This is a genomic window from Pontibacter sp. 13R65 (genome assembly GCF_047525655.1).
In the GTDB taxonomy this organism is placed as follows: Bacteria; Bacteroidota; Bacteroidia; order Cytophagales; family Hymenobacteraceae; genus Pontibacter.
The window spans coordinates 57,672-115,342 of sequence record NZ_JBLIQL010000003.1 but is presented as its reverse complement, the minus strand read 5'-3'; the positions used below and the strand labels follow the sequence as shown (position 1 = coordinate 115,342).

General features: G+C 45.9%; 41 protein-coding genes and 1 tRNA gene (2 of these 42 cut by a window edge). 24 read left to right on the top strand and 18 right to left on the bottom strand.

Annotated elements, in window-relative coordinates; all coding sequences use genetic code 11:
• Together ACMA1I_RS04970 and thiL are read left to right on the top strand one after the other, a co-directional pair.
• On the top strand, window positions 1-1,450 hold the 3' portion of the coding sequence (locus tag ACMA1I_RS04970) for a ComEC/Rec2 family competence protein (protein ID WP_337067187.1). The gene continues 677 nt to the left of window position 1, outside the view; the window shows 1,450 of its 2,127 coding nt (coding positions 678-2,127); its start codon lies off the left edge, out of view; the stop codon is at window positions 1,448-1,450.
• 316 nt (window positions 1,451-1,766) lie between these two features.
• Entirely contained in the window at window positions 1,767-2,792 is a 1,026-nt protein-coding gene (gene thiL / locus ACMA1I_RS04965) for a thiamine-phosphate kinase (protein ID WP_337067186.1), read from the top strand.
• Window positions 2,793-2,997: 205 nt separating this feature from the next.
• Here the strand turns inward: thiL and ACMA1I_RS04960 are convergent, their stop codons facing one another.
• From ACMA1I_RS04960 to ACMA1I_RS04950, 3 genes are all read right to left on the bottom strand, one after another.
• On the bottom strand, window positions 2,998-3,279 hold the full coding sequence (locus ACMA1I_RS04960; RefSeq protein WP_337067185.1) for a pyrimidine/purine nucleoside phosphorylase: 282 nt from the start codon (window positions 3,277-3,279) through the stop codon (window positions 2,998-3,000).
• Between the two features lie 78 nt (window positions 3,280-3,357).
• On the bottom strand, window positions 3,358-4,458 hold the full coding sequence (locus ACMA1I_RS04955) for a Gfo/Idh/MocA family oxidoreductase (protein ID WP_337067184.1): 1,101 nt from the start codon (window positions 4,456-4,458) through the stop codon (window positions 3,358-3,360).
• Window positions 4,459-4,717: 259 nt separating this feature from the next.
• Entirely contained in the window at window positions 4,718-5,083 is a 366-nt protein-coding gene (locus ACMA1I_RS04950) for a hypothetical protein (RefSeq protein ID WP_337067183.1), read from the bottom strand.
• 413 nt (window positions 5,084-5,496) lie between these two features.
• Here ACMA1I_RS04950 and ACMA1I_RS04945 point away from each other — a divergent pair, with 413 nt between their 5' ends.
• Together ACMA1I_RS04945 and ACMA1I_RS04940 are read left to right on the top strand one after the other, a co-directional pair.
• Complete coding sequence (locus ACMA1I_RS04945; protein WP_337067182.1) at window positions 5,497-6,075, top strand: YMGG-like glycine zipper-containing protein; 579 nt, start codon at window positions 5,497-5,499, stop codon at window positions 6,073-6,075.
• A 149-nt stretch (window positions 6,076-6,224) separates the two neighbouring features.
• Complete coding sequence (locus ACMA1I_RS04940; RefSeq protein WP_337067181.1) at window positions 6,225-6,683, top strand: nuclear transport factor 2 family protein; 459 nt, start codon at window positions 6,225-6,227, stop codon at window positions 6,681-6,683.
• A 71-nt stretch (window positions 6,684-6,754) separates the two neighbouring features.
• Here the strand turns inward: ACMA1I_RS04940 and ACMA1I_RS04935 are convergent, their stop codons facing one another.
• Window positions 6,755-7,573: a membrane or secreted protein gene (locus ACMA1I_RS04935; protein WP_337067180.1), complete on the bottom strand. Its 819-nt coding sequence runs from the start codon at window positions 7,571-7,573 to the stop codon at window positions 6,755-6,757.
• Window positions 7,574-8,110: 537 nt separating this feature from the next.
• Between ACMA1I_RS04935 and ACMA1I_RS04930 the strand changes: the two genes are divergently transcribed.
• On the top strand, window positions 8,111-8,992 hold the full coding sequence (locus tag ACMA1I_RS04930; protein WP_337067179.1) for an ATP-binding protein: 882 nt from the start codon (window positions 8,111-8,113) through the stop codon (window positions 8,990-8,992).
• A gap of 204 nt (window positions 8,993-9,196) precedes the next feature.
• Here the strand turns inward: ACMA1I_RS04930 and ACMA1I_RS04925 are convergent, their stop codons facing one another.
• A complete protein-coding gene (locus ACMA1I_RS04925; RefSeq protein ID WP_337067178.1) occupies window positions 9,197-9,697 on the bottom strand; it encodes an SRPBCC family protein in 501 nt (166 codons plus the stop codon).
• A 302-nt stretch (window positions 9,698-9,999) separates the two neighbouring features.
• Here ACMA1I_RS04925 and ACMA1I_RS04920 point away from each other — a divergent pair, with 302 nt between their 5' ends.
• The 4 genes from ACMA1I_RS04920 (at window position 10,000) to ACMA1I_RS04905 (ending at window position 17,212) form a co-directional block, all read left to right on the top strand.
• Window positions 10,000-10,686, top strand: coding sequence for a hypothetical protein (locus ACMA1I_RS04920; RefSeq protein ID WP_337067177.1), 687 nt, complete (start codon window positions 10,000-10,002; stop codon window positions 10,684-10,686).
• A 113-nt stretch (window positions 10,687-10,799) separates the two neighbouring features.
• Window positions 10,800-13,580 carry a TonB-dependent receptor gene (locus ACMA1I_RS04915; RefSeq protein WP_337067176.1) on the top strand — a complete coding sequence of 927 codons (2,781 nt, stop codon included), beginning with the start codon at window positions 10,800-10,802 and terminating at the stop codon, window positions 13,578-13,580.
• Window positions 13,581-13,586: 6 nt separating this feature from the next.
• Window positions 13,587-14,741: a DUF4249 domain-containing protein gene (locus ACMA1I_RS04910; protein WP_337067175.1), complete on the top strand. Its 1,155-nt coding sequence runs from the start codon at window positions 13,587-13,589 to the stop codon at window positions 14,739-14,741.
• 14 nt (window positions 14,742-14,755) lie between these two features.
• Window positions 14,756-17,212, top strand: a complete 2,457-nt coding sequence (locus ACMA1I_RS04905; RefSeq protein WP_337067174.1) for a hypothetical protein — start codon at window positions 14,756-14,758, stop codon at window positions 17,210-17,212.
• Between the two features lie 256 nt (window positions 17,213-17,468).
• Here the strand turns inward: ACMA1I_RS04905 and ACMA1I_RS04900 are convergent, their stop codons facing one another.
• Complete coding sequence (locus ACMA1I_RS04900) at window positions 17,469-17,711, bottom strand: hypothetical protein (protein ID WP_337067173.1); 243 nt, start codon at window positions 17,709-17,711, stop codon at window positions 17,469-17,471.
• 1,101 nt (window positions 17,712-18,812) lie between these two features.
• Between ACMA1I_RS04900 and ACMA1I_RS04895 the strand changes: the two genes are divergently transcribed.
• The 10 genes from ACMA1I_RS04895 (at window position 18,813) to ACMA1I_RS04850 (ending at window position 34,573) form a co-directional block, all read left to right on the top strand.
• Window positions 18,813-23,321: a PAS domain S-box protein gene (locus ACMA1I_RS04895; RefSeq protein WP_337067172.1), complete on the top strand. Its 4,509-nt coding sequence runs from the start codon at window positions 18,813-18,815 to the stop codon at window positions 23,319-23,321.
• A 196-nt stretch (window positions 23,322-23,517) separates the two neighbouring features.
• The gene (locus tag ACMA1I_RS04890; protein WP_337067171.1) at window positions 23,518-26,913 is read left to right on the top strand and encodes a DEAD/DEAH box helicase; all 3,396 of its coding nucleotides are present in this window, start codon (window positions 23,518-23,520) and stop codon (window positions 26,911-26,913) included.
• Window positions 26,914-27,002: 89 nt separating this feature from the next.
• On the top strand, window positions 27,003-27,626 hold the full coding sequence (locus ACMA1I_RS04885) for a trimeric intracellular cation channel family protein (protein WP_337067170.1): 624 nt from the start codon (window positions 27,003-27,005) through the stop codon (window positions 27,624-27,626).
• A gap of 239 nt (window positions 27,627-27,865) precedes the next feature.
• On the top strand, window positions 27,866-28,402 hold the full coding sequence (locus ACMA1I_RS04880; protein WP_337067169.1) for a YceI family protein: 537 nt from the start codon (window positions 27,866-27,868) through the stop codon (window positions 28,400-28,402).
• Between the two features lie 183 nt (window positions 28,403-28,585).
• Entirely contained in the window at window positions 28,586-29,521 is a 936-nt protein-coding gene (locus ACMA1I_RS04875) for a ring-cleaving dioxygenase (protein ID WP_337067168.1), read from the top strand.
• Between the two features lie 110 nt (window positions 29,522-29,631).
• On the top strand, window positions 29,632-30,258 hold the full coding sequence (locus ACMA1I_RS04870) for an alpha/beta hydrolase (RefSeq protein ID WP_337067167.1): 627 nt from the start codon (window positions 29,632-29,634) through the stop codon (window positions 30,256-30,258).
• A 245-nt stretch (window positions 30,259-30,503) separates the two neighbouring features.
• Window positions 30,504-31,424, top strand: a complete 921-nt coding sequence (locus ACMA1I_RS04865; RefSeq protein WP_337067166.1) for a DUF5996 family protein — start codon at window positions 30,504-30,506, stop codon at window positions 31,422-31,424.
• 432 nt (window positions 31,425-31,856) lie between these two features.
• A complete protein-coding gene (locus ACMA1I_RS04860) occupies window positions 31,857-32,096 on the top strand; it encodes a hypothetical protein (protein ID WP_337067165.1) in 240 nt (79 codons plus the stop codon).
• A gap of 270 nt (window positions 32,097-32,366) precedes the next feature.
• Window positions 32,367-33,779 carry an APC family permease gene (locus ACMA1I_RS04855; protein WP_337067164.1) on the top strand — a complete coding sequence of 471 codons (1,413 nt, stop codon included), beginning with the start codon at window positions 32,367-32,369 and terminating at the stop codon, window positions 33,777-33,779.
• A gap of 245 nt (window positions 33,780-34,024) precedes the next feature.
• Window positions 34,025-34,573 carry a class I SAM-dependent methyltransferase gene (locus ACMA1I_RS04850; protein ID WP_337067163.1) on the top strand — a complete coding sequence of 183 codons (549 nt, stop codon included), beginning with the start codon at window positions 34,025-34,027 and terminating at the stop codon, window positions 34,571-34,573.
• A 78-nt stretch (window positions 34,574-34,651) separates the two neighbouring features.
• Here the strand turns inward: ACMA1I_RS04850 and ACMA1I_RS04845 are convergent, their stop codons facing one another.
• Entirely contained in the window at window positions 34,652-35,218 is a 567-nt protein-coding gene (locus tag ACMA1I_RS04845; protein WP_337067162.1) for an NAD(P)H-dependent oxidoreductase, read from the bottom strand.
• A 311-nt stretch (window positions 35,219-35,529) separates the two neighbouring features.
• Window positions 35,530-37,860, bottom strand: coding sequence for a c-type cytochrome (locus ACMA1I_RS04840; RefSeq protein ID WP_414703867.1), 2,331 nt, complete (start codon window positions 37,858-37,860; stop codon window positions 35,530-35,532).
• A gap of 586 nt (window positions 37,861-38,446) precedes the next feature.
• Between ACMA1I_RS04840 and ACMA1I_RS04835 the strand changes: the two genes are divergently transcribed.
• Together ACMA1I_RS04835 and ACMA1I_RS04830 are read left to right on the top strand one after the other, a co-directional pair.
• Window positions 38,447-38,641 carry a hypothetical protein gene (locus ACMA1I_RS04835; RefSeq protein WP_337067160.1) on the top strand — a complete coding sequence of 65 codons (195 nt, stop codon included), beginning with the start codon at window positions 38,447-38,449 and terminating at the stop codon, window positions 38,639-38,641.
• A 399-nt stretch (window positions 38,642-39,040) separates the two neighbouring features.
• Window positions 39,041-40,432 carry a serine hydrolase domain-containing protein gene (locus tag ACMA1I_RS04830; protein ID WP_337067159.1) on the top strand — a complete coding sequence of 464 codons (1,392 nt, stop codon included), beginning with the start codon at window positions 39,041-39,043 and terminating at the stop codon, window positions 40,430-40,432.
• A 159-nt stretch (window positions 40,433-40,591) separates the two neighbouring features.
• Here ACMA1I_RS04830 and ACMA1I_RS04825 read toward each other — a convergent pair whose 3' ends face one another.
• The 4 genes from ACMA1I_RS04825 to ACMA1I_RS04810 all read right to left on the bottom strand — a co-directional run bounded on the left by ACMA1I_RS04825 (window position 40,592) and on the right by ACMA1I_RS04810 (window position 45,080).
• Complete coding sequence (locus ACMA1I_RS04825) at window positions 40,592-41,308, bottom strand: hypothetical protein (protein ID WP_337067158.1); 717 nt, start codon at window positions 41,306-41,308, stop codon at window positions 40,592-40,594.
• Between the two features lie 442 nt (window positions 41,309-41,750).
• Window positions 41,751-42,398, bottom strand: a complete 648-nt coding sequence (locus tag ACMA1I_RS04820; RefSeq protein WP_337067157.1) for an HAD-IB family phosphatase — start codon at window positions 42,396-42,398, stop codon at window positions 41,751-41,753.
• Window positions 42,399-42,795: 397 nt separating this feature from the next.
• Window positions 42,796-44,157, bottom strand: a complete 1,362-nt coding sequence (locus ACMA1I_RS04815; RefSeq protein ID WP_337067156.1) for a hypothetical protein — start codon at window positions 44,155-44,157, stop codon at window positions 42,796-42,798.
• A gap of 161 nt (window positions 44,158-44,318) precedes the next feature.
• Window positions 44,319-45,080 (bottom strand): ABC transporter ATP-binding protein, encoded by a 762-nt coding sequence (locus ACMA1I_RS04810; protein ID WP_337067155.1) that lies wholly within the window; start codon window positions 45,078-45,080, stop codon window positions 44,319-44,321.
• A gap of 349 nt (window positions 45,081-45,429) precedes the next feature.
• On the opposite strand from ACMA1I_RS04810, the gene ACMA1I_RS04805 reads away from it, so the two are divergent.
• The 3 genes from ACMA1I_RS04805 to abc-f all read left to right on the top strand — a co-directional run bounded on the left by ACMA1I_RS04805 (window position 45,430) and on the right by abc-f (window position 49,976).
• Window positions 45,430-47,712 (top strand): TonB-dependent receptor, encoded by a 2,283-nt coding sequence (locus ACMA1I_RS04805; RefSeq protein ID WP_337067154.1) that lies wholly within the window; start codon window positions 45,430-45,432, stop codon window positions 47,710-47,712.
• Between the two features lie 179 nt (window positions 47,713-47,891).
• Window positions 47,892-47,973, top strand: a tRNA-Leu gene (locus tag ACMA1I_RS04800).
• 413 nt (window positions 47,974-48,386) lie between these two features.
• Window positions 48,387-49,976 carry a ribosomal protection-like ABC-F family protein gene (abc-f, locus tag ACMA1I_RS04795; protein WP_337067153.1) on the top strand — a complete coding sequence of 530 codons (1,590 nt, stop codon included), beginning with the start codon at window positions 48,387-48,389 and terminating at the stop codon, window positions 49,974-49,976.
• Window positions 49,977-50,187: 211 nt separating this feature from the next.
• On the opposite strand, the gene ACMA1I_RS04790 is transcribed toward abc-f, so the two are convergent.
• The 6 genes from ACMA1I_RS04790 to ACMA1I_RS04765 all read right to left on the bottom strand — a co-directional run.
• Window positions 50,188-51,540, bottom strand: coding sequence for a leucine-rich repeat-containing protein kinase family protein (locus ACMA1I_RS04790; RefSeq protein WP_337067152.1), 1,353 nt, complete (start codon window positions 51,538-51,540; stop codon window positions 50,188-50,190).
• A gap of 342 nt (window positions 51,541-51,882) precedes the next feature.
• Complete coding sequence (locus ACMA1I_RS04785) at window positions 51,883-53,454, bottom strand: NFACT RNA binding domain-containing protein (protein WP_337067151.1); 1,572 nt, start codon at window positions 53,452-53,454, stop codon at window positions 51,883-51,885.
• Window positions 53,455-54,216: an MBL fold metallo-hydrolase gene (locus ACMA1I_RS04780; protein ID WP_337067150.1), complete on the bottom strand. Its 762-nt coding sequence runs from the start codon at window positions 54,214-54,216 to the stop codon at window positions 53,455-53,457.
• Entirely contained in the window at window positions 54,213-54,485 is a 273-nt protein-coding gene (locus ACMA1I_RS04775) for a hypothetical protein (protein ID WP_337067149.1), read from the bottom strand. The genes ACMA1I_RS04780 and ACMA1I_RS04775 overlap by 4 nt, the downstream gene beginning before the upstream one ends.
• 10 nt (window positions 54,486-54,495) lie before the next feature.
• The gene (locus ACMA1I_RS04770; RefSeq protein ID WP_337067148.1) at window positions 54,496-54,876 is read right to left on the bottom strand and encodes a response regulator; all 381 of its coding nucleotides are present in this window, start codon (window positions 54,874-54,876) and stop codon (window positions 54,496-54,498) included.
• A gap of 8 nt (window positions 54,877-54,884) precedes the next feature.
• Window positions 54,885-57,671: the 3' portion of a PAS domain S-box protein gene (locus ACMA1I_RS04765; RefSeq protein ID WP_337067147.1), read on the bottom strand. 2,454 nt of this gene lie beyond the right edge of the window; the window shows 2,787 of its 5,241 coding nt (coding positions 2,455-5,241); its start codon lies off the right edge, out of view; it ends in the stop codon at window positions 54,885-54,887.

Here is a 57,671-nt window from a genome sequence, read left to right as displayed (position 1 = left end):
CCTGGACAATGCCATTCGCACTGCCTACGCCAGCACCGGCACCATGCACGTGCTGGCGGTGTCGGGCTTGCATGTGGGCATGATTTACTTGCTGCTCTCGTGGGTATTTGGCAGATTCAGAAGAACCGGCAGGCAACGCACAGTGGGGGCTGCAGCTATCATCGCCATACTGGTGCTGTATGCTTTCCTGACTGGTCTTTCGCCTTCGGTGCAGCGGGCCGTGCTGATGTTTTCGTTGGTAACGCTGGCGCAGGCGATGCAGCAAAAAACGAACAGTTACAATACGTTGGCCATCGCCGCTTTCACGCTGTTGTTCCTGAACCCCTATAACTTGCTGGAAGTAGGCTTTCAGTTGTCTTTTCTGGCAGTTCTGGGAATTGTGTACATACAGCCGAAGCTGTTCAAGCTGCTCGATTTTGACGCAATGCAGGCAAGTGCTGCCCCTCTGAACTGGAAAACCTTTAAGGAATCACCTGCTCAATTTGTTAAAAGTGCCATGTTACATCTGCCGGAAAAACTGTGGCAACTGCTTACACTTTCTGTGGCGGCGCAAGTGGCTACTTTTCCGCTGGGGCTGCTGTACTTTCATCAGTTTCCGAGTTATTTCTGGCTGGCGAACCTGTTGGTGGTGCCACTGGCGATGCTGGTGCTATATGTAGGAGTGGCAGCACTGGCTTTGTGCTGGGTGCCGATGGTGGGTTGGGCCTTGTTCAGGTTGCACTACGGCCTGATCTGGTGCATGAACGAGTTTAACCTATGGGTGGGGCAGTTGCCACATGCTATTATACAAGGGGTGGATGTGAGTGTGCTGCAGACCTGGTTGTTGTTTGGGTTACTCCTGCTGTTGCTGCTTTTTCTGGCGTACAGGCAATTGCGCTACCTTGCTTTGGCAGTAGGAGTGGTCGGCCTGCTTAGCTACCAGCAACTGCAGGAAACGGTGCAGCAAAGCAGGCAACATCGGTTTACGGTTTACAGCTTGCGCGGCACTACAGCCTTTTCACATGTAAAAGGGAGGGAGGCAACCGTAGTAGCTAGTTCGGCACTTGATCCTGCCGCCACAGACTTTACTTTTCATGTGCAGCCGCATCTATGGCAACAAGGTGTCCGGCAACCACAGTTCGTTCGGTTACACGCACCTGCTCCGACTGCTGCCTACGCCATGTTACCCGATAGCAACAGCGTGTACCATTGGGCTGGCCTGCGCGTGCTGCTCCTTTCGCGGCCGCTTCAGGTAAAGTCCCTGGAGCCTTTGCAGCCCGATTATGTGCTCCTCTGTAAGAATGCCCGCGTGGTGCCGGAAGACCTGCAGCAAATCAGTTTTCGGAAGCTTATACTGGATACTTCGAACAGCCCCTGGTACCTGGAGCGGCTAAAACCGCAGCTGCTAGCCCTTGGTATTCCATTTCATGATGTGGCAGAACTGGGAGCCTTTGTGGCGGAGGTAGAGTAACTTTGATTGGCCCAAGCAAGAAACTCTTTAGCCTGAAAGCGCTTTCCAGCCTCTGGAAGGGTATTTTCATTAGCAGAATTTGTTTGTTGCTTGTTAGTTGCTGATTGTTAAATAACCCAATTGTTAAATGGATGGTTCTTGTAAGGCCTCGCAGCTCCTGCGAGTGTCTGGTAGAAACTGAAAAATCTAACATCTAAAGTCTAGTATCTAAAATTTTAGAAAAGCTTCCGGAAGGGGTTTTTCATTAGAATAATTGCCTTGTTGGTTATTCCTGATTCAATGCCTTACCTTTGTAATTATAAAAGTAGTATGTACCATGAGCAACATGACCCCCTTAAGCGACTTGGGCGAATTTGGATTAATCAAATTGATTAAAGATAAAATCACCCTTCAACAAGAATCTACTATAAAAGGCATTGGCGACGATGCCGCTGTACTGGAACCAACTGAAAAACAGCTGGTTGTTTCGAGCGATATGCTACTGGAGGGAGTGCATTTCGACCTAACGTTCTGCCCGCTGAAACACCTTGGTTACAAGGCAGTGGCCGTAAACGTGTCTGACATTGCTGCTATGAACGCCAAGCCAACCCAAATTACGGTAAATATTGCCTTGGGTGCCAAGTTTACAGTAGAGGCAGTGGAGGAGCTTTACGAAGGTATTCGGCTGGCCTGCGAAAATTATAAGGTAGACCTGGTTGGCGGCGACACTACCTCCTCCAGAACAGGCCTTGTCATAAGCGTGACCGCCATAGGAGAGGTAGCCAAAGGCGAGGCGGTGCTGCGGAGTGGCGCCAAAGAAAACGACCTGATTTGTGTTACCGGAGATTTGGGTGCCGCTTATCTGGGGCTTCAGATACTGGAGCGGGAGAAGCAGGCGTTTCTGGCAGACCCCGACATGCAACCGGAGCTTGAAGACAAGCAATATATTATTGGACGGCAGTTGCGCCCCGAAGCCCGCATGGACGTGATCTATGACCTGAAAGAGCGTGGTATCAAGCCCACTGCTATGATTGATGTATCAGATGGGCTGGCCTCTGAACTCTTCCATATTTGCGCGCAGTCTGGGGTAGGGGCCACTATTTACAAAGATAACCTACCTGTAGATGAGCAGGCTTTAGAAGCAGCCATGGAGTTTAAGTTGGACCCGATTACCTGCATTCTGAATGGAGGAGAAGACTACGAATTGCTCTTCACGGTGCCGCTCTCCGACTACGATAAAGTAAAGAACCACCCTGATATTACCATTATCGGAAAAATAACAGATAAAGGCGAAGGCATCAACCTGGCAAATAAGCATGGTCAATCGTTTCCGTTGCAGGCCCAGGGCTGGAAACACTTTTAGGGGCTTTCAGCCCCAATTCAAAATTAGAAATTCAAAATTAGAAATTTTTGGTACGAGTTTAAGATTGCCCTCTGGCAGAAACTAGTTCTATAGTTGATTTACTGAGGCTGTTTACCAGCTTTACATTACTTTCAGTATGAAATCAGCTACGCTCCATTCCTCATTTTGAATTTCTAATTTTGAATTTTGAATTTGGGCGCAGCCCTTAGCGGTACTGGCACAGGTAAGCGGTTGGTGCGGCTGCCTGCACTTTAAAAGAGGCATTGGCCGGCACTTCGAAATGCTGGCCCGGACCAAAGGACTGCCACTCCTGCTCACCTGGCAGCAGTGCTTTTAATTCGCCTTCGATGATGTGCATAATTTCGTGCTCCGAAGTGCCAAACTCATACTCTCCCTCGTTTATTACGCCTACAGAAGATCGGCCAGCAGCAGTTTGATAGCCAAGCGATTTAACAGCGCCATCAAAATATTCATTTACCTTAATCATAGTACCTTATTGGTTAGGTGGGTTGAAGGCTCTAAGTAAGGATATTTCAGGCAAACTCTCCAAACATTTTTCAGCAGCTTACAACTTTACGCGCTGCCTGGTTCTGGCTGATTGGTAAATGGCTTCCACAATCCGGATATCGCGAAGGCCTTCTTCGCCGGGTACCAACATGGGCTTGTTTTGCATAATAGAAAGGGCATCGTCATCCATTTGCTTAGCCTGCTGCCATGGCACCTGGTAGGTATGGGCTATTTCACCAAGCGGACTACTGCCTCTAATGCCTCCGTAACTTTGGAAAGGCTCCATATTTATGTGGCCTTTCTGGCAAGTGATGTTCAGGTAATTCAGGCTTTCGCCAAAACTGGTTTTAATATTGGCTAGTATGCCGCCCGGAAACTCCAGGATAGCTGTTGTCGTTTCGTCGAGGCCATCTTTATATATTTCGGGCCTTGTAGTAGAGGTTTCGGCAGATACAACGGCAATGGGTTCCATGTTGGTGCCTAAGCGCGCACCCTGAATAGAGTAAACACCCATATCGTAAAGAGCCCCGCCGCCCATTTCTTTCTTTTGCTTCCAATGGTTGGTGCGGTTGTCGCGGTAGCCGGCGCCGCAAGTCAGCTGCTGCACATTGCCCAGGAGCTTGTTTTTAATAATGCGCTGAAACTCCTGTGTGTTTGGCTCGTGCTGCATGCGGTAACCAATGGCAAGAGAGCGCTTGTTCTGGCTGCAGGCATCTATCATAGCTTTGCATTCCTCGGCAGTCATGGCCATCGGTTTTTCGCACCAGGCATGTTTTCCGGCATTGGCGGCTCTCACAACATACTCTTTGTGCATAGAGGGCGGCAGCACCACATACACAACATCTATGTCGGGGTTGTTGGCAATCTCATCGAAGTTGTCGTAGTTGTAAATGTTCTTGTCCGGCAGGTTATGCTTTTTTTTCCAGGCTTCGGCTTTGGCTGGTGTGCCTGTTACAATGCCGGCTAAGTAGCAATGTTTTGTTTGCTGCAGCGCCGGGGCCAGCAAATCGGTGCTGTAATGGCCCAGACCAACCAGCGCCACGCCCAGGCGGGTTTTCTGTTGCCGCGTGGCCGCCAAAAGAATATTGGGGGAGAACAGGACAGCAGCTCCTCCCATTGCCAGACTTTTAAGGATGTTTCTGCGCGAAAAATTGGTCATAGCTCCAGCATTTAAAAAATGATTATATGAGTTAACTTCCTGCTTATACTAGCAAAAAACTTTTTCTGTTCTATAGCAGGAGTAGATGCCTACGCTGCAGGTAGCGTAGCTGCTTATAAAGAAGAAAATGAAGACTACCTTTCTTCCTGCTTCGCCTGGTATTTAACCTTTAATTGAATAGTCTATCTGGCAGGCGGAAAAGCCGAAACTTATCCAGTAAACCAACTGATTGGTAAGCGAAAATCGGCATAACCATTCATCAGGCCTGCACTGGCAGCTTCACCTCTGCAAGCGCATTTATAATCTGCTCAGCCACTTCGTGTTCGTGCTTGCTTCGAACTGTATCTTCGTTGATAACAAAGGCAGGAGCCGCAGGGTCGGCATCTATAGAATATTCTCCTCCGTCGCCCTTAAGAGGTGTTGTGGTAGCCAGGCCAGCCTCTTGTAGTAGTTGCATGGCCCGGTAATTCAAAGCAGTATATATCCAGACCTCTGCCTCGCCTCTCGACCTGAGTTTTTCGGAGCTTTTTGTTTGCGACTCCGCTTTTATCATTTCCGGATCCAGGTCATTTACATCGCAAATCTGCAGAAAAATTGCCTGTGCTCTATCTTTTTGATCTTCCATGCTTGTATAGTTTTTTTCATGCATACGGTCAGTTTAAAACAAAGTAATAGCGTGCTACCTTATTATGTTGTTTATGAATTCACAGTAAATGCTGCAGACAGTAAAGTTACCCTCACCTGTACTAAAAAACTTAATATGGTAATGTGTGAAGGACCAAGGCGTGAACTTGTGTGTAGAACTCTAACCTTATTGGATGCCTGCTAAAGTAAAAAAAGTTCTTTATCCGAAATAGTTTATTAAGTAGTTGATTATGTGGTTTATACTTGTGTGGCCTGTTAAATACTTTATATGGTATTCTTACTATTATGCTATCGGCAGGAGCTGTGCTTTGTACTTATAATTGATTATGGCACGCGGATTGTGATTATTGCCCCTATATAGCAAATAAGTTTTTCAACTTAATCGACAATGTTATGAAAAAGGCCACTTTAATAGGGAGTATGATGCTGATGGTAGCCATCGTATTTACCGGTACTGTACAGGCTCAGGAAAAGAAGAAATGGAGCCCACAGGCAAAAGGTGCTGTGATAGGTGCCGGTACCGGTGCTGCAGCAGGTGCCGTTATACATAAAAGAAACAGAGTAGTTGGCGGTGTGGTAGGTGGAGTAGTTGGTGGAGGCACCGGTTACGCGATTGGCAAGCACATCGATAACAAAAATAAAGAAAGAGAGGCGGAAGAAGCCCGAATAGCGGCCGCAAACCGAGCTGCAGCCGAACGTGCCGCCGCTGATAGAGCCGCCATGGCCAGAAGGTCGGAGCCAACCAGAACTGTCGCAGCTGCCAAACCCGCTGCTCCTGCAAAAGCAGTTCCGGTGAGCAGGGCGTATGCACCCGAGCAGGGAGAGTTTGCTGTATCTAATTTTACTTCGGTATATGATGCAGACGGAAATACAGTGCCCAATATGCTGAGCTCGGCTTATTTACCTAACAACACCTTTGGAGATTATTCAAAGCCATACGCTAATTCTGAATACAGAAGGAAAAGCTGGTAATAATGGGTACTACTATTGTCCCAAACCCAGGCTCCTTTGCCTGGGTTTTCTACTTTAAAATCTGACCAACTTCGATTTTAATCCGCTTGAGCATATAAAAGGTATGTTCGAAGTCTTTTAGGAGTGAATAGTTTAAAAAAAGCAATCTCATGAAATCATATATCTATAGTTTCGTTTTAGTAATTGTTTTTGTCTCTTGTGCAGGCAAAGACGAAGCGGTGAATGTGCAGGCACTTAATCAGCAGTTCATCAGTGCCTGGAACAGCAAAGACGTATCTGGCCTGGAGGCCATGCTGGCCGAAGATGTTCATTTTTTACAGGGCGAGGTGCATTACCGGGGCAAAGCCGAGGTAGCTCAAAAATGGGTTCGGGAGACTACCGGTACCATTGCCGATTTAAAGACTAATGTGGTAAGCTCCGGCGCTGATAGCCAGACGGCCTACGAAGGCGGAACCTACTCCGTAGATGTACTTCCTGCCGGACCAGACCAGCCTTACGGCATCGGGGAAGGAAATTTCATTTTGCTCTGGAAAAAAGAAACCGACGGGGCCTGGAAATTAAGTTATGCCCAATTGGAGGGGCTGCCGGTACAGGTGAAAAACCGGTAACAGTTTTATACTAAATCCAGCTAAAAGCAAGAAGGCCAACATTTTGTTGGCCTTCTTGCTTTTAGCTGGATTTATGGTTTAACGAGGCGTTGCCACGTTTCGTTTATCTTGTTGCCGGTGCTGCTGAGGCCACTGTGGTGCCAGTCGCCGTTTTTCAGCTCGAAATCGAAGGAAAGTTGCTGACCAACACGGCTGGAGTCGCGTGAAAAGAATTCGATGTTTTCGGTGTACTTGCCGTTGGTGGTGGTATAGGTTCCTCCGCCGGTGCCAAAGAACCCTGCTGTTTCAGAGTTAAAGGCGATCCATTGGAAACGGTTGCCTGCCAGCACTTTTATGGTTCTGCGGGGGCCGGGGGTAATGGTGCTCATTTCGCCCACTTTGGTTTCGCGTGCGCTTATGCGCCAGGCTCCTGTTAGCTGGCCCTGCTGGCCGCTTGCGGCCATTTTCTCCCAGGTGGCGGCTGTGCCAGTAGTCGTTTTTTGCTGCAGGTTATTTTGCTTTAGACTGTAGGTACTCGTTACGCTGGTGCCAACCAGTGTAGAGTCCAATGTATGGAAATCATATGTTTCTGTTAGCTTACCGTTTGAAGTGGAGTAGCTGCCGCCATAGGTGCCCAGAAACTTTTTCTGCTCCTTGTCAAACACAGCCACCGAGAAAAATCCGTCGGCCACTAGCTTTATTACAGTTTCTCCGGCTGCCGTCTTGACATTGGCATCAGCTCCTTTGCTCAGGCGCCAGGCTCCTTCTAAGGCAGTGGCTTGTTTTGGCTGTTGAGCATGTGTTGGTGCTTTCCGCTCCATAAGCTCCGTCTCAGGCATGGTAAAGCCCATGAGCAGTACCACACCAAGGCACAGCATCTTTTTTCCAGGAAATAGTTTTTGCATCATCATATGGCTAGAGGTTTTTATTTGACAAATAGGCAAAACACTATACTAAAATCCGGTTTCCAGGCGTACTGAAGGTGGTAAGCCTCGGTAGATTTTGTCCAACATGTAAATTCATCAGGTCATCAAAGCAAAAAGCCAGCTACAAGTGAACCTTCGTGTAGAAACGCAAACTGGTTTAACAGGTTGAGTCCTGCCATTTAGTATCAGGTTTTTATTGTGCTTCATGTGGCGGCTATGCATGTATCAGAATAAAATTCTTCTAATGAAAAAGACCTTCCAGAGCATTTAACAGGCTGTTTCGTTTCAGGCTGATTTAGGTATATGTATGGCTACAAACCAGGTAAGTCAGCTCTATGCAGCAGGTAAAAAACGCGCTGGTTAACTTTACTGAACTTGTGATTATTATTATCAATTGTTAATATTATATATTGTCGCGGTAAAGCGCTAATTTGCCGCTTTATCTGACGAGCCAGAATAAAAGCCTTTAATGATTCCTCAATTAAATAAGTTAAATAAACTAAAACTGTTTACGATAATCCTATGAAAAAGACATTGATGTATGCTGTTGTGGCGGCTGTATGCTTCTCCTGCTCAAACCAAACAGAAAACCAGGAGGCTCAGGCAACACAGAATGCGGAAGCAACAGAAGCCCTGAATCCTACACTTACCAAGATTTGGGAAACCGACAGTATCATGACAACGTCTGAGTCGACACTATACGACAAAGCCTCTAACCTCATTTATGTAAGCAACATCAGCGGAAACTCTTCGGAGAAAAACGGGAAAGGCTTTATTGCGACCATGAAGCCTGATGGCTCCATTAGTGAATTAAACTGGCTGACCGGCCTCAATGCCCCTAAAGGCATGGCCCTGCTAAACGGAAAGCTCTACGTAACAGACATAGATGAGCTTGTGGAGATTGATGTTGCCAGCAAGAAGGTTAGTAACCGGTACCCGGTGCAGGATGCGGTATTCCTGAACGATGCGGCTACTAATGGCCGAAGTATTTACTTCTCAGATTCCAGAACAGGAAGAGTGCACGCGCTCGAAAATGGTGCTGTTACACTCATAGCAGAAGGCCTGGAGAATATTAACGGACTTGCCTTTAACGAGGAGGGGCAGCTTTATCTGCTCGATGGCGCAGGTTTACACCGTTACATCATGGCCGACAAAAACACCGAGCCTGTGAATGAAGTAGTAAAAGGGGGTGATGGTTTGGTTATTCTGAACGACAGTACCTTTATTGCCAGCCGCTGGGATGGTGAGATCTATTTTATCAGTAATGGAAAAGAGCACCTCATGCTCGATACAAAAAGCGAAGGTGCCAACACCGCCGATATTGACTATATTGAGGCAGAAAACCTGGTACTGGTGCCCACTTTTCGAAACAACAGGGTAGTAGCCTATAAATTGAGCTACTAGCTGAGCAGATACTTTCCATGCGGTGCTGCAGGTGGATTGCCTTTATTAGTCAGTAACATATAATGCAAAAAGGCAGGCTAAATAGCCTGCCTTTTTGCATTTAGTGCAACCCTAGAAAAGCTGCTTTACAAAATTATTCAAATGAAAATGCCCTTCCGGAGGTAGTTTAGTCATATTTTTGATAAGGGTGCGAAAGCTAGTTCGTTAAGCGAAAGGGCTGTGGCTGCGCGGAATTTCCAGCACCTCTTGCCATTTACCTGATTCAGCAAATTCTTTTATCACAAGGTTTCTTTTTGTAAGTAGGCGGGCCATGTACCGCTCCAGAAATAGTTTATCGGCTAGTGATCCCAACAAGCCGAGCGGAGAGGTGTAGTCAAAGATATCGGTGATGCGGGTGCTGTCGCCAACTGCCTCGAACAGGTGCTGATGCCTGAAATTTTCAAAAATTCCCTGCACCATTTCGTCTGCAAAGTAGTAGGGCCGGTTATAGGCCGTGATTTTACTGGTAAGGGTTTGCCAGATGCCAAAGTGCCTTGCCCGCCAGGTAACGGTTTCGTTTAACTCAATCTGCCCGGCAACAAGGCCTGCAATAGCTCGCTCTCCTGTGTGCTGTGTCGAAATTTTGTGCAGGTCTATGCTCCTCGAAAGGTCGAAGCAGCGGGCTAGAGGAGCATGTACAATAAATTGTTGGGTAATGATAGGCATGCGCAAATTTAGTACAGAAACCACAACGCCGGTGCCAGCGCAATAGCCTGCGCAAATATAAGGTATAAACTTTTAAATCTGGCAGGCAGGTCCTATGGTCAGAATAGCAGCTAATTCCTACTTTTTAATTGCTGTGTTATAAAAAATGAAGAATATTTGTTTGAACTCATTGTTTGCTAATAAAAACATAATTCATATATTCACAAGTTGCTAGCAAATGTTAGTTATAAAAACAGGCTTTAGTCTCGTGGATCATGAAAATAAAAGTACCAATTCTGCCAAGTGTTTTAGTGCTTTTTCTTATGTCAGTTCAAGCTTCGTTTGCGCAGCAAATGGTGGGAGATACGGCTTTTCTTAGTCAGGCCAGGCACCATGCCCTAAGCCGCTACAGACAGGCGGTAGGAGAGCAGGCGCATGTTTTCAACGGCCCGGAATATATTCAACACCACAAGCATTTCTTTAAAGGTCACCCCTTTTTTATAACAGACAGCCTTACGCAGGGCGGTGTGTATTACGATGGTGCCTGGCACTGTCCCCTGCCTTTGCTTTATGATGTGGTAACGGATGAGGTCATCACCGCAAACCAGGGTGCATTGCAGAAGCTGCTCCCCGAGAAGTTGAAAGCGTTCCGTTTGCGTGGACACAGCTTTGTCTATCTGCCAAAAGATAGTCTGGCAGGTTCGTCGTTACAGCCGGGCATTTATGAGCTGCTTTATAACCACGCCACAAAAGTGTATGCCAGGCACTCGAAGCAGGCGCAGGAGTTTGTAGAGAAAGGTCAAATGGCAGGAACTTACGAGCCGGCCACCAAATACTTTATTCTGAAAGAAGGTCGGTACCACCCTGTGAACAGCCAGGGATCTGTGTTAAAGGTTTTTGAGGAAAACAAAAAGCTGCTGAAAAAGCACCTGAACTCCCGGAACCTAAAGTTCGGTAAACAGAAGCAGGAGGCGATTGTAGAGGCAGCAAAATTTTACGACACGCAGTAATTCTCTTTTTGAATTGAAATTATTCTAATGAAAATGGCCTTCCGGAGCCTTTTTTCTGGTCAGGTAGCTAGGTTTACTTCTTCATCACACCTTAATTCTGAAACGCACCTCCCATGATGCTATTAAACCGAGGCATTTTGTCTCTTTTATGCTGCTGCATCTGTTGCCTTACGCCCTGCCTTGCCCAGTCTGGCGAGCCTAAAGCCGTAAGTGGTACCTTCACTAATCTCACATTCGCTGAGTTTGTTCAGAAGGTGGAAGCGAGCACCAGGTACCAGTTTTTTTACCAGCCCGACCTGCTCGATAGCCTGACCATAACGGTACAGGCCACAGATAAACCGCTGGACACGGTGCTGCGGCAGGTATTTCAGAACTCAGAATTTAAGTTTGCGATAGATGCCCAGCAAAATGTGTACATCACCAAGGGGAGGCAAATAGAGCTGAACCTGCCTGCCGGTTTTTTTGAAATACAGCCAGAAAATGTAGAACAGCAACCGGCTATCGCCTCAGGCTTTGTACCCTCCAATGCCAGTAGCAAAAGAAGAGCTACATCAGAGCTAAAACTGCACGAAGTAGGAACAAGGTCGGGCAAAACTTCAGGCAAAGTCACTTTGTCGGGGCACTTGCAGAACTATACAACAGGAGAGCCGGTGGTGGGGGTATCGGTTTACACAGAGTCTCCTATGGTTGGCACTGTGTCTGATACGGATGGCTTTTACTCGCTCAGTTTACCACCAGGGCGGCACCAGCTTCTTATCAAAGGCATGGGCATGCAAAGCACCAGGCGCCAAATCCAGCTTTATAGCGACGGCACCTTGGATATATATCTGGAAGAAGATGCCAGATTATTGCAGGAGGTGTTGGTGGAGGCCGACAAAGATAAGAATGTGTCGAGCCTGCAGATGGGAATGGAGAAGCTGGATATCAGGTCGATAAAACAGGTGCCTACTGCTTTTGGCGAGTCCGATATTTTGCGGGTAGTGCTCACCTTACCCGGTGTAAAATCGGTTGGGGAGGGTAGCACCGGCATGAACGTGCGCGGCGGTTCCACAGATCAGAACCTGATTCTGTTTAATGGCGCCACTGTGTACAATCCATCACACCTGTTTGGTTTCTTTTCAGCCTTCAACCCCGATGTTGTACAGTCGGCGGAGTTGTTTAAAAGCGCTATTCCTGCCCGCTATGGTGGTAGACTTGCCTCGGTGCTTGAAATTAAAACCCGCGAAGGTAATAAGCAGAAGTTTGCCGGAGCAGGTGGCATTGGCTTACTAACCAGCAGACTTACTCTAGAAGGACCAATTGTCTCAGACAGAACCTCTTTTATATTAGGTGGCCGCAGTACATATTCTAACTGGCTGCTCAGGCAGCTGCCGAACGATTCTTTTAGCAACAGTCAGGCTTCTTTTTATGATATTAATGGGTATATCAGCCATAAAATAAATGACAAGAACAGCCTTAGCATTACCGGCTACACGAGCCGCGACGCGTTCAGGCTCAGTGCCGATACCTTGTACCAATTTGCAAATCACAACGCCAGCCTGAAATGGAACCGGACCTTCGACGAAAAACTCTTTGGAGAATTTACGGGCGCTTTCAGCCATTACGGCTATGGCATTACCAGCGACAAAAATCCTGAAAATGCCTTTGAACTAAGTTTTGGCATGAACCAGGCGAACGTGCAAGCCGATTTTTCTTATTTCCCGAATGCAAAGCGATCCATCAACTTTGGCGTCCAATCTACTTTCTACAGCATATCGCCTGGTCGGTTTATGCCAGACAGTCCGGAGTCGCTGGTGGCGCCAGATGAGTTGCAGCAGGAAAAAGCGTTGGAAACGGCTATTTATTTATCTGAAAAATTTGACATAACCCCTCGGCTGTCGGTAGAGGCAGGGCTGCGGTACTCTCTATTTAATGCTATTGGCCCGAGAAAGGTGCTGAACTATGCTGCCAACGCGCCCCGCACAGAAAGCACCGTGCAAGACACAGCCTTTTACTCAGCCGGAGATCCTTTTGCGACCTACCATGGGCCGGAGTACAGGCTATCAGCCAGGTACAGCCTTACCGACAACTCCTCTGTAAAACTGAGCTATAACCGCTTGCGCCAGTACATCCACATGCTCTCTAACACAGTCTCTATGTCGCCTACCGATGTATGGAAACTGAGCGACACCAATATACGGCCGCAGGTAGGGAACCAGGTGGCACTAGGTTATTACCAGAACTTCAGGGCCAACACCCTGGAGCTGTCGGTGGAGGGCTACTACAAAACCATGCGCGATTTCCTGGATTATAAAAGTGGCGCCTCGCTCTTTATGAACCATCATATCGAGACCGATGTGGTAAATGCGCGAGGCAAGGCCTATGGCGCTGAAGTAATGCTGAAAAAGATGTCGGGCAGGCTGAACGGCTGGATCAGCTACACCTATTCCCGCACCCTCATACAGGTGAATAATCCGGAAACAGCCGAAGTTATTAACAATGGTGCGTACTACCCAAGCAATTTCGACAAACCCCACGATTTCACCCTCATCAGCAACTACCAGTTCAGCAAACGTATCAGCACCTCCTTTAACTTTACTTACAGCACCGGCCGCCCCATAACCTTGCCCATTGCCAGGTATAACTACGGTAACAGCCAACGCGTGCTGTACTCCGACCGGAATGCTTACCGCGTGCCCGATTATTACCGCGCCGACATTGCCATTAATTTGGAGGGAAATCACCGCATTCAGAAGCTGGCCCACAGCTCCTGGACCTTAGCCGTTTATAACCTGACGGGGCGCAAAAACCCTTATTCTGTTTTCTTTAAATCAGAGGGTGGCGAGATCAAGGGCTACCAGCTTTCCATTTTTGGTCAGCCTATACCTACACTTACCTATAACTTTAAATTTTAAGGTGCCATGCAAATCGAGTATAACAAGTACCTGCTCTGGTGTTTCTTGCTGCTCCTGAGCAGTTGCATAGATCCTTTTCAGCCGGAAGTAGTAGAGCGGTCGCATAACTACCTGGTAGTAGATGGCTTTATAAACAGCGGAAACGGACCTACTGCTTTCCGCCTGTCCCGCACGCAGAACCTGTCTGAACAGGGAGAGCCAGTTTCAGAAACAGGGGCCACCGTAACAGTAGAAGAAGAGGGAGGAGCTTATTATCGATTAGCAGAAGAGACTGCCGGAACTTATGCTGCTCCTGTTCTGCCCATACAGCCAGACAAGAAATACCGGTTGCACATAAAAACCGGTAACGGAGGCGAGTATGCTTCAGAGTTTGTGCCTGTAACGCCTACGCCAGCTATAGACGAGGTAGCCTGGCAAGTTGAGCGCGATGGGTTATTGATTACCGTTAGCACCTACGATGACCAGAATAACACATTTTATTACCGCTGGGATTTTGAGGAGACCTGGGAATTTACTTCTGTAGAAAAAGCTTTGGTGGAGATAGTAGATGGTCAGGTACGCGATATGGTACCCGAAAGCGAAAACGTGTACACCTGCTGGCGTACGGAGCCTTCTGCCACCATACAAGTAGGCACATCGATAAAAAACAGCAGCGACAGAATAAGCAAACTTCCTTTACTTAAAATTCCGGCGGCATCAGATCGGCTGCGCATTGGCTACAGTATTTTGGTGAAGCAATATGCTCAAACCCGAGAGGCCTACGAGTACTGGGAAAACCTTAGACGCAACACTGAAGATATCGGCAGTTTGTTTGACCCGCTACCTTCTCAGCTCACCGGCAACATCCAGAGCTTGTCTGATTCAGAGGAACTGGTGATTGGGTTTGTTAGTGCCAATTCGGTTACAGAAAAAAGGATGTATGTGAGCCGCCAGGAAATACCTGTGCAATGGGAGCTGCCGCGCCAGTTATGTGTGGCCGAATCTGCCAATGTATCGGTGGCAAATGCGGTGGAGTTTATTCAGAATAACAGGTACTACAGACTTAAAAAGCGCTTGCTGGGAGAGGGTAATGAGCTGTTAGGCTACCAGGCTAAGTTCAGAGGCTGTGTCGACTGCCGCGAATATGGCACCAATGTTAAACCTAGCTTCTGGCCTCATTAAACAAAATTTTTCTTATGATGGTGATCAATCGTTATAAAACGGAAACTCAGCAGTGCGTAAGGCAGCGGGCAATTAATAGACTTGTTAGCCTGTTGGTATTTGTTGTTGTTTGTGCTTCAGGATTTACAGCCTCTGGTCAAGCTGATCCGCTGAAAACGCTGGTAGCTAGTTTTGATACCTACAGACAACAGGCCCTGCAGGAAAAAATCTTCCTGCACATCGATAGGCCCCTGTATGTGGCTGGAGAAACTATGTGGTTTAAAACTTATTACCTAGATGGTTCTTTGCACCAGCCACTCGACCTCAGCAAAATTGCCTACGTAGAGGTACTCGATTCCGAAAACCAGCCTGTGTTGCAAGGCAAAATTGCATTACGAAAGGGTCTGGGCAATGGCTCCTTCGAATTACCTTTTGATCTTAATTCGGGCAACTACAAAGTAAGAGCCTACACCAACTGGATGAAGAACTTTTCTCCTGCGTTTTACTTTGAGCAGCCTGTTACAATTATCAACACATTTAAAAATGCCGGACTGAAACCTGTAACGGACACAGCTTATGCGATTCAGTTTTTTCCGGAGGGAGGCAACCTGGTAAATGGCATTCAGAGCAAAGTAGCCTTTAAAGTGACAGAGGCTGGCAAGGGCATAGCATGTGAGGGCGAAGTTGTTGATCAGGATGGCCATGTGTTAGCACAGTTTCAAACCTTAAAGTTTGGAATGGGCACTTTTGTGTTTCAGCCGGAACAAGGAAAGCAGTATACAGCTCTTGTTAAAATGCCGCAAAAGAGGCAGGTAATGCAGCAAGCTTTGCCAACTGCCCAGGAACAGGGGTATGTGCTGCAGGTAGGAGATGCTTCGGCCACGGAATTAAAAATAAAAGTAACTGCTACCAGCAGGCAAGTGGAGCCGGTTTACCTGCTGGGGCATGCCAGACAAATAATAGCAGTGGCAGAAACCGATGCCCTCAGAAACGGTGAAACTGTTTTTACTGTTAATAAGGCAGCTCTACCCGAAGGCATTACACATTTAACACTGTTCAACAGTCAGAAGCAGCCGGTGTGTGAGCGGCTGTATTTTAAGCGCCCAGCCACCAAACTTGAAATAGCAGCACAAACAGCAAAAAGCTTTTACGGGACCCGCGAAAAGGTGTCGCTAGAGTTGCAGACAACTACCTCCGGCACAGGCGCAGCCACGGCCGCAAATCTTTCCCTGGCCGTTTACCGACTCGACCAATTGCCCTCGGCAGCTACCACTCCGGCAGATATAAGGACATATTTATGGCTCAGTTCAGATCTTAAAGGCACCATAGAGCAACCTGCCTTTTACTTTGCAGAAACAGGCCCTGCGGCAAATGAAGCCCTGGACAACCTGATGCTGACGCACGGCTGGAGCCGATTTCGTTGGGAAGATGTTTTAACCCGGACACCAGCAGCCATTTCTTTTGCCCCTGAATACGATGGTCACCTGATCACAGGGAAAATAACGCATAAAGTAACTGATAGCCCTGCCCCAGGCATTACGGCTTACCTGGCTGCACCAGGTCGGCATGTGCGGCACTACAGTGCTACTAGTGCCAGCGACGGAACCATACAATTTGAAGCCAAGGATTTTTATGGTCCTAAAGAGATAGTAGTACAATCTAATACCCTGCAGGACAGCAGTTACCAACTCCAGATTTTAAGTCCTTTTTCTGACAAATTCAGTTTTACAAGGCTGCCTGCTTTTGCTATAACCGACAGGTTGCAGCCGGAGATCGCGCAGCGCCACCTGGAAGTACAATTGCAGCATGCTTATTTCAGTGAGAAGCAGCAAATGTTTCGGTCACCGGAAATAGACAGTACCGCATTTTATGGAGAGCCCGACGAGCGCTACCTACTCGATGAGTTTACGCGGTTTAAGCAACTGGAGGAGGTACTGCATGAGTTTGTAACTGCCGTCCGCGCTCGTAAGCGCAGAGGAGATTACCAACTGACGGTGCTGGACAGGCCCGGGAATACCATATTTGCCGATAACCCCCTCGTGCTGCTCGACGGTGTTCCGGTGTTCGATATGAATAAAGTAATGGCTATAGATCCGCTCACTATACAAAAGCTGGAAGTAATGGCTAAAAAATATTACCATGGGCCCAGGGTTTATAAAGGCATTATGAGTCTCAGCACATACAAAGGAGATCTTGGAACATTTAAACTAGATCCGCGCTCCTTGCTGCTCGAGTATGAAGGGCAACAACTTCAGCGCGAGTTTTATGCCCCTGCCTACGCTACAGCCGAAGTGCAGCAAAGCAGGCTGGCAGACAGACGGAACCTGTTACACTGGGCACCCAACCTGATAGCTGGCACAGATGGCAAAGTGAGTGTTGAGTTTTATACTGCAGATCAGCCAGGTACTTATTTAGTGGTATTGCAAGGAATTAACCAGTTCGGTGTTGCTGGCAGCAAGGTATTTAGCTTTGAGGTGAAGCAAGCCTTATAAAACCGTGGAAGCTTGGAGTAGAATAGCAGTGTTAGGACTTTTGCAAATACAAAAAAACTGAAATGCCTGTGCTTCATACAGCACAGGCATTTCAGTTTTTTTGTATTTGCAAAATTAATACTTCTTTATCCTAAACAAGGTATAAAGGTGCCAGGGCTTTTAGTGGTGAAATTGCATCCGGAAGAGCATTTTCATTACAATAATTACCACTGATTAAGAATTAGCCTTGCTTTAAGATAAGGGCGCAACCTCCTGCTTATGCCATTACCTGTTTAAGAGAAGGAATAAGCATATTGGCTGCAACAGACTCCATTAAGTTTGCTTCGCGAGAATAGGGGCTAACACCTTCCATAAAAGTGTAGGTAATTCTTTCGAACTGTACTTCATTACCCGTAATTTTACTTACAGCCATGTTTCGAATATCTGCGCACTGTCCCACCTGTACCACTTTTCCATTTAGGTACAGGGCAAAAATATAAGTACCTTCTTTTTCAGTCATTTTTATTTGTTTGTTTTCTATACTAGATTGAATCATGATTGTTTAGGATAATAATGATTAGTAGTCATTATAAATGTAGTACACATGCAATTTATTTTTAGTTCAAGGTATTCAAGAAATAATAAAATTAACTCAATGTTGTAACTACAAGATAATGTGTTGATTAATGGCAACAGCATGGAGTGTAATTGCTGCCTGAGCAAACATGAATATGAGTAATATCTAGTGTAAATATATAGATAATTATACTTAATAAACTAACGTTTTTACAAATTTCAGTATAAATACAGCAAGAAGTTATAAGGACATATTACTGATATAATTGGCGTACGAGTTTGTGCAAAAGTCCAATTTTATGTATTATTTGGTAAGTTTTTATATTAATCATTTCTTAAAATTGCAATTTATTCTAATAACAACACAGATTTAAATTGAAAATCATAATAATTTTAATCAAATAAATAAAAGAATACGAAATATTTCGAAATAAATAGAAAATAAAATATACGTGTTATTACTTACTATAATTTTCGGAACCAGACAGCCGTTAATGTTGGAACAGTAACTACAGGCAAGGCCATTTCTGTCAGTCTTCAGGAAAAAAACCGCACTTAAATCCTTGGCTTCTAAAGTAAAATTCAGGAAGAGGTTTTAATTATTCTAATTGTTTTGCTCTTCCGGAGGCTATTTTCATCTTTTAAGACCTGGATCACTCTTCAGTTAATCTGGAGCGTTAGACAAAGGGGTACTGGTTCAGATTTGTAATTCCCCTACCTGGTTACACTTTAAGTTGAAGTATATTTGAGAGGAGATTTGATGTACTTTAAGTATAGTCGTTAAGAGATACCTGCTTATGGGTACTTTCTTTTTATGGTGAAAATTGAGTTTGCAGCTTTTGAGAAAGGCCCTTTAAATCACGATTATTTAAGTGGTTGCCAATTAAAACCAGTTAAAATTAGCTTACTTTGTAAAAAGAGTAATTGCATTTACTTGAGGTGCCTGAGCAACTAAACTTTAAGTAACATTCTCGTATAGGCAGTAAATATTGTGCAATAGTAGGCTCTGAATGAAATAATTAGGTAAAGCTGGCTTCCATACGTTATGCTACATCATCATCAGGACAATGCGCTTTTGGCATTGCTTTTCGGTAAATTACAGTACAGTGCGCTGATAGCAGACCATCAAGGCACTATTGTATTTATGAACAGTACATTTGCTAACTGCTTCTGCCTGCCTTTCGAAGCAGCACATTATGTGGGGTTGCCATTACGTACACTTCATGATTTTGCTCCTATATCTCCAGTGCCTCAGCATGGGACTATAGATTTTATTCATTTTAAAGGTGCTTTACTCGAATGCGAGATAATAACAAATCTGGAACTACCTGGTACCGTGGAGCCAGGTACCGCCTGGCTTTTTAAAAAAGCCAATTCTGCCAATGTACCATCAGAAGCACATGTATTGTTAGATGAACGGGCAGATGGCAACCCAGAACCTATTCTAAACCTGGGATATAAGGGCGAGGTGCTCTATGCTAATACTGCGGCTCAAGCCCTTTTAGAAAAGATGTCACCCAGGCGGCAGGAAGCCTTTGGGAAGTTGCTGCTCAGAAAAATCAGGAAAGCGGATGTTGCCTTAAATACCGGAGAATGCACCGTATACATTGCGCAACAGCACTATAAGATTACCGTTTCGTACGACTCTGCTTATGGCTTTGCACGGCTTTACCTGACTGATTTTACCAGCAAAAGGGATGCGCAGGTAGCGCTAGCCGATAGTCAGAAGCTGCTTCAGAATATAACCCGTACTTTCCCCGGAATCATTTATATCTATGATTTAAAAACGGAAAAAACACGCTATACCAGTAACTATGTAGAACAAATGCTCGGTTATACTACAGCCGAGTTGGCGGCCATGGGCGACAATTTTATGTTATCCATAATAACCGAGGAAGATACCGGGAAAATACAAGAACAAATAGCCCTGATGGCCCAGGCGCAATCCGATGCAGTAATAAGTGTGGATTATAAGGTTAAAGACAAAAACGGCCAGCTAAAATGGCTTTCCTGCAGGGAGTCGGTCTTCAAACGTAACCGTTCCGGAGAAGTAATCCAAATAATCGGTTCTGCTATCGATGTTACAGAGCACACCTTACAGACACAGCAACTTGCGGAGCAGAAGGCGTTTTACGAATCAATTCTAGATACTATCTCTTCTGAAATTGTGGTATTTGATAGCGAATTGCGCTACAAATATGTTAATCCTTCAGCAGTACAGGAGCAGGAGGTACGGGAGTGGATGCTGAATAAAACAAATCAACAGTTTGCCAAATTCAGGAACCTGCCTCCAGCGCGGTTCGATAACAGAGTACAGCATATCAAGCAGGCGCTTGATAAAAAAGAAATGGTGCAGATGTCGGAAACGATTGTGGACTCAGCCGGTGAGCCCCGACATTTTATCCGCGAAATTTGCCCTCTTGTTAATGAGCAGGGCCAAGTGGAGTTACTGGTATCAACAGGACAGGATGTTACGGCACTGCGTACTGCACAGGAGGAAGCGCTGGCCAGCGAGGTGAATAATAAGGCTATGTTTCAGGCTATTCCGGATTTGGTTTTTATACTAGACCAAGATGGGAACTACCTGGCCACTAACCAACAGGCACACCTTTTTGCTAATATTTCAGATAAAAATTTCGAAGGAGGCAACATCAGGCGCTATATGCCCGTGGACCTTGCTGAAAAATGCCTGCTTCTATTTAAGCAAGTGCTTAAAACCGGGCAAACCGTCAGCTTTAAGTATGATTACTTATACCCCGATGGCGTAAGAGAGTACCATTGCGAAATTCGGATTCTGAAATACGGCGAAGAACAGCTGATGATGATGATCCGGAACATGACGGAACAACACGAAAATGAGCTGCTCCTGAAAGAGAAAGATGAACTGCTCCGCCAGATCATGGATACCAGCTTTAACCTTATCTATGTGAAAGATGCGAGTGGTCAGTTCACATATGCTAATCACACGTTTGCTGGCTATGTAGGTCGGCCAGTAGAAGAAATAATAGGAAAATCAAATGAGGAATTTCTTCCTTTGCCCCAAAACTCTTTTCTTATAAAGGAGACAGACCAGCGCGTGATCCATGGCTTGGAGACAATAACTATCGAGGAGCAGTTCAGGCTTTTTAATGAAGAGGAAGTATGGCTGCGGATAGTTAAAAAACCATTGGTGACCCGATCCGGCGCTGTGCATGTACTTAGTATTGCCACTAACATTACAGAAGAAAAACAAGCCAAGGAGCAGCTGCAGAAAAACGAGGAGCTTTATCGATTGCTCTCAGAAAACTCGAAGGATGTTATTAGCCTTTTAAATATGGATGGGAATATCATCTTCACATCTAAGGCTGTAAAAGATATTTTTGGCTATTCTCCTGAAGAGATAATAAACACATCTCCCTTTGACATTATGCACCCCGACGATGTGGAGAGGGTGCAGGAGGAGGGGCTGCACAAACTCCTGGAACAGAAAACCAATATTGTGCTCGATCTGCGCCAGAGAAAAAAGAATGGCGAGTACATTTGGGTAGAAGCTGCCATTAAGCCTATTCTGGACAAAGAAGGCAACGTGTGCCAGATTCAAACATCTACGCGTGATATTTCGGAGCGCAAAAAAGCTGGAGAAGCCTTAAAAAACAGCGAGAAAAAATACCGAGAGCTTATAAAACACAGCCAGGCATACATTTTCTCTCACGATATGAAAGGGTGCATATTATCGGTGAACCCCTATATGCTCGACAAGCTGGGCCTGACAGAGCCGGAGGTCTTGAACAAGCCCCTCATACAATTCTTTTCCTTTGAAAAAGCAGTCAACTTCAAAAACTACTTATGGCAGTTTCAGAGCATGCCGGCAACCGAAGGACTGTTTACTATTATCGATAGAGACCAAGAAAGGCGCTACCTCCATTGCCACAGCCACAAGGTGCAGGAGCAAGGCGAAGTGCCTTATGTTATAGCCATTGCGCAGGACATTACTGAGCGAATATTAATTGAGGAAGAGCTTAAAAGAGCCAAAGAAGTAGCCGAAGAATCTGCACGTGCAAAAGAAAATTTCTTGGCTAACATGAGCCATGAGATACGTACCCCCATGAACGGTATTATGGGCATGGCTGGGCTGCTGGGTAAAACCGATCTAAACCCGGTGCAGAAAAACTATCTTAACATAATTCGTCACTCTTCCGATAATCTGCTTGTTGTCATCAACGACATTCTGGATTTCTCTAAGCTGGAGGCTGGCAAAATAAGTCTTGAGGAGATCCCGTTTAGCGTGGAGGACACTGTGAGGCAAGCTTATGAAACCCTGAAGTACAAGGCAGAAGAAAGAGAAATAGCCTATACCTTACATCCGTTTCCGCAGGGACTTGCCACCTTGTTAGGAGATCCTTACCGCCTGAACCAGGTACTGCTCAACTTGCTTAATAACGCGATTAAGTTTACGGAAGAAGGAAGTGTGGCTGTGTCTGTGAACCTGTTGGAAGATACAGCAGATGCCTTACATCTGGAGTTCGTGGTGCAGGATACCGGTATCGGCATTCCGGAAGATAAAAGACAAAGCATTTTTGAAGGCTTTACGCAAGCCTATAGCAGCACCACACGCAAATACGGAGGCACCGGCCTTGGCCTAAACATATGCAAAGCTTTGGTTGAGTTACAAGGCGGCCGCATCTGGGTAGAGAGCCATGAGGAGGGAGGAAGTATTTTCAAATTCACGATTACGTATCAGAAGAGCAGTTTGCCAGTTAACACAGAACCACCCACTGAGTTGAACTTTGAGGAGCTTAGTGGCCTGAAGGTGCTCCTGGCGGAAGATAACGAAGTGAACGTTTTCTTGGCTCAATCAATTATAGAGAGCTGGGGAGCGACCGTAGCTGTTGCTCTTACAGGAGTGAGGGCTGTAGAACTCGCAACAGAAAACACATACGACGTGGTGCTGATGGATATTCAGATGCCTGTCTTGAACGGTTTGGATGCCACACAACTAATCAGGCTGCTGCCCGACCCCAAAAAGGCTGGCGTGCCCATTATAGCTCTTACAGCAAATGTTATCAAAGGAGATGCGGAGAAATACATAGAGGCGGGTATGAACGATTATGTATCAAAGCCTTTCCGGGAAGAAGAATTATTTCAAAAAATTAAGGCTGTATTACCTGCCCAGGCAGCGCCCCAGCTAGTGCAAGAAACACCCATTACGCCATTTTATATGCCAGAAACCAAAGCGGATGAACCTTTGTACAACCTTTCGCTGCTCGAAAAAATGACACGAGGAAATCAGAACATGATCAGAAAGACAAAGCAGATTTTTATAGACACGGTACCTAAAACAGTGGCGGAGCTGGAGCAAAAGTACCAGGCTGCTGATTGGACTGGGGTAAGTGCGGCAGCTCATAAACTAAAACCAACCTACGATCTGATGGGAATCGAAAAGCTCCACAAAGTAATTCGCGACATAGAGCAAAATGCCAGGCAGCAAGCTAACCTTGCCGAAATTGGGACACAGATAAAAATAGTATCGCAGGTATCGGAGCAGGTAATAGAGCTGCTTCAGGAAGAATTATAAAATTGGAGTCGGCAGGTTAGCCATTTAGCAAATTCTGATCAAACATAATTCTGCTAATGAAAATGGCCTTCCAGAGCTAATTTGAGGTAAATGAGTATGAGGGTCGAGGGCAGATAGGTAAATCAAAAACGGCTGGAGTATGCTTACAAAACTCTGTTTTATCTGTACCTTCCGGCTTTAGATAGAAGCACATGATATGTCTGAAAAGCAACAGGATTTAGCACAGGTTGGGAGGTTACGGGAACACCCGTTCGAGTTTGTTTTCAGGGATCTTTTATTTTCTGACCTCTCCAGCACCTTTATTTTGCAGCATAGCCTGCAGCCTATTTCCACTGATGCTAGCGATGTGGCCGAAATTCAGCCACAGTTCATAGAGCTGAATTTCGGATCCTTTACAAATCCATCCAGTACAGTATACTTCCCGATGGTGGAAGTTAGCCGGGTGGAGCATGCCCTTGTGCTCTCGTGCGGTTGCCGTACAATTAAAACAAAAATGTGTGAGCACCAGGCGCAAGTGCTGCTGGTGCTTATGAACCGGCAAGAGGTTCGGATTTTTTTTGATGAGAATTTGCGTCAACAGAAATTCAGGCAGGCAGCAATAGCCTATGGGCTTGAGAACGAAGCCAATCTTCATGAATTTCTGGAGCTGGAATATACCCACCGTAGCTACCAAATAAAGCCGCGACTAAAAGAACTCCTTACCTCCGAAAAACTAGACAAAGCCTACCTGCAGGAGCGGTTGCTGCCAAAACAACAGCCATTGCTGCCGGAATCCGGCCCGAAAGAAGGTGCCAAGCTCATTGGCGTAATAGGGCAGCAGCGGTTTTATGGCCATCTGTGTGTGGAACTCTTTGAGGCACCAGTTACTCTCGATGGTAAAATAAAGAACCCGCTCCAGTCTGTAGATCCCCTGGACCTGCTATGGGCAACGGATAAGAGCGAGGAGCTGAAATTCTTTACAGGTATATCCAAATTCCACAAGCACTATAACACCGGCAAACCAGAGTCTGAGCTGGAAGCACTGAAAGCCATTGTCCGCAACCCCCGGCAGTTGGAGTTTTATACCCATAATAAGATTGCTTCGTCTAACATAACGGCTTCTTCTGTTGTGCCGGTGCAGCTGCGCACACTGCCAATAGACCTTCGGCTGGCAGTTAGTGTAAGAGGAGGTTTTTACGAAGTAACGGCACAACTGGAGCTGGAGGGGAAAACCTACGACCTGGAAAAGCTGCCTCTGCGCTACAGCTATTTTGTATTCCTCCACCAGACACTGTACCTGGTCGATAATCCAGACTTTTTGCGCATTATGGAGTTTTTTAAACAGCATCATAACAAGTTGCTGCTCCATCGATCTAAATTTGAGACATTTCGGCAGCACATACTCTCGGAGTTGGAGCACAGGGTGCACATCTCTTACACGTACCTAAAACCTGCCACACCAAAGCAGCTCGAAGAAAAAGGCTTTCTTAAAGGAATAGAAAAAATAATTTATTTGTCCGACTCGGAAAATTTTGTGCAGATAACGCCAGTTATCAAATATGGAGAGGTAGAAATTCCAGTACTTTCTAAAAAGCAGATTTATGCTACCGATGAGCAAGGTAATCCGTTTTTGGTAGAGCGTGATGTGGAACTGGAACTGCAACTAACGGCATCGCTCCTGTTGCAGCACCCCGATTTTAAGCAGCAGCTCCACCGCGACCACCTCTGGCTGCACAAAAAACAGTTTCTGGACGAAGATTGGTTTTTAGAGGCTTTTGAGGAATGGCGAAACCAGAACATTACCATTCTTGGCTTTAACAGTATTACCAAAAACAAACTAAACCCGAACAAGGCCAGAATTACCATACAGGTAACTAGCGGCATCGATTGGTTCGATACCTCCATCGATGTGCGTTACGGAAAGCAAAAAGTTTTGCTCAAGCACCTGCACAAAGCCATTCGCAACAAGAGCAAGTACGTGCAATTGGGGGACGGCACCCTGGGCATTCTGCCGGAGGAGTGGCTCGAAAAATTCTCGGCTTATTTTAAAAATGGGGATGTGGTGGAGGAGCAGCTGCGAACCCCTAAAATAAACTTCTCTGGCATTGCAGACCTGTACCAGGACGAGGTGCTGACCCAGGAGGTGAAGGCGCAGCTTACTATGTACCGCACCAGGTTCGCCAGCTTTGAAAGCATACGGGAGGTGGAAGTGCCTCTGGAGCTCAAGGCCACATTGAGGGAGTACCAGAAGCAGGGACTGAACTGGCTTAATTTTCTGGATGAGTTCAATTTTGGCGGCTGCCTGGCCGATGATATGGGTTTGGGAAAAACCGTGCAGGTAATTGCTTTTATTTTATCGCAGCGGCAAAAAAAACACCAGAACACCAACCTGGTGGTAGTGCCAACCTCTCTCATTTTTAACTGGCAGGCCGAAATACAAAAGTTCGCACCATCGCTTAAACTACTCACAATTTATGGAGCAGGCAGAGCCAAAACCGTTAGCGATTTCGACCAGTATGAAGTAATCCTGACATCGTACGGCACGTTACTCTCCGATGTGCGTTTTCTGAAGCAGTACCGGTTCAACTATATTTTTCTGGACGAGTCGCAAAACATCAAAAATCCGGAGTCGCAGCGGTTTAAGGCGGTGCGGCTGCTACAGTCGCGCAATAAAATAGTGCTGACGGGTACACCTGTCGAGAACAACACCTTTGACCTGTTTGGGCAGTTTGCCTTTGCCTGCCCAGGTCTACTGGGCAGCAAGCAGTTTTTCAAAGAATACTATTCAGCCCCCATCGATAAGTTTAAAGACAGCAAAAGAGCACTGGAGCTGCAGCAGAAAATACAGCCATTCCTGCTGAGAAGGACCAAGCAGCAGGTCGCAAAGGAGTTGCCAGAAAAAACTGAGATGGTAATTTACTGCGAAATGGGAGAGGAGCAGCGAAAAATCTACAAGGCCTGTGAAAAAGAGATTCGCGATTTCCTGATGAACCAGAGCGAGGAAAACCTGCCAAAAAGCAGCATGCACGTGCTGCAGGGCCTTACCAAACTCAGGCAGATCTGTAATTCTCCGGCACTGCTTCCGGGAGAGGCCTTTTATGGTGAAGCATCTGCCAAAATGGAGGTGCTGATGGAGCAGATTGAAAGTAAAGCAGGGCAGCATAAAATATTGGTGTTTTCGCAATTTGTTTCTATGCTCAACCTCATCAAAAAAGAGCTGGAGGCCAGAGGCATCTGGTACGAGTACCTTAGCGGGAAAACCCGGAACAGAGCAGCCGTGGTAGAAGAGTTTCAGGGTAACACCGCCATACGGGTTTTTCTGGTTAGTTTAAAAGCAGGCGGCACAGGTCTTAACTTAACCGAAGCAGATTATGTGTACCTGGTAGACCCTTGGTGGAACCCAGCCGTGGAGAACCAGGCCATAGACCGCACCTACCGCATAGGGCAGCAAAAGAATGTGGTGGCGGTTCGCCTGATCTGTCCTGGTACCATTGAGGACAAAATAATGAAGCTGCAGGAATCCAAAAAGCTGCTGGTGCAGGACCTGGTAAAAACCGATGCATCTATCTTTAAATCTCTGACCTGCCAGGACCTGATTAGTTTGGTAAGTTAAATAAAGCAAGAGTTAAATAAGCGCTGGTACATAACTTAAACAATGAATGTACTAGTATTTTTGTGCCGTATTTCTAACGCTTTATTAACATGAGTATTCAGGAGATTTTAGAACTGATCGGAACGTTTGTGTTTGCTATGTCGGGGGCTTTGGCGGTAGGAGATAAAGGGAAGGACCAGGATTGGTTTGGAGCTGCCTTTATTGGTTTTGTAACCGCGATAGGCGGTGGTAGCCTACGAGATGTGTTGTTGGGCAGCTATCCGCTGGTATGGGTGCAGGATGTGCGCCTGCTTTATATTATACTAGGTGGTATTATCGGCGCAGGCCTCTTTTACCCGGTCGTTATAAAACTGCGTCGCACCTTTCAGCTGTTCGATACCTTGGGCATTGCGCTTTTTACGATAGTGGGCACCGAAAAAGCCATTCGCCTGGGCTTTAGTGCCGAAGTGGCTGTAATTATGGGCATGTTCTCGGCTGTTATGGGTGGCGTACTTCGCGATATGCTAACCAACGAAATCCCAGTCCTTTTCAGAAAAGAAATTTACGCTAGCGCCTGCATGGCTGGCGCCATTTTGTATTTGGTCCTAATGAATCTGGGGCTGGAGCGAAATACAACTTTTCTCATATCGGTTATATTTATTATCATCATCCGGTTGCTGGCCTTAAAGTACAATCTGAGTTTTCCAAAGTTTGGTCGGCAGGTGCCGGATTAAACAAACTGCTGAAACCAAAGAACATTTTATTTAATGCCTGAAGGTACCGTAGCCCTTGAGGCATTTTTATTTTTAAACAGTACTTTATTAAAACCCCATCTAAAGGAGTTGAACGAGGATACACAGGAAAAAATAAAATTTTGAATCTTTTTTAAAAAATACTTGTATATACATTAAATGTAGGTACATTTGTATATTGAATAACGTTTAAAGATTTCAAACCTTAAGTAAGACATAACATGGCGAATGTAAAATGGGCAGTAGACCCAACACACTCAGAAGTACAGTTTAAAGTAAAGCACCTGATGATTACGACCGTAACCGGGTACTTTGAAAAATTTAATGCAGAGGCTGAGACAGAAGATGAGCAGTTCAGCAATCCTCAGAACATTGTTTTCACTGCCGATGTAAACTCTATTAGCACAAACAACGAGCAGCGCGACACACACTTGAAATCTGCCGATTTCTTTGAAGCAGAAAAGTATGATGAAATTCGTTTTGTAGGAAATAAGTATGAAACAGCAGGCGGTGGCGATGTGAAGCTGCACGGCGACTTAACCATTAAAGGCACTACAAAACCAGTTACCGTTAATGTAGAGTTCGGCGGTATTGTGGTAGACCCTTACGGTCAAACCAAAGCGGGTTTTACAGTGTCAGGCAAGATTAGCCGAAAAGAGTTTGGCCTTACCTGGAACGCCGTAACCGAGGCTGGTAGTGTAGTAGTTAGTGACGAAATCAAACTGCAGGCAGAAATTCAGCTGGTAAAGCAATCTTAGTGAGAGCACTGGCAGTAGTATTGTTAGTAACTACTGCTGCAGCTTAACTTTACCTGCGCGTGCAGAGCTGGAGCTTTGCTTCATTAGTAAAAGCTTCTACCGCACGGCAGTTGTTAGTTCCTCGAAATGTAATTTTTCTTTGGTAGTACCTGTAATGCGCTGTTAACCATTAAAAAGAATATTATGGAAAATAAAATTTTAGGTCTTCATCATATTACGGCAATTGCCGGCAAGGCCAAGCAAAATCTGGATTTTTACACCAAAGTAATGGGATTGCGTCTTCTGAAAAAGACTGTGAATTTTGATGATCCCGGCACTTATCATCTCTATTATGGCGATGAGGTTGGCAGCGCTGGTACTATCCTTACATTTTTTCCTTACGAGGGAGCCCAATTAGGCACGGCAGGCCCAGGCATGGCCACGCACATTAGCTATGCGGTGCCGGAAGGCAGCCTGGAGTTCTGGAAACAACGTTTCGAGGATTTCAGGATAAACCATGGGGAGGTCTCTGAAAAATTTGGGGAGCAGTACCTGCCATTTACTGACCCTGACGGGCTGCAACTGGAGCTGGTTGTGCCAAAGAACGGAGATAGCCGCAAACCTTGGGTAACGGAGGAAATCAGTGAAACGGTGGCCACCAGAGGGTTTCATGCAGTTACCCTGACGCTGCGCAACATAAAAGCCACAGCAACTATTCTGACTGATATTTTTGGATATAAGCTGGTGGAGCAAAATGGCAACCATTACAGGTATATAACGGATGCTGTTGAAAATGCCGCCATTATAGACCTTATAGAAGCACCTGGTGCTACCCGAGGAGAAGGAGGTGCAGGAACCAACCACCACATCGCCTTCCGTGTAAAGAATGAGGAGGTGCTGATGGAGTTCCGAAAAAAAGTGGCCGCCAGCGGTTTTAACATTACCGAGAAAATAGACCGTAACTACTTTTATTCGCTCTATTTCAGGGAGCCGGGCGGCGTGTTGTTCGAGATAGCAACCGATAACCCGGGCTTCGGTATAGACGAGCCCTTCGATCAATTAGGGTCAAGCCTGCTACTGCCACCTCAGTACGAAGCAAGCAGATCCAGAATAGAAGCGGTGTTGCCTAAATTAGACTAACCTAAAAAGGCTGTAGCAGAAAGTTTTCCTGCTACAGCCTTTTTTACATTAGCCATCATTTCAGATGCAGTGCCCACGGTAAATTTTATTTAAATTTAACTTGAAAGAGCATGTACACACACGAGAAAAATATTAGGACGTTTGGAAGGCCATTGGAAGAAACCGGGAAAGCGTTGGTAATGGTGCACGGCCGGGGAGCAACAGCCGACAGCATATTGACCCTGCGCCAAAACTTAAGTGTTTCCGATTTTACTCTTTTTGCTCCCCAGGCTACCAATCACAGTTGGTATCCGTATAGTTTTATGGCACCAGCAAGCCAGAACCAACCCGCACTGGACTCGGCTCTGGCGTTGCTGCAGGAGACAGTAGAAGACATAAAAGCTGCCGGAATAAAAGGCCAAAATATTTACCTGCTCGGCTTTTCGCAGGGTGCCTGCCTAACAGCAGAGTTCGCCACCAGAAATGCGCAGCAATATGGCGGGTTACTGCTCTTTACCGGTGGCCTGGTTGGGGCCGATTTAAAAACAGAAAATTACAGCGGCAACTTTGCCAACACTCCTGTACTAATCACAACCGGCGACCCCGACCCGCATGTGCCCGTAAGCAGAGTAGAAGAAACAGTTCGCATTATGGAAGATTTGGGAGCAGTCGTAACCAAAAAAATCTACAAAGGCAGACCCCATACCATACTGCAGGAAGAGCTTGATATAGCAAACAACATGTTATCGAAGAATTAGCACATTTTGCTCGTGCTGTGCAAAATTTAGAAAACATTCCGGCGCTAGCGTCCTCGCTTATGCTTACCAATCCCCTGCCTCTGGCCGCTGCAATTTTAAATCTGACACATCAGGTTTCTAAAGTTAAATTAGGCGAGCACGAGAAATAAAAGAGATGATACAGTAAAAGGCTTGCGATGCGGGAAAAGCTGTAAGAGTTGTTGGGAGTTGGCCTGTTTTTGTTTGAACCTTAAAACAAACTGCATATGAAAACTCAATGGCCAATTCTTTCTTTTACTGAAGCGAAAGAAACCTATGAAACCCTGCACCTCTGGACGCAGATTATAGGCAAGATAAAGTTAACCAAGATGCCCTGGGTGAATCACTCCTGGCATGTAACCCTACAAGTTACTCCTACCGGTTTAACCACCGGTTCCATTGCAGACGGAGATAAGCATTTTCAAATAGATTTTAACTTTTTGCAGCATCAGCTCGTGGTCAGCACCAGTAGCGGGCAGCAGCAGGCTATCGGTCTGGAAAAACTATCGGTGGCGAGCTGCTACGAGCAAGTGATAAATGCTCTGGCCTCGTTTGCGATCCATGTAAAACTTAACCCTATTCCGAATGAGTTGGAAAGCCCAATACCTTTTCATGAGGATCAGCAGCACGCTACTTACCATCCGGAGCATGCCGCCAAGCTTCACAAGGCTTTGCTACTAACTCAGGCGGTGATGCAGCAGTTTAGAGCCGGTTTCAGGGGGAAATCCAGTCCGGTGCACTTTTTCTGGGGAAGTTTTGACATGGCAGTGTCGCGGTTTTCGGGCCGGGCAGCGCCCAAGCACCCAGGTGGTGTTCCCAACCTGCCAGATTGGGTGGCGCAGGAGGCTTATTCGCACGAGGTAAGTAGCTGTGGCTTCTGGCCAGGAAGCGAGGCTATACCCTTTGCCGCTTTTTATGCTTACCTGTATCCTGAGCCAGAAGGATATAAAGATGCCGGTGTAAGTCCCGCTCAGGCCTATTATCATCCTGATTTAAGAGAGTTTGTGTTGCCTTACGAAGCGGTGCAACAGGCAGAGAACCCGGAAGCCACTCTGCTCGATTTTTTCCGCAGCACCTACGAGGCAGGCGCTAACCTGGCACAATGGGATAGAGCCGCCCTCGAAATGCCAGTGCTGCCTGGTGTTTAAGTCGTAATCTTTCAACCGTAAACTAACCTGGTGGAGGCGGCAATCCCTATGGAATAAAAACGCCAAAACCCTCCGGAAGACCATTTTTATTAGTAGAATTCTGTTTGATTGTTGGCTGTTAGTTGCTGATTGGTAAATGATGGATTGATGATAGCCGGAAACCCTAGTAGCGTCTTCCAGACCTGGGGGACATGTTGGAAAAGCAGATGAGAAGTAGAGCAGTCCGGGAAAAAGCCTAGCATCTAAATCTAGTATCTCGACTCTATATAAGACCTCCGGAAGGTCATTTTCATTAGAATAATTGCCTATACAAGGATTTAAAGCTTATTTGGGCTAATTCTAAATTAGAGTAATTGGGCTGGAATTTAAATCCATTTTTAAAAAATTAGGGTATAATCAACTATAACAAATGTGTCATTTAAAGATAATGTTATGGAAGCGACTTGCAATCATTGCTCTCATTGGGAGCAAGACCCAAATAAAGTACAGGTTCAAAGTAACGACTTTGGAGTATGCGACGAGTTAACTGGTCAGCATGCAATGGAGCCAGAATATGTGCTCCCGCTGGTGCACGAAGTATCGGGCAGCGACAATAAGCCACGACAGTTTGAGATGATTACTGGTGCTATGTTTGGCTGTAACCATTTTAGCGAACGAAAAAGCTGGGTATAAACCTCCAGCCTCATATTTTACTTTGCCCTGAGCCACTGCTTCCTCTGATTACGATTAGAAAAGGCAGCAGCTCAGGGCAAAATTTTTATCGGCCTTTTTAACCCTATACTAGGTATAAAAGCTTCAGCAGCCTTCGCTTTTGGCTCACCACAGGGTGGGGCAATGGCAGTTTAATGTTTTTGGCACAAATCAGTTTAAATTGCTAATCGCGGTACAAATCAACAACTTATTAAAATAAACGTACTAAAAGCCCAATCCTTTCCTATAAGTATGTATAGAGAATCAGGCCTTTCAGACAAGGAAGAAAAGAAAGCAGAGGTGCCGCTAAAGTCTGCGCCTGGATCTGCGGCCGAACCTAAGCCTGCCTTAGGTATGACCGACGCTATAGCTGTGATTGTAGGTATTGTTATTGGAGCAGGCATTTTCAGAACTCCCTCGCTGGTTGCGGCTAATGTGCAGAGTGGCGGCATGTTTGTAATGAGCTGGGTGCTGGGTGGGCTGGTATCACTGATTGGGGCACTCTGCTACGCAGAACTTACGACCACTTTTCCTCACACAGGTGGAGATTATCATTTCTTGACCAGGGCATTCGGCAAACGGGTGTCCTTTCTTTTTGCCTGGGCTCGCATGAGTATTATTCAGACGGGCTCCATTGCACTGCTGTCTTTTATTATCGGCGATTACCTGGCGCAAATTTATAGTCTGGGCAATTATTCTTCCGTAGTGTACGCGGCACTCGTAGTGGTAGTGCTTACCGGCATCAACATAATAGGTTTGAAAACGGGTGCATTAACACAAAAACTGCTGATCGCACTCGAGATACTGGGCATATTATTGGTTGTGGTGGCTGGACTTTTTTTTGCACCAGAACAGGTGGCTGCGTCTGGCTCTGAGGCGGAGGGAACTACAGGTGGTAATGCTTTGGGCCTGGCCATGGTGTTTGTGTTGCTCACCTTTGGGGGCTGGAACGAGGCGGCCTATATTTCGGCTGAGTTGCGCTCTGGCAAAAGAGGCATGGCAAAGGCTCTCCTGTTAAGTATTTTTATTATAACGGCTGTTTACTTACTCATTAACCTTTCTATGCTTAATGCGCTTGGGCTTAGTGGTATGGCACAATCAAAAGCAGTCGCCGGAGACCTGATGAAGGTAACGCTTGGTGAGGGTGGTGTAGTGCTTATCGGGCTTATTGTTTCAGTGGCAGCACTTACCTCTGTTAACGCCACTATTTTTACCGGAGCCCGCACAAATTATGCGCTGGGCAAAGACTTTCCAGTTTTTAGTGCTTTGGGCAAATGGAATGCCCGCACCTCGTCTCCTGTAAATGCCCTGTTGTTACAGGGTGCCATTTCGCTGGCACTTATTGGGCTGGCTATTTTTACTCGCAACGGCTTTGAAACTATTGTTGAATACACGGCCCCTGTCTTTTGGTTTTTTCTGCTGTTAGTAGGCGTATCGTTGTTTGTGCTACGCAAAAAGGAGCCGCAGCGTACCCGTCCTTTTCCTGTACCACTTTATCCTGTTACACCGATTATTTTCTGCCTTACCAGCGCCTATCTGCTATACTCAAGCCTGGCTTACACGGGTTTAGGCGCCTTGGTAGGTGTGGGAGTTCTGATTGTGGGAGTATTGCTTTTGCTCGCGCTGCCTACGCTCGAGAAATGGTTGCACCAGCAACATAAATAGTTTTAGAGACTTAATTGTACAAAAGGTGCCGTAGTGAATAATTTAGTAGAACTGAATTATATTCCTTTCCGTACAAATATGATTTCTTGTAGAATTTAGTTGTGCAAGATACAGTGGCTATGAGCAGCATAGTGAGTGTAAATTAGAACTTTAGTAGGTTAAGGGACCTGGTTGTCCTGACGTTGGTAAATTAATTAAATTGAATAATAAATATCATTTAATACTAACTACTAAATAACAAAAGGATGAAAATTACTAGAAACGCCTTATGTGCCTTGCTTTTCATTTTGTTGGCAGCCTCCTTTGTACAAGCGCAAACTGCAGCTACACGCCCACCACTCGATGTACCGTATGTTCCTACTCGTCAGGTAGTAGTAGATGGCATGCTGGATCTTGCTAAGGTGTCTGCCAATGATGTATTGTTTGACCTAGGTTGTGGCGATGGCCGTATTGTAATTACAGCAGCCAAAAAGCATGGTGCTACCGGAACAGGCGTAGACATAGACCCGGAGCGAATTAAAGAAGCCAACGAAAACGCCCGTAAGGCCAATGTGACTGATAAAGTAAAATTTGTAGAAGGGAACCTGTTCGACATGGATTTAAGTAAGGCTACTGTCGTAACCCTCTATCTGCTGCCAGACATAAACCTGAAATTGCGTCCTCAACTGCTCAAGCAGCTCAAACCTGGTACGCGCGTAGTATCTCATGCCTTCGAAATGGGCGATTGGAAGCCGGAACAAACAGTAAATGTAGATGGCGCCACACTCTACCTTTGGACAATTCCTGAAAAATAATCGGATCGGAGAAAACCAGACGGCGCAGCCTTTCACGAAATTATGTGCGAGGCTGCGCCGCTTTTTTAGCTTAGCCTGTTAGCTCTGCTCTTGCATTTTCTCTTTTGCTTGCATGCACCAAAGGAGTTCCTGCATAAACCCTTTTGCAAATTTTTCAGAACTGGCTTTGTCGGTGGGGTTGCCTTCCTCATCGTAGCTTTCCTGCACTTTAGTAACCGGAAACATAGCTGGCACTACCCATGCCTTCATTTTCCAGAGCGTGAACAGCAGCGAAGTCATAACCTGGGTGCCTCCAAAGGGACCTCCGGAAACAGTTACCATACCAATCGGTTTTCGGTACCACTCTTTATAAAGCAGGTCTATGGCATTTTTGAGGCTGGCAGGGTAGCCGCCATTGTACTCGGGTGTGGCAATAATTACCCCATCAGCTCTCTGAATTTTATCTGCAAACTCAAGCACCTGCTCTGTCGGGTTAGGTTGATATTGCAGCCGTTCCTCAAATATCGGAAAGTTGTAGGCAGCCAGGTCGAGTATTTCGGTAGCGGCCAGGTTGTTGGCTTCTATATATTTTTGGAAGAACAAAGCAAGACGATGCGTTTTTCGACCGGTGCGAACACTAGACGAAATAATAGCGATATGGGGCATATAATTGATGGCTATTGCCTTTTAGGTTGTTTAGTTGACTCCTGCTGCACTCAGTTCAGAGTGTGCAGGGTAAGTATACAAATTTTAAAGAAAGTAATGCGTTAAACCGTGGTTATCATTTTTAAGTTTTAGTAATTCTTATAATGAAAAAGCCCTTCCGGAGGCAAAAATCGATAAAACGCCTTAGGCCTGCGCTACAGGAATCTACTTGCTACAACCGCCTGTACTTATAATTTAAGCACATCAAATTTAAATAAAAGAACTGCCTCCTGGTTCTCGTATTTTTCAACTCAAACACCAACAATTATATTTCATTGTGCCTTTAGTTCCTCCATAGTGAAGGGTTCTTTGCGGCCCTTAAATTGTTTTCTGGTTTGTGTGATGTCATCTTCAGAAACAAGATCAGCATTGTTGTTCCACGCTTTCCGGATATAGCTTGCCAGCTCCGCCAGGTCCTTATCGGAGAGTTCGCTGTTATGGCCGAACCCAGGCATTTCACCGTTTATATCAGGGGCCTGGTATAATTTTCCATTCACTTCAATAGGGCCGGTTAAGCCATACAGTAATATTGGGAGTAGCTTGTTTTTGGGGCCTGTTACCCATTCCGACTTGTTTAAGGGTGGTGCAAGTGCTTTAAGACCTCCACCATCGGCACCATGGCAAGATTGGCAAATGCTGGCATACAAGGCCGATCCTATGGTAAATTCGCGGTTTAGTTGCTCCTGGTCTCTTCTTGCCTTGGCTTCGGCCACGCTTCGTTTAACTTTAACAAGCTGCATGGGCAAGGCAAGGCTGGTATCCGGGTTATATGACAATGCTTTTTGATAAAATGCCTCTTCCTGCCCCTGTAGGTTGCTAATTACAGCATCGGCTACAAAGCGGTTATCCGGGTACTGCTGCATAATTAGTTCAAGCAAACGGTTTGCTTCAGCTTTGTTAAAGGAGCTAATGGTGTGTGCCAGCAGCGCAACATAGGGAGCTGCTAACGTATCGGGTTTCCGTACCAGTTGTTCCAGTATGGGGGCATAGCTTTGGTATGTTTCGCGCGTCAGAACCGAGGGCAGCACACTCAGGGCCTGCATGCGTAAAGGCCAGTAGGGGTGCTGGAGCAGAGGGAATACATCGGCAGTGCGTAAGGCCTGTAGCCCCTCCAGGGTCCAGAGAGCATGTATGCGGGGCAGTGGCTGGCCCGGTCTGTGCAGTAACTGGCGTAATGCTGGTATGGTTTGGGTTTCTTTTTTATCGATGAGCAGTTGCTGAGCCTTATCGCGTACCCAACCGTTTTGATGCTGCAGCAGGCGTACCAACTGCACTGGCCTCTGGGGGAACACCATGGGTTTTACTTTCTTATTGCTAGGCACAATGCGGTAGATGCGCCCACAGGAAAGTGGTGCTGCCAGCTTGCGTTCCATTATTTCTTTAGCCAAATACTCTGTTAAGAAATGTTTGTGCTGTATGATGCCTCTGTACATATCCAATACATACAGCGCCCCATCCGGACCATAATAGAGGTTCACAGGCCTGAAGCGCTCGTCTTCGCTGGCTAGAAATTCCCGACCTTGGTATGCCTGCTCGCCCAGCACCTGATAGCCAACTTGTCGAATAGTGTTGCGCTTAATCAGGTTGGCTGCAGGTTCTGCCACAAAAGCGTTTAAGTAATAGTCTGGCCCAAAAAGCAAGCCACGATTAAGGGTTGGGGCACAGGCCGCTGTAAAGTTTACCAGGCGGAGATGCTCATCTAAAGTTCCTTCCATGTAGCCCCGGTTTACACCTGTTGTCGCTCGGACAGGGTATACCCGGTTATCGGGCACAATGTTTTCGTTGTAGCCGGCCATGCTGCGCTGGTTTGGGTTAGTAGCTCCAAGGCCCGGAGCAAAAAAGTCGCCAAGCAGGTTCTGCGAATTATTGTTATAAAACAGCCGGCCTGCATCATCCTGGGTAATACCCCATTGCCCCCTGAAGTGCGTTTCTTCGATAAGCCATTGCTGACCTGCTTTTTTATAGCGAGTGCTCGATTTGGCATTATAAATCCAGTTGTCCAGTGCGCGTAGGAGGCCGTTTGGTTCATGTTCTACATTGCCCCCTGAACTATATTTATTATCAACCAGCGTTATTTTGCCAGGCTTGTCGTTGCGAATTTCGACGAACCACAAATTTGGTGGTTCTGCCACCAGCAAGCCGTCTTCTACCAGGCAGAGGGCACGGGGAAGCACCAGCGAGTCGAGGAAAACCTTTCGGTTTTCGTAAAGGCCATCTTTGTTGAGATCTTCTAATATTACTATTTTGCCGGTTGGTTGCTCCTCGTTTGTGCCGGCCGTGTCTGGCATGTAATTCATCATTTCTACTACCCACATACGACCTCGCTCATCAAAGGCCATAGCAATTGGTGCTATTACCATTGGCTCTGATGCCACCAGCTCAACCTTAAAGCCATCTTCCAGATGCATTTTCTGCATAGAGGCCGCTGGCGAAAGAACAGGAGAAGATGCATACATTTCACGAATAGCTAACGAATCTGCTGTTTGCCATGTAGGTGGGGCAGTTAATCTTTCTTTGTTTGCAGTCTTTTCTGGTTGGCACCCTGTATGCAATAGTAGTAAGCCTGAGAGTAATAATATAAAAGAAAAGATGTAGTGTCTCATGTAAGTAATCAGTTGACAGATTTTCCGGATCTGTCATATAGGGTGGTGTGGCTATGGTAGTTTTTAAAGCATCTAACAAATGTTAGTGCCTAAAATAAGGGATTTTTCTGATATGGTGCAGGAATTAGAAATAATTATAAGGGAATTGGATGAACAGGCAAGAGAAAATTTTATCGCAGGTCTGATCCTGCCATAGGAGAGACATCGCTTTTGGAAGCGGGTTCTAAAATGTATTCGTTAGAGGGCCAAGAAAACTAGTAGAGTCTAAGGTAAGGAGTTGCATCCTACAAAAAAATATTGCCTTATGCTTGGCACCTTACTTATCAAAATCCTTCCGGAAGGCCGTTTTTATTAAAATAATTTGTGCTTTTGCCTGCTGGCAGCCACAACGATTCTTTTAAGTTTGGGAGAGGGAACTCTTGGAAAAAGATAACCTTCGTATACTATTGCTCCGTATGGTAGAAAGAAATGCATTAATTTCTGGTAAAGTAAATTGAAGCTGAAGTGCCTTTTGCCTTATACAGCACTGGCGGGGAAGTACCAGAAATAAAGGCTGACAGAACAGAAAACTTGAAAAATAATAACCATGAAAAACAACACAAGAGGATTTTCAGTATCAAATCTGCTAAAGAACCCAGCCGATCTAATGGAAATTGCCCGTAACCCTGGCAAATTCGGTCTGGATACGTTTAAGTCGCTGAGTAACCAGCAGAAGCAGTATGTAGCCTTTGCCGCTGCGGCTGGTCTACTCGTTTACGGCTTCATGGTGAACAGACGTTAAGGAGCTGGTACTTAAAAAAAGCCGATACTGCCTGGCAGTATCGGCTTTTTGTATTTTAAGAATGAGTCAATTGATGGACATATAGAAGAGGCTTGGTGCTTTTTCTTGGCGTAGTTAAAGTATGCAATTACATGCTATAATGCTGTTGATGCCCATAATTTTTTATAAAATAAGGCAAAAAATTTCTGGTTAAAAATAACTAATATTTGTTAGCTTTAGTTCATGGTATAAGAGCAGCTGCGGTTTTTTATATTTCTCAGTAAGTCACACTGCCTTTTCTATTTTGATTCAAAGAAAGTCGTTAACAGCTAAACATCTGTGGTCGCTGTTGAAATTGATGAATTCAAGTATTTATATTAAATTTTAAAAAGACTATATGAAGCTAAACTTTTACAATGAATGAAAATCAGTTCTCTTCTCTACCTTTTACTGCTGTTGTCGGTTTTAGGTTGTGTGCCTGACAACGAAAATTTTCCTGATCCTGAAGTTCTTCCGCAAGATCAATTAATAGCCTTCAAGTTTCTAAAAATTCATAACCCACAATTAGAGGCCGATGTGGTTGCAAAGGTAGCCGGAAATGTAGTGCAAGTAAGTCTGCCTGCCGCTACTTTCTGCGATACTCTTATCGCCACTTTCGAAACTAAAAGCGATGTAAAGCTATATATTGGCAAGCGTGAGCAGCAAAGCGGAATAACAGCAAACGCATTTGCCGGACAGGTATCTTATAAAGTTGTTCAGGCCGGAAAAACGACCGATCGAGTTAATGTGGATGTCGTGCACAGCTTCCCGGAACTTGACCAGCGGCTTACCATGCTGATGCAGCATCACAAGATACCTGGCCTTTCCATAGCTATTACCCGAAACGAGAAGCTGGTGTTTGCTAAAAGCTATGGGTTAGCCGACCAGGAGAAAAAGCAGCCTGTTCATAATGGAAGTTTATTCCGGATTGCCAGCATATCGAAGCCTATTACAGCTATTGCAATTCTGAGGCTGGTGCAAGATCAGAAAATAAAATTGGAGGATCGGGTATTTGGCCATGGCAGTATTCTTGGAGGTGATTTTGGCTATCCTCCTGTAAGGTCTGGGGTAGGTCACATTACCGTGCAGCACCTGCTAGACCACACCTCCGGCTGGGCCAACGAGCCAAACGACCCTATGATGACCAATTGGTCGCTCTCTCAGAAACAAATTATTGCAGAAGCAGTACAGCGTAGGCCCTTAAAATTCAAACCAGGAAGCACATACAACTATTCTAACCTTGGCTACTGCATATTAGGCCGGGTAATTGAAAAAGTGTCTGGCAGAGCATACGAAGAATTTGTAAAAGCAGAAGTTTTTGCTCCTGCTGGTATAGGCGGAATGGTGATAGGAGGAAGCCGTACGGCTCAGCGCTTGGCAGACGAGGTTACCTATTATCAGCAGGAATGGAACCCCTATAGTATTGATATTAGACGTATGGATGCACATGGAGGTTGGCTTGCAACAGCATCAGATCTAATGCGCCTGATGGTGCATATAGACCGTAACCACGACCAGCCGGATCTGATTGAGTCGGGCTTGCTCAATAAGTTTTATTTTGGCTCTTCTAGCTGGTGCCATTCCGGTTCTTTGCCTGGTTCTTCTGCTTTTATAACGCGTTTGAATGATGAATACAGCTTTGTACTGTTAGCAAATACCAGGAGAAATACAGATGCCACACATTTCTTTAAAGAGTTTTATTATGCAGCTAAGGCAAGAATAGAGGCTAAATCAGAATGGACCAAGGCCGATTTGTTTTACCAGACTATGTAAACCGGTTATTACCTTGAAGCGCCATGATAAGCTATTTATTCAAAATGCCTTCCTTTAATTACTTTTATAGCATTTGGGTATAAGGCTGAAGTAATTTGGGTGGTTAAATAGAAAGGGCAGCTACAAGAGCTGCCCTTTCTACAAATTAAGAAACTAGAATTATCCACCAGTTGTTCCGCCACCCCCAGTTGTAGTACCACCAGTGGTAGTTCCGGTTGTAGTACCACCAGTGGTAGTTCCGGTTGTAGTACCACCAGTGGTAGTTCCGGTTGTTGTTCCACCAGTGGTAGTTCCGGTTGTAGTACCACCAGTGGTAGTTCCGGTTGTTGTTCCACCTGTGGTAGTTCCGGTTGTTGTTCCACCAGTGGTAGTTCCGGTTGTTGTTCCGCCTGTGGTAGTTCCGGTTGTTGTTCCGCCTGTGGTAGTTCCGGTTGTTGTTCCGCCTGTGGTAGTTCCGGTTGTTGTACCGCCTGTGGTAGTTCCGGTTGTTGTACCGCCTGTGGTTGTACCTGTTGTTGTTCCTCCAGTAGTTGTTCCACCTGTAGTAGTACTGGTTGTTGTGCCTCCAGTAGTACTACCGTCAGTAGTACCGCCTGTGGTAGTTCCGGTTGTCGTTCCGCCTGTAGTCGTGCCTGTAGTCGTACCGGCTGTTGTTCCACCTGTAGTAGTGCTTGTCGTCGTTCCAGTCGTCGTTCCACCTGTGGTTGTACCGCCCGTCGTTCCGGAGGTAGTTCCAGATGTTGTGCCAGACGTCGTTCCGGATGTTGTGCCAGACGTTGTTCCGCCCATGTTATCGTCATCATCATCACATGAGGTAATGAAAACAGATGTGCCTAAGAACGCTGCTGCAATTATAGGGATCCAGTTCTTTTTCATAGCTATACAAATCTTTTTTTTGAAAAATCTCCCCCATATATACGGAGCTATTAAAAAAGTTTGCGAAGAAAAGTTATATTATGTAAAATTAAGGATGTTTTGTAAGTGTTTGTACTGCAATAAATTGAAAATAATTTATTGATTATTGGTAGAGATTTGTAATAAAAATTTACAATTTTTATATTTTAATAGTTGAATACCTCTATTGGGGAATGTGTCGTATAAAGGGTTGATATTCAAAAGCTTGATAAGTGAAAAATTTATGTCGATTTCAATATATAGGTTATGGTAGAGCATGCTCCGGTTGTTTGTTGAGTTACAAATCCCAAAGCACACTCCGTATAAACTACTAATTTTTAATAAGGGAAAATTTTTTTCGAAAATCGGGGACAAACATGCTCTCTGAAAAGGAAGTAGTAAGCAGATCTATAGATCAGAATTTTTAAGAATTTTGCTTGTATGGAGAGATTTTGCCATCCTCCACCAGGTATGCTTTATGCGCTTTGTCAAGAATAGCTTCTTTACTATCGGAGTAGGCCTCCAGAATATTGTATTTCCTGCCGTTTAGAAGGGAGCTGATGCGATTTAGCTTTTCTTCATCTTTGCATGCTTGTCCCAGGACTTTATAGGTATTGACCTCATACTGCACGCGGGTTCCTACCAGCCCATCTATTTTATACAACTGCAAAAGCGGCTTTACATATAATTCCAGAGCACCTGTGGCACAAATTATTTTTATACCTTTCTTTTTCATGTCATCGAGGCGCTTCTGCAGCTCTTTGTTAAAATTAACCGGAAACTCTTGTTCCCAAAATTCCTGGGCATACTGCTCCACTTGCTTTGGCGGAAGATCATCCAGATAGTTAAAAAAGTTTTCTTTAAACTCTGTTTTGTTTATCTGATTTAGCTTGTGCAGCAGTTGGTAATAAGCCATTTGGAAAATGTGTTTGCTCTGCTTCGGCTTTTTGGTACTTACAAATTTAAAGAATTCATCTTTAGAGCTTTTGTTATAGAAGGTGCCGTTCAGGTCGAAGACCACAACATCAATTTCCTCCTTCACTGTGTTCTCTTCATTTCCTTGTGCTGCCATTCTGCTGTCTTTACCTAAAATTAAAAGTAAGCTTTATTACGTGCAGGAGCTGAAGAAAGATAATTTGCCTTTACACCTTTAGACATTATTATAAACCTTTTATTTCCAGGGTTTATTGAAATGGCAAGCTGCCTGCTGTTTATGATGCATATCCTATTCTATCCTTAGCAGGTAAAAGGCAATTATGCCTCCGGAAGGTCTATTTCATTAGCGGAATTGGAATAAGGTATGCAAGCACTTTTGTCTTTTATCTGTGCGGATCGATAGCTTGATCAGAAGACTCATGGAAAGGAGAGGTGGCTTTGAGGTAACAGGAGGTTTTTGTGGCATAAAAAAAGCGAGTATGTGAAGTTCCCTTACCATACTCGCTTTATTATAAAGTAGAAATTATAAATCGTTATGCCTCTGTTTTGTACAGTGTTTCAAAAAGCCTGTATTTGTACTTGGGGTACTCCCGCACAACAGCCACCATGGCAAACAGCGACATTCCTATAACCACGGGATATACCAGGTACAGAATAGGGTGCAGTAAGGGCAGGAACAGAAGCCCGATCAGGAATACCGCTACAAAACTATACAGGTAAGAAGTTTTTGCGCTAAAGCTTAGCACACCACCCTTAACAGGTTTAGGACTGGTAAAAGAACCGATAATACCTATTGGAGTCAGCACCAGCACGGAGGCAATATACATTAGTAAAATAAACGTAGACTGCTCCTGATTGAAAAATACAACATAGGCTACCACAAGCGCTGCATCTATCAGCAAAGGCAGCCTAAGCGGCATCAAGCTAATCTTAAGAAAAGCTTTGTAATCGCTGGTTGTGCGTTCAGTTGTTAACCACAGGTTTCTGTAAAAGCCCCATACATTGTTGAACACATAAGTGTAAATAACCAACGGCCCTACAAAGAGCCACAGCGACAGGTTCTTGTCGAACATGTGCACGCCTTTTGCCATAAAGACAGTGGCATCTACGCCCAGCATAAGTACTTTAAATCCTAAACCAAAGAGCAGCAGCTGCTTAGCCATTTTATGGTTGTTGAAAAGACGCCAGCTCAGGCTGCGGCGGGCATTATGGCTATAGTTTACCACTCTTCTTTTCGGTTCAAATGCTGCCTGCTCCAGCAGGTAGTTGGAGGCCAGAAAGGCAGCAACAGCAGCCAGGTGCACGGCCAGCATCATCACAGAAGAAGCCGCTTCAAACATGGGAGCCTTTACCTGCAGAGCCACAAAGGCACCTGCCATAACCGCCGCAGAACCAAAGGCACTGCTCAGCCACTTTACTTTGCGTTCAATAAAAATCTGGAGGGAGCGCCGGGTAACATGTGCCGTGAACAAAACCAGGATGCTCTGCAGGAAGTGCGTGAGCGTATAATCCGGCGACATCAGGAACAGGATAATAAGGAAGTTGAGCAGCACAAAGTAAAAAGGTGATACCAGCTCCACTACCAGCTCCGTCCAGAAACGTTGCAGAGGTTGAATCGGAAAAATACGATTGATAAAATCAGATTTTGGAATATAGGCTGGAAAAAAGCCGCGCATAATGGTAATGGCCAGCAATGCTAGATTTGCGTATCCTAACACTTTGTCTACTCCCGGGTTTATGCCACCCTCATGCGCCTTGTGCAACAAATAGGTAAACATCCAGCTATAAAAACCAGCCAGCACAATTCCTACCGCCAATAGCAGCGCACGTTGTGTCCGCTTCTGACGAAAGTAACTTTGTAGCCGGGCCTGGCAGGAATATAAGATTAAATCCATCTTCTAAGTTAGAGAGGTAAAAAGTTAACGAGTATTAGTGGTTAGAGAGGAAATAAGTAGAAAAGGAGTTTTTATATTTTACGAAGAGAAGCAGCTGCTTATACTCTTCTTTTTACTCCTAAAGGACAACTTTTAACTTTCTACCTCTCTAACTTTCAGGCTTAGTTGAGCATCCAGTCTATGTCTGCATCGTTGGTGTGGTGGTGGGGCAGGAGTAGCTGGAAAAGCGCCTGATCTATCAAGCTTTCGCCGTTCATGGTAAACTCCTGTATAGAGCCATTGTACATAAGCTGGCCATCGTTAAGCACACCGATATGCGTTGCTACCCGCTCCACATAGTTCAGGTCGTGCGATGAGATGAGCACAACACGGTTAGGTGTACTGTAGCTGCGGATAAGCTTTACAAGCAATTGAGCAGCAATAGGGTCCAGGCCTGTAAAAGGCTCGTCCAGGATGAGCACGCGGGGTTTGTGCAGAATAGCAGCCACAATGCCTACTTTCTTTTTCATACCGGTGGAGTAGCCGGCAATATTTTTCTGAAGCGATTCTGTTTCTGTAAAAAAGTAATCGGTCAGGCTTTTGATCCGATGAGCAGCCTCTTCGAGTGGGAGTTTGTAGAGTTTTGCCACAAAATTAAGGTACTCCAGACCTGTAAATTCTTCTATCAGAGGATTGTCTTCGCAGAGGGCGCCAAGATCCTGCTTCACTGCCAGATTATCTTGAGCGTAATTTTTACCAAACAGGCTGATGTGGCCTGCGTCTGGCTTAATTAAATCCAAGATAGAATTAAGGAAGGTGCTTTTTCCAACTCCGTTTTTCCCTAGCAGGCAATAGCATTGCCCTTGTTCTATCGTCAGGTCCAGCGCCTGTAAAACCTGCTTTTTCCCAAATGCTTTAGACAACCCACTGATCTCGATACTCATATTTTTGTACTTTTGGCTCAAAGAAAATTGCGATACTATTGCTGCTAAACAAAGCTAATTTAATTAGAAGCTTCGAAAAGTCCTAACAAGAAGGCTTTTAACTTTATAAGCAACTCCAATTTCCCCAGTTGCCCCTTAATCCTTCTTAAAGCTTACTCAATGGCAACAACCATTTAACCCAATAAGGTTCTATCAGGTGCTGAGTAAATTCCATTTTGTTCATTACTAGATAGATATATTCTATGTTGTGCATCTGAAAATAAATTAGATACGTTTATTTTAAAATTTAGGGTTATCTAAAAAAATATTTACATTTGCTATTATTCATGTTTAGCCTAATCATAATACTATGAAAAACACGTACATACTTCTCTTATTTCTGTTTTTGGCAGTATCTGCAATGGCTCAAACCGGAACCATACAGGGTAAAATAACTGGGGCCAATGCTCCGGTTGCTTTTGCCAGCATTGGACTTGCGGGTACAGGCAAAGGAGCCACTTCTGAAACCGATGGCAGCTTTTTGCTGGAACAGGTGCCAGCAGGAACTTATAATTTACAGGTGCGGGCAGTTGGCTTTGCCCCATACGAAACCAGTGTTACTGTAACGGCAGACCAAACAGTGTGGGTAGCTGCTGTGCTGCGACAACAGGCTAGCCGGCTGCGGGAGGTGGTCGTAACCGGTACTATGCGAGAGACATTTACCTTGGAGTCACCGGTGCCAGTGGAGGTATTTACTTCTCAATACTTCCAGAAGAACCCGACACCTGCTCTGTTCGAAGCACTTGCTCAGGTAAATGGTGTGCAACCTCAGATCAACTGCAACGTGTGCGGCACCGGAGACATCCATATAAACGGGATGGAAGGTGCCTATACGATGGTACTGATAGATGGCATGCCTCTGGTAAGTGCCCTCTCTACAGTGTACGGCCTTAGTGGTATACCCAACAGCATGATTGAGCGGGTGGAGGTGGTAAAGGGACCGGCTTCTACTTTATATGGCTCAGAGGCTATGGCCGGTCTAATTAACGTCATCACCAAAAGCCCGGTTAAAGCTCCTCTTGCCTCAGCCGATGTCTTCTATACGAGCCACCGGGAGCTAAACGCGGATGTAGGTTTGAGTCGCCGCTGGGGAAAAACATCCACGCTGTTGAGTACTAACTACTACCGTTTTCAGGACCAGCGCGATGTAAACCACGATAATTTTACAGACATGCCTTTGCAGCACCGGATTTCGGTTTTTAACAAATGGGGTTTTCAGCGGAAAGAAAATCGGCTCGCCTCGCTGGCGGCACGCTACTATTACGAGGACCGCTTTGGAGGAGAACTGCAATGGACGCCTGCCTACAGAGGGGGCGACAGCATTTATGGCGAATCGGTGTACACAAGGCGCTACGAACTAATCGGTACGTACCAACTGCCGGTGCAGGAACACCTTGTGCTGAGCTATTCTTACAACGACCACCACCAGAACTCAGCGTATGGCAACACCTCCTATATAGGCACGCAACGGGTGTTCTTCGGGCAGCTTATCTGGAACAAGGAGCTCAACCAGCGCCATCAGCTGGTAGCTGGTGCAACTTACCGCCACACCTACTACGACGACAACACACCAGCCACTGAGTGGCAGAAGCAGGGAAAAGTGGAGAATGAGCCGGTAACAACCCGGTTGCCTGGTATTTTTGTGCAGGACGAGTTAAAGCTGTCGACTGCCACCACACTACTGGCAGGCTTGCGTTACGACTACAATACAGAACACGGCAGTATACTAACCCCGCGCCTTAACCTGAAGTGGGCAGCAAATGAAGATCAGATTCTGCGGATGAGCCTGGGCAAAGGGTACCGTATTGTAAATCTATTTACCGAAGACCATGCCGCCCTCACCGGTGCCCGTGACGTAATAATCCGGAATGAGCTAAAGCCGGAGGAGTCGTACAATGCCACTCTGAACTATCAGCATTACCTGAACCTGCCCCAAGGTTATCTGAACCTCGAAGGAAGCGCTTTCTACACTTACTTCACCAATAAGATTGTGGCCGACTTCCTTTCAAACAATTACCAGATAATTTATGATAACCTGAGCGGGCATGCCGTTTCAAGGGGAGTGGCTTTAAATGCAGAGATGGCTATTGCAGCGCCTTTTCGTGTGCATGCAGGCCTTACGCTAATGGAGGTGTACCAGGTGCAGCAGCCGGAAGGAAAGCAGCTACAGGAGAGGGTGCCACAGCTGCATGCTCCTGCCTTGTCTGGCACTTTTACGGCATCGTACAATCTTCAGGCGGCAGGGCTTATGCTAGATTACACCGGCACCTTTAGCAGCCCCATGTACTTACCTGTGCAGGAGAAGGATTTCCGGCCTGCTAAATCGCCTTGGTTTACGCTGCAGCATTTGCAACTTACCAAGACTTTTGGTAATGGTATGGAGTTGTACGGGGGAGTAAAAAACATCTTTAATTTTATGCCTCGGCACCCTCTCATGCGCCCTTTCGATCCGTTCGACAAACAGGTGGAGGTGAACAACCCCAACAACTACTCCTTTGATACCGAATATAACTACGCGCCCCTGCAAGGGCGTCGTACATTCATGGGGCTGCGCTTTACCCTGGCAGACAGGAAAAAGAATTCTGGTAATTAGCCGGAATAATTTAAATCACTACATGCTGATGTTAAACGATTGGCTAGTACACAGTTGCTTTATGTAGCTGCAGAAATGCCACCGCTTAGCGTTAATTAAGCAGAAATAATTTCGGAAGATAAAGGGGAAGCTGTTGCAAATGTGGGAACTGCTTTCTACTTTTGCCCCAATAATTAGCTGCGCACGTGGTGAAACTGGTAGACACGCCATCTTGAGGGGGTGGTGCCTTCGGGTGTGGGAGTTCGAATCTCCCCGCGCGCACTTCATCTTAAAAGCCCTATTTGCTTGTAAAGCGAATAGGGCTTTTTGTTTTGCAATTCCTCGTTTTGATACTCGCTCCAGTTAAGGTCAGCTAAATTATTCTAATGAAATTGGCCTTCCGGAGGGTTTTCTAATGTTACGAGGCTGTGGGTTTGCGATTGACCAAAAGGCTTTAAGATATTCTTAGAACATACAATAATGAGCTGGCGATAAATGGACCTGCAGCAATTATTTTACCTCAGGTAGTTAAGCTTTTTTAAATATATTTTAGTTATAAAATTTATTTAAAAAAGCTTATATTTACAACCTCACCTCACGCAGATAAGCCAATGTGAAATACACTTTCTTTTAAGGAAATAAATAAGTAGCCCAGTGCGGCCGGCTACCATTATTCACTTTTAAAGAAAGATTGTATGCTTTTTCTTCAGAACATCACCTATATACATCCGAATAAAGATTTACTGTTCGAGAACTTAAATCTTACCATAAACCGGCACCAGAAAATTGCCCTGATCGGCAACAATGGGGCGGGAAAATCGACCTTGCTTAAGTTAATGGCAGGCGAAGTGCAACCTACTGCAGGCTCAGTAAAAGTAGAGGCCAAACCATATTATGTTCCACAGGTTTTTGGGCAATTCAACCACCTCACTATTGCTCAAGCTCTCCGGATAGAGGAGAAGTTAAACGCGCTACAGCAGATTCTGAATGGTGATGTGTCAGAGGAGCACCTGGCTATACTTAACGACGACTGGACGATTGAGGAGCGATGCAACACTGCCTTAGCTTATTGGAACCTGCAGCACTTTGACTTGGGTCAACCTATGAATGCCCTCAGCGGCGGGCAAAGAACAAAGGTTTTTCTGGCCGGCATCTCCATTCATCAACCGGAGATTGTGTTGCTAGATGAGCCAAGCAACCACTTAGATACCTCCGGTAGAGACCTGCTGTATCATTTTCTGAAAGCTAGTTCCAGCACGCTGTTGGTAGTGAGCCACGACAGAAAGCTGCTGAACCTGCTGCAGGCGGTGTATGAACTCAGTAAGCGGGGCATAACTGTTTATGGCGGCAACTACGATTTTTATGTTGCTCAGAAACAGATAGAAAGCCAGGCGTTGGCGCACGATGTAAAAAGCAAGGAGAAGGCATTGCGCAAGGCCAAAGAAGTAGAGCGCGAAACAACAGAAAGAATTCAAAAGCTGGATGCCCGCGGAAAGAAAAAGCAGGAGAAAGCCGGCATGCCTACCATTGTGATGAACACGCTCCGGAACAACGCTGAAAAGAGTACCGCCCGTGTAAAAGGAGCGCATGCTGAAAAAATAGGAGCCATTTCGCAGGAGTTAAGCGAATTACGGCAAGAGTTGTCCGACACCGACAAAATGAAACTAGGTTTTGATAATGCTGCTCTTCATACAGGTAAGCTTTTAATCACGGCAAAAGAAATTAACTTCGGGTACGGGCAGGACCTGTTGTGGAAACAGCCCTTAACTTTTCAGGTGGTGAGTGGGGAACGCGTGGTGCTGAAAGGCCCTAACGGTTCAGGTAAAACAACTCTTATAAACATAATGTTAGGCCATCTGGAGCCTGCAAGTGGTACGATATACCGAGCCGACAAAAAGGCGGTGTACATAGACCAGGATTATTCCCTGATCAGCGACCACCTGACGGTGTACGAGCAGGCGCAGGAATACAACCACTCGGCTTTGCAGGAGCATGAAGTAAAGATTCGCTTAGACCGGTTTCTGTTCCCAAAGGAATTTTGGGATTTGCCTTGCAGCACGTTGAGCGGAGGAGAAAAAATGCGGCTCATGCTCTGTTGCCTCACCATTAGCCACCAGGCACCCGACCTGATTATTCTGGATGAGCCAACAAACAACCTCGATATTCAGAACATAGAAATATTAAGAGCTGCCATAAACGAATACCTGGGAACCCTGATTGTTGTCTCACACGACCAGACTTTTCTGGAGCAGGTAAACATAGAGAAAGCGATTGAACTGAGATGAGTAAAGGCTTAGTTCACAACTAAAGTAGGTTGCGGCGCGGGTGCAGGTGCTTGTGCTAGAGTTTACATGTGGGAGAATAAGTTCGTTCTCTCACATGTAAACTTCTCCTATTTAGTCAGTAATCAATTGCAAGGAAATTATTCTAATCAAAAAGGCCTTCCGGAGCTACTCAAGCATCAAACTGCCTTAGGGCAATTCCGCCTAAAAGGTGTTAGGCCTGTGCAACTGGGGCTGATACCAGCTTTGCCGCCTCTTGTAACAATTGCTCAACCTGCCTAAAGTCTGGACGTTTTGCTATGTTCTCCTGCAGACACTGCGCCCTTAATTCGCTTAGCAACCTAACTGCGGCATGGGCTCGTTCTGTAACGGCCAGGTGCGTGAGCAGATCGTCGAGCAGGCAGCCAAACGCTCTTACCTCCATTCGTTCCAGGGCTGGTGCATAAGCCTGGTTGGCTCCGGCATAGGAGGTGGCTGCTCCAAAATCGCCGAGCAAAGGGAAAGCAGCCTCATTCACTAAAATATTGTGTGCGTACAGGTCGCCATGCATCAGGTGTTGAGCGTGCAGGTGTGCGGTTGCAGAAGCAATTCCGGTAGCTATAGAAAGTGCCGCTTGCAGGCTGAAACTAGTGCCTTCCAGGTATACATCGCGAGTGCAGGAGTCTAAGCTTGGTGGTAGACCCAGATTTTTGTAAGTAGGCGGAATCAGGCTCAGTACCAGCCCTTGCTTTTGCTCCGGGTGGCCGCTTAACTTTCCTAAAACCTGCACAAAATTCGGGTGGTTGCCGGCTGCAATACAAGCGTTCAATTCGTCGGCCGGGGAGCCATCGGAAGTAATTTCTCCTTTAAATACTTTTACAGCCACATGGTCTTCTATTGCTGAGGGCTTGTTCTGGTGCCAATGTGCTTTATAAATATAGCCCGATGCCCCCTGTCCCAGTTGCTCATCAAGCGCCAGGTCGGTCCAGTTGATCTGAGTCAGGTCATTAGCGGGGAGTTCTGATTGGCAGCATGGGTTGCCCGAATAAGCCAGCCACGACAAGCGGGGAAGCTCAAAAAGCCAGTTCGGCAGCACCTCTATCTGATTAGCGGCAATTCGGAGTAGTTCGATACTACGACACTGCGCCATTTCCTCGGGCAGTGCTTTAAGCTTGTTTCCAGCCAGCATAAATTTCTGTAGCCGGTGGCATTTGCCAATAGAGGCCGGTAACTGTTCTATGTTGTTGTTGGTAAGAATCAGCCAGCGAATATCTACCGGAATGGCATCTTCAGCAATGGAAGAAATCTGGTTCTCTTTAAAACCGATCATCTCCAGTTTGGGGCACTCGGCTAGCACCGGAGGAAAATGCTCAAACTTGTTGTTATAAAAGAATGCAATTTTAAGATTCTTCAGAAGTTTGAAATTGTCAGGCAGCTGCGAGAGTGGGTTATTCGATAAGTCCAGCATCTCTAAAGTGTCGGCCAGGTCGATTATTTCTTCCGGAAACTCCGTTAAACCACATGATAATAATCGTAAACTTGTTATGCCTTTAAGCTGGCCAGATTTAAGCTGTTCTAATGTTTGCATGTAGCGTTGAGGTTCTGAAGGAGGAGAGATGGACGTTTAGATTTTAATGAATGTTTGCCGCTATTCTCCTTCTAATACTATAGTAACTTATCTTGATTTTAATAAATCGTACATGTACGAAAGCGAGCACCAATAGGCTACCCTTTACCACAAAATTCATAAAAACCCTCCGGAAGGGTAATTTCATTAGCATAATTGAGCAGCTGTAAGGTTCGTTGGAGGGTATTTTGCCAGAGGGCCAATTTATGAAGCCATACTTTTTAAAACATGCTATAAATCCTCTTCTGCGGAACCTGATTCAGTGAAAATCAATACCATCCTGTGTCTTTTTTCTAAAAAAGCTTACCTGCTGCGCTCGAATGGGTTCTCCGGCTTTACGAGCAGCACCTTTTCCCGCTCCACAACTACAGAGCCAGGAGCAGAGCCTTTGGGTTTGCGCACATATTTTTTAGGTGTGTAGAGTACCGGGCAAAGCGAATCGCTTTTGCGCTTGCTATAATATGCTGCCAACTGCGCGGCTTTTTCGAGCACTGTGCCAGGTACTGTTTTACCTGCCTGGTGCTTTATAACTACATGCGACCCTGATACATCTTTAGCGTGCAGCCAGAGATCGTCTTTGTAGGTGTGGCGCTGCGTGAGCACATCGTTGTTACGGGCGCTTTTGCCAACCAGTATTTTAAAGCCTTCAGACTCAAATACCCTAAAAGGGATTTCCGTTTGTGCCTGCTGCTTGGAGGAAAACAGCTGGCCATATTCTTTTTGAAAAGCCTTGAGCGCTTTAAAGCCTTTTACCTCTGCCAATGCCGCTATGGCATCTTCCAACACAATAATTTCTTCAAGTTTGCGCTCCGCCTTTTCTTCTAGTTGCCTTACCTCCAGGTGCTGGTTTTTGGCCTTACGGTATAGGCGCTCTGCCTGCTTCTGAGGTGTTTCGTCAGCTTTTAACTTGTAGGTGCGGGTTTGGTCGGTGTAGAAATCGTAGAGATCAATTTCTGTAGTGCGCGGCGGAATAAAAGTGAGATTAGCCATCAGCACATCGGCTGTTTGGGAGTAGGAGCGGTCGTGTCGCAGCTCCTGTAGCTTTGCTTCTGTTTGCGCCAGTACTGTGCGGGTGCCGTTTAGTTTTTTGGTTAGCTGCTGCTGGGCCTGCTCGTATTGTCGCTCAAAGCCGGTTTCGTAAAGGTAACTTCGGGTAAGGGCATTTAGCGCCTCCAACGGGTCGTGCAGCGTTTGTTGTATGTCGCCGAGCGGTAGCAGCGAGAGGCGCGTTTTGCCTTCTAGCCTGGTAATATAATAGGCTTCGGGCTGCTCTAGTTTTTCCAGCAATTCCTGCACCAGCTCCCACTTTTCTTCCAGTGGCTTGGCACTGTAGTGGAGCTGTTCCAGGTACAGTGCCGGCAGGTCGCCAAACGTGGGATATATTTTCCGGATGTTTCCTTCAGCGGCAGCAAAGGCAGCAATGTTTTGAGGCAGCGGCCTGTGCATCTGCAAAGGGTTAAGTTCCAGGTCGGCTCCAAATTTTTTATGAAAAAGGTCTACCGCTTCCTGCTCCTGAAAAAGAACTATATTGGCGCGGTTGCCAAAAAGCTTGAATAGCAACAAAAAGTTGTTGGATAGCTCAAAGTAAAAGCTTCGCTCATTTTGGTGTTGTACCACTTCCTGCACTTGCTGCCCCAGCATTGGCTCCAGCAGGTCTACACTGTTGGCGCGTGCGCGTTTAAATTCAGCAGGAAACGAGAGGGCAGAGAAATGGGAGGTAAGCATCGCCCGAATGTAAAATTCTCTACCTGAGCCTGTAAAGCCAAGAATAAGTTCATCTTTGTTCTGGCTAAAGCAGGTTTGCACCTGCATACCCACCACTTCGGAGCGGAGCCGGTGGGTCAGTTGTTTCAGGAAGTAGTAGTTTTGATGCACTTATACTTCTATTTGTAGGCCATCGTGGGCCAGGCTAACAAAATCAGGTAACTGCATTTCTACGTGGCGGTGCTGCCCCATCAGGTGGCTGATATGCGTTATATATGCTTTTTCCGGGCGCAGTTCGGCAAGTACATCCAATGCTTCCTGCAGCGAGTAGTGAGAAATATGCGGCTCACGCCGGAGTGCGTCCAGCACCACCACTTTAGAGCCTCTTATTTTATCCATCTCCTCGGGGGCAATGTAATTAACATCCGTAATATAGGTGAAATCTCCTATGCGGTAGCCCAATACCGGCAGTTTGTAGTGGAGCACCCGAATAGGTGTTACTAAAATGCCTTCTACCTCAAAGGGAGCCTCCGTAACAGGGTGTAGCGCCACCCGCGGAATACCTGGGTAATTTGCGCCAGAAAAAATATAGGGAAATTCCTGCTTCAGCTGGTTAAGTACCCGCTGCTCTCCATACACCGGCATGTCTTTTTTTTGCAGAAAATTGTAGGCTCTGATATCGTCGAGGCCAGCTGTGTGGTCTTTGTGCTCGTGCGTGAAGAGCAGTGCATCCAGCGTTTTAATACGCTCACGGAGCACCTGTTGCCTAAAGTCGGGCCCGGTATCTATTATCAAGCTCTTATCGCCAATCTGCAGGTGCACTGATACCCGGAGGCGCTTATCGCGGTAGTCTACAGAGCAACACACCTCGCAGGAGCACCCGATTACGGGTACGCCCTGCGAGGTGCCAGTGCCTAAAAAAGTTATTTTCAATGGGTTTCCTCGTTACGTATTTGCAGATAGAGCTCCCTGTTTTTGTCGCTCAGGCGGTTCTCATCTACCGAAATAGTGCGTAGAATATCGTAAAGGCAATTAACTTTTCCTTCTAAACTGAAATATTTGTTCACAACGGCCACTTTCATGTCTTTTAAGATGCAGTAGCCCGCCTTGAAATTCCCCTTCTCGTAGCGCAGCACAAATTCTGATTCAGCAAAAATATCTTCCAGCTTGTTCAGGAAAGGCCGCGTGTACCTTAACTCCATTTACTTTGTTTTATTCTCCGAGATGTTGTTTTACGGTTTGTACCAGCATGTCAAAGTCAAGGGGCTTTGGTAGGTAAGCGTCTACGCCTGCTTCCTTAAAGTCTTCCATGGTATAATTGTTGGCGTTGCCGGTTACAGCTATGATCGGAATTTTAGAGATTTCCTTGTTTTCGTGCTTACGTATTTCCCGGGTACACTCCATGCCGTTTTTCACCGGAATGTTCAGGTCCATCAGAATAGCGTCGATCTTGTTGCTCTCTACTTGTTTAATTACTTCTCCACCATTTTTGGCAGTAAGTATTTTATAGTTCTGGAGCTCCAGGATCTTCTTCGTCAGGTTTAGAATTACTGAACTGTCTTCAGCAATCAGAATGGTTTTGCTATCTGCCATAAGAATGATTATATAATTATTTCTTTGTAAGCTATTTTATAGTTTTCGTATTGCTCCTGAAGCTTGGAGAAGTTGTCGTCTACAGCTTCGAGCGCATTGTTTTTTATATCGTGCTCCAGCTGCTTTGCCAGTTCGGCCAACGGATTTATACCGAGGGTAAAACCTGTTCCTTTTAGCTGATGCAATGTACTTAAAATGCTAGTATAATGTTGTGCTTCGAGCTGCTTTTGGGCATCAGCAAGCAGTTCTGCGGCTTCTTCCTCAAAATCGGAGTACAGTTGCTTCACAAAATCGGCACCCCCAATTTGCTTCAGTTGCTCTACCACTGCCTGATCAATCATAACTGGAGCGTCTTCCTGCTCTTCAGGCTCGCCTGCTGTTGTTTCTATGGCAGGAGTAGCCGATTCGCTTGAATTTTGCCAGCTACTGTTTTCCCACCGGCTCATAACTGCGTAAAGGTCGGAACTTTTTACCGGTTTAGAAACATAATCGTCCATTCCCTCTTGTATAAACTTCAAGGCATCGTCCTTCATTGAGTAGGCCGTCATGGCTATAATAGGAGGGCAGGCTGTTCCTAACCGCTCCCTTATTTTCTTCATGGCTGTTATACCGTCCATTTCCGGCATCTGGATATCCATGAAAATGATATTATAACGATTGTCTGTGGCAAATTGTACAGCCTCGAAGCCATTGGAGGCTATGTCTATGCGGCAGCCGAGTCGTTCGAGTTGCTTTTCTGCCACTTTCTGGTTTATCTGGTTATCGTCTACGAGCAGAATATAAGGAGCGCTGGCAAACACTTCCACTTCGCTGCTGAGCTGCTGTTGCTCTATGTTGGCCTCTACTTCTTGTGGATCTGCCAGTTTGAATTTTATGTTAAACCAGAAGGTGCTTCCCTGGTTAGGCTTAGACTCCACACCAATGCTGCCTCCCATAAGCGCAGTAATTTGTTTAGAAATAGCAAGCCCCAAGCCAGTGCCTCCAAAGGTTTTGGTGGAGGAGTTGTCGAGCTGCATGAAATCCGTAAACAGCACCTGCTGGTCTTCCGGACTAATGCCAATGCCGGAGTCTTTTACCCTTACGTGCAGCATATGCTCGTATTGGTTTAACTGCCTGCTCCTTACAGAAATTGATACTTCGCCCTCGTTCGTAAACTTAATGGCATTTGAAGCTAAGTTAGAAAGTATCTGCAGGAACCTTATTTCGTCTGTCTTAATATAACGTGGCGTACCAGACTCAATATGATAGGTGAACTGCAGGTCTTTCTGCTGTGCCCGGTTTATGAACAGCGAATGAATTTTGCCTAGTGTGTCGTACAGATCTATGCCGCTCTCGCTGATATGCAGTTTGCCTGCCTGCATCTTAGACAAGTCCAGGATATCGTTGAGAATAGCCAGCAGTGCATCAGATGATTTACGCAGGGTTTCGATGTACTCTTCCTGCTCTTTGTCGGTGTTGATCTGGCGCAATAAGTCGATCATGCCGATGATGCCATTCATTGGCGTACGAAGCTCGTGGCTCATGTTAGCCAGGAACTGGGTTTTCACTTTTAACAGGTTTTCTGCTTCTTCTTTGGCCTTGAGCAAGGCCACTTGCGTGCGTTTCAGCTCCGATACATCGCGAGCCACACCTTCCAGACTTATAGGCTGGCTGTTCTCGTTATACACCACGCGGGAGTCGAGCAGAATCGTTTTTTGGGTTCCGTCCTTGCAGATCATCTGCACTTCCTTATCCCGAATGGACTCTTGCCGCAGCACCCGCTCGCGCATTAACAGGCGCTGCGCCGGATGCACAAATAATCTGGCGCTGTCAAAGCCTATGGTTTCTTCCTCTTTGTAACCTAACAAACTGTAGATAGAAGGACTTACAATTTCTATGATGCCATCGAGGGAGGTGCGGTAATACACATCCTGAAAAGATTCGAATATCCGTCGGAATTTTATCTCGCTGTTTGCCAGGGCCAGCTGCGATTTTTTCTTGTCGGTTATATCCAGTGCAATGCCTGAAATTTCCTCAAAGGTGCCATCTTCGAGGTAAATTGGGTTCAGGTATATTTCTAGCCAGCTTTCGCTATCTGGTGTGCTAATTTCGAAATGCTGAATATTTCCCTTGAATGCTTCTTCATACCTTTCGGTCCAATTACCGGATGCCTCCACGGAGGTGTTAAGGGGCATAATGGCCTCTAAAGACATGAACGGCAGCAGCTCTTCTCCTGGTCTGGCAAAGGTTTTGGAGAAGTTCCGGTTAAAGGAGGTCAACTCAAACTCACGGTTAAGAGACCACATGTGGTGCGTGCCACTTTCAAAAATAGCTTTCAGCCGGGCGTTTTGGTTGTTTATCTGCTCCTCGTTTCGCTTCCGCTCAATGGCCAGCGCCACCTGGTTCGAAATAAAGTGCAGGATCTCGATATCGGTGTGCACGTAGGCATCCGGATTCTGATAATCCTGCAATGTAATAACCCCGATGATGCGATCGCCTATGGCAAGCGGCGAGCACAGAATAACTTCTGGCAAGGCACCGTGTATGGTCAGGTGCTGCTTTTCGGCAAGCTCTATAAGCTCTTGCTTCTGCATGTACAACGGCTTGCCGGTTTTTATAATATACTCCGACAGACCCATGGTAAAAGGACGCCTGATCTCCGCTTTCGTTGATTTGTCTATAAACTGATCGACCAGGTACACAAAGTGCAGGTGGTGAAAATCATAATCGCAGAGGGCAATGTAAATGTTCCGGGTTTCTATTATTTTGCTGAGTTCCCGGTGGATGGCTCCATAAAGCGAGTTCAGGTCTTTGCT

Excerpts from the sequence above, each read along its gene's own strand:
- ACMA1I_RS04865 (WP_337067166.1), top strand. The coding sequence starts at position 30,504 with ATGAAAACTCAATGGCCAATTCTTTCTTTTACTGAAGCGAAAGAAACC.
- ACMA1I_RS04815 (WP_337067156.1), bottom strand. The coding sequence starts at position 44,157 with ATGGATTTAATCTTATATTCCTGCCAGGCCCGGCTACAAAGTTACTTT.
- ACMA1I_RS04930 (WP_337067179.1), top strand. The coding sequence starts at position 8,111 with ATGAAAAAGACATTGATGTATGCTGTTGTGGCGGCTGTATGCTTCTCC.
- ACMA1I_RS04770 (WP_337067148.1), bottom strand. The coding sequence starts at position 54,876 with ATGGCAGATAGCAAAACCATTCTGATTGCTGAAGACAGTTCAGTAATT.
- ACMA1I_RS04830 (WP_337067159.1), top strand. The coding sequence starts at position 39,041 with ATGAAAATCAGTTCTCTTCTCTACCTTTTACTGCTGTTGTCGGTTTTA.
- ACMA1I_RS04955 (WP_337067184.1), bottom strand. The coding sequence starts at position 4,458 with ATGACCAATTTTTCGCGCAGAAACATCCTTAAAAGTCTGGCAATGGGA.
- ACMA1I_RS04850 (WP_337067163.1), top strand. The coding sequence starts at position 34,025 with ATGAAAATTACTAGAAACGCCTTATGTGCCTTGCTTTTCATTTTGTTG.
- ACMA1I_RS04890 (WP_337067171.1), top strand. The coding sequence starts at position 23,518 with ATGTCTGAAAAGCAACAGGATTTAGCACAGGTTGGGAGGTTACGGGAA.
- ACMA1I_RS04885 (WP_337067170.1), top strand. The coding sequence starts at position 27,003 with ATGAGTATTCAGGAGATTTTAGAACTGATCGGAACGTTTGTGTTTGCT.
- ACMA1I_RS04845 (WP_337067162.1), bottom strand. The coding sequence starts at position 35,218 with ATGCCCCATATCGCTATTATTTCGTCTAGTGTTCGCACCGGTCGAAAA.
- ACMA1I_RS04805 (WP_337067154.1), top strand. The coding sequence starts at position 45,430 with ATGAAAAACACGTACATACTTCTCTTATTTCTGTTTTTGGCAGTATCT.
- ACMA1I_RS04810 (WP_337067155.1), bottom strand. The coding sequence starts at position 45,080 with ATGAGTATCGAGATCAGTGGGTTGTCTAAAGCATTTGGGAAAAAGCAG.
- ACMA1I_RS04925 (WP_337067178.1), bottom strand. The coding sequence starts at position 9,697 with ATGCCTATCATTACCCAACAATTTATTGTACATGCTCCTCTAGCCCGC.
- ACMA1I_RS04905 (WP_337067174.1), top strand. The coding sequence starts at position 14,756 with ATGATGGTGATCAATCGTTATAAAACGGAAACTCAGCAGTGCGTAAGG.
- ACMA1I_RS04940 (WP_337067181.1), top strand. The coding sequence starts at position 6,225 with ATGAAATCATATATCTATAGTTTCGTTTTAGTAATTGTTTTTGTCTCT.
- ACMA1I_RS04855 (WP_337067164.1), top strand. The coding sequence starts at position 32,367 with ATGTATAGAGAATCAGGCCTTTCAGACAAGGAAGAAAAGAAAGCAGAG.
- thiL (WP_337067186.1), top strand. The coding sequence starts at position 1,767 with ATGAGCAACATGACCCCCTTAAGCGACTTGGGCGAATTTGGATTAATC.
- ACMA1I_RS04960 (WP_337067185.1), bottom strand. The coding sequence starts at position 3,279 with ATGATTAAGGTAAATGAATATTTTGATGGCGCTGTTAAATCGCTTGGC.
- ACMA1I_RS04870 (WP_337067167.1), top strand. The coding sequence starts at position 29,632 with ATGTACACACACGAGAAAAATATTAGGACGTTTGGAAGGCCATTGGAA.
- ACMA1I_RS04875 (WP_337067168.1), top strand. The coding sequence starts at position 28,586 with ATGGAAAATAAAATTTTAGGTCTTCATCATATTACGGCAATTGCCGGC.
- ACMA1I_RS04895 (WP_337067172.1), top strand. The coding sequence starts at position 18,813 with ATGCTACATCATCATCAGGACAATGCGCTTTTGGCATTGCTTTTCGGT.
- ACMA1I_RS04825 (WP_337067158.1), bottom strand. The coding sequence starts at position 41,308 with ATGAAAAAGAACTGGATCCCTATAATTGCAGCAGCGTTCTTAGGCACA.
- ACMA1I_RS04900 (WP_337067173.1), bottom strand. The coding sequence starts at position 17,711 with ATGACTGAAAAAGAAGGTACTTATATTTTTGCCCTGTACCTAAATGGA.
- ACMA1I_RS04945 (WP_337067182.1), top strand. The coding sequence starts at position 5,497 with ATGAAAAAGGCCACTTTAATAGGGAGTATGATGCTGATGGTAGCCATC.
- ACMA1I_RS04860 (WP_337067165.1), top strand. The coding sequence starts at position 31,857 with ATGGAAGCGACTTGCAATCATTGCTCTCATTGGGAGCAAGACCCAAAT.
- ACMA1I_RS04790 (WP_337067152.1), bottom strand. The coding sequence starts at position 51,540 with ATGCAAACATTAGAACAGCTTAAATCTGGCCAGCTTAAAGGCATAACA.
- ACMA1I_RS04920 (WP_337067177.1), top strand. The coding sequence starts at position 10,000 with ATGTCAGTTCAAGCTTCGTTTGCGCAGCAAATGGTGGGAGATACGGCT.
- ACMA1I_RS04915 (WP_337067176.1), top strand. The coding sequence starts at position 10,800 with ATGATGCTATTAAACCGAGGCATTTTGTCTCTTTTATGCTGCTGCATC.
- ACMA1I_RS04820 (WP_337067157.1), bottom strand. The coding sequence starts at position 42,398 with ATGGCAGCACAAGGAAATGAAGAGAACACAGTGAAGGAGGAAATTGAT.
- ACMA1I_RS04775 (WP_337067149.1), bottom strand. The coding sequence starts at position 54,485 with ATGGAGTTAAGGTACACGCGGCCTTTCCTGAACAAGCTGGAAGATATT.
- ACMA1I_RS04840 (WP_414703867.1), bottom strand. The coding sequence starts at position 37,860 with ATGAGACACTACATCTTTTCTTTTATATTATTACTCTCAGGCTTACTA.
- ACMA1I_RS04910 (WP_337067175.1), top strand. The coding sequence starts at position 13,587 with ATGCAAATCGAGTATAACAAGTACCTGCTCTGGTGTTTCTTGCTGCTC.
- ACMA1I_RS04950 (WP_337067183.1), bottom strand. The coding sequence starts at position 5,083 with ATGGAAGATCAAAAAGATAGAGCACAGGCAATTTTTCTGCAGATTTGC.
- abc-f (WP_337067153.1), top strand. The coding sequence starts at position 48,387 with ATGCTTTTTCTTCAGAACATCACCTATATACATCCGAATAAAGATTTA.
- ACMA1I_RS04935 (WP_337067180.1), bottom strand. The coding sequence starts at position 7,573 with ATGATGATGCAAAAACTATTTCCTGGAAAAAAGATGCTGTGCCTTGGT.
- ACMA1I_RS04835 (WP_337067160.1), top strand. The coding sequence starts at position 38,447 with ATGAAAAACAACACAAGAGGATTTTCAGTATCAAATCTGCTAAAGAAC.
- ACMA1I_RS04880 (WP_337067169.1), top strand. The coding sequence starts at position 27,866 with ATGGCGAATGTAAAATGGGCAGTAGACCCAACACACTCAGAAGTACAG.